Here is a 57,671-nt window from a genome sequence, read left to right on the forward strand (position 1 = left end):
TGCATTGAACGGTTCTAAAGATTTGCAAGTACTATCAAGTCAAAATTTATCCGAATGGAAAAGGATTTTAGAAACGTCTGGAAACAAAAACATAACAACAATAGAAATTAAAAACTTGAATCATTTATTCCAAACTTGTGTAACTGGACTTCCTGAAGAATATGAAGAAATTGATGAGTCTTTTTCTGCTGCAGTAATGAAGAAGATGGTTAATTGGATAGAAAAAGGTATTGTAACTAAAAATGAGTAAACGAAGTTAATCGTTAGGTGAATCAAATAGAAAATCTTTGTGTACTTCCTATTTGATTCATGTTTGTAGGTGTTTTTTGTGTAAAATTCTGTTATAAGTTATCCTAAAAACTAGAGCTTTTTAAAACTATTTCTAATTGTTCTTTTTTTTGGCATTTTTTACAAAAACCTTTAATAACCATATTGATTTCGGCTATTTCGTACCCTCTTGGTAAACTTTCTTTTGATATTTGGTTTTCTAAACATTTAGTGGTATTACAATTAATACAGTGCAAATGCATATGTACATCGTTTTCTTTTTTGGAAATGGCGAACTTTATTGTTCCTGTACCATCATCTATTCGATGAACTATGCCTTTTTCCTCAAATTTTTTTACAACTCTATAAAAGGTTGTCCTATTTGCTAATTTTTTTGGAAATCTGTTTTTTAAGAAAGCTGCTCTTATATTTTGTAAACCAACGGCGGTATCTTGTAACATTAAGAATTGAAGAATGCCAATTCTCATTTTAGTAGGTTTAATACCCTTATCTATTAATATTTCGCTGTTCTCATCCATTTTAGTGTAAATATTTTCAACGATTTTCTTTATTCTTTTTATACGCTAACAATCGTAATGCATTAATAACTACAATTAAGGTTGAACCTTCGTGGATAGCTACGGCAATTCCTATACTTGCCCATCCCATAATCGTAGATGGTATAAGTAGGGCTACAATTCCAAGACTTATCCATAAATTTTGCCTTATTATGGATTTGGCGCTTCTACTTAAGCCAATGGCAAAAGGTAGAACCTCCAATTTATCTGCCATTAATGCGATATCAGCAGTTTCCAATGCCACATCACTACCGGCAGCTCCCATGGCAATGCCTACTGTACTGTTCGCCATGGCTGGAGCGTCGTTTACTCCGTCACCAATCATCGCTAACCTCTTTTCTTGCAAAGCCAGTTGCTTTATAGCCTCAACCTTTTCTTCTGGGAGTAAACTTCCCTTGGCTTCGGTTAGCCCAATTTCCTGGGCCACGGCATCCGCTACTTTTTGGTTGTCACCTGTAAGCATTATCATTTTTTTGATGCCTATTTTCTTTAGTTGTACTAAGGTTTCTTTTGCTTTTTCTCTAGGCGTATCCATTAGCCCCAATATGCCTATGAATTCATTTCCAAGTTTTATCAACATTGTTGTCTTTCCTTCTGCTTCCAATGAATGTACTTTTTCAGCCACTTCTTTCGGAACACCATTGTCTATACCATCAAACAGCTCTAGATTACCAATGTAAACGGGTTTGCCTTGATATTCTGCTTTGATGCCTTTACCTTGTATAGATTCTGTATTACTCGCATTGGGGATATTCACATCTGGGGATAATATCGTTTTCCCATCTCTAACTACTGCTTTGGCTAATGGATGGTCGCTCAACTTCTCAACGGCAATAGCTACTTTTAGTAAGTCTTCTTTTTTGATACCGTCAAAACCAATGGCATCGGTCAGTTTTGGTTTCCCTTCGGTGAGAGTCCCCGTTTTATCAAATGCCAAGGCAGTTAAAGAACCTAAATCTTCCAACGGTCTCCCCCCTTTTATCAGAACCCCTCCACGGGCTGCCCTAGCTACACCACTTAGTACTGCCGATGGTGTTGAAATGGCCAATGCACAGGGGCTTGCAGCGACTAAAACTGCTAAGGAACGATATAAGCTTTCGTTCCAAGTTTCATCAAGTACCAGAAAGGCAAAATTAAGTAGGATGACCAGCAGGATTACCGAAGGCACGAAGATTTTTTCGAATTTGTCGGTCAACAATTGCGTAGGCGACTTTTGCTCTTGTGCATTTTGAACCATGGTTACCAATCTGCTTAAGGTAGAGTCCTGTGCTTCTTTAATGACTTTTACTTCTAAAACATTGTTTCCATTTATAGTTCCTGAAAACACCCGGCTTTCTTCGGGGATATTGTTATAGTTCTCATAATTTGTGTCAAGGTTTTCTATAGCCTTTTTATCTACAGGAACGCTCTCTCCCGTAATAGGTGCCTGATTTATGCTACTTGATCCACTAACAATAATACCATCTGCTGAAATTTTACTGTTAGGACGAATAACAATGACATCCCCAATTTTTAAGGTCTCGATGGCTACTTCTTCAGTTTTCTTTCCTTTTTTCAACAATGCAGTTTTAGGGGCTAAATCGGTAAGGGCCGCAATGGATTTTTTTGCTTTTCCCATAGCGTAATTTTCCAAGGCATGTCCCAAACTAAAAAGGAACAACAATAAAGCACCTTCTGCCCATTCTCCTAAATAAGCTGCTCCTGCCGCTGCTACGAGCATTAAAAAATCAATTTCAAACTCACCTTTTGAGATTTTTGTAATGGCTTCTTTTAGGGTAAAATACCCTCCGAAAAAGTAAGCTGAAATATATAATCCAAAAGGAATATTACTTGAAATACTTCCATATTTTTCCAGTAAATATCCTGTGATTAAACAAATACCACTTAAAATTGCAAAATAGAGCTCCGTGTTTTTTCCAAAAACACCACCATGGTCATGATGATGCCCTCCTTCTTTGTGATGTTTTTCGCTTTTATTCATCATATCTCAATGTTTTAATCCATATTACATTTTTCACAAATGCCTTTTACCGTAAGGTTCATATCTTCTGATATATAACCTTTGGGAAGGTTGATTTGTGGGATTTTATAATCTGTCAAGCATACCGTTTCTTGGCATGTGTTGCATCTAAAATGTAGGTGCAGGTCATTATTTTCCTTAGAAGTAGAATGATTTTCACAAATAGCATATTTTATGATACCAGTGCCATCTTCTATCGAATGTACCAATCCAATTTCTTCAAATGTTTTTATAGTCCGATAGAGCGTACTTCGCTCAGAGGTTTTAAAGTCTTTTTCCAGTTCGCCTAAGCTTATGGCATTTTCTCTATTCACCAATAATTTATATACCAATAATCGCATTGCAGTAGGGCGAACCCCTTTATCTTCTAGTATTTTTACAATTTGTTCCATTTTATTAAGTGTTACCAGTAATGATTGATAATACTTAGCATTTTATTTCATTTTGCTAGTGAATTCATTTTTATCATTTTCCCTATTTCATGAATTGCTTTTTGATTGGGCCTGCCGTTTTATCCCGTTTTTGGAATGACATCGAACAGACCCTTATCAACCAATCAATCAAAATCGATTTTTATATTTTACTAATGACTATGCGACGTTTCGCTTTTTTGCATTTCAGATATTAAGTAGTATGCATTGTTGAATACCACTTGGACATCCTTAGAAAGCGGTTCCAATAGTTTTATTTCCACCCAACCATCTTCGGTTATTCCTGTTCGGACTTCAAGAGGTTTTAACTCCCATTCAACCTTACCATCTTCCAAATGTTTTTGTGCTATAAAAATGAACGGCTTTCCACCTTCTTCTATAATGGCATCTTCAGGTAAGGCCGTCACCGGTGCCTCACCAGTCCTTATTTTTCCATTGATATACATTCCAGGGATAAGGAAATCTTCTTTTTTATCGATTTCTGCGTGTATGTGTACGGCCTTAGGGTTCTGTTCAAATTGCTTTCCTACGGAATAAATTTCACCGGTAAGATTACTCCCGGGAACCGACTCTAACGTAAAAGAAATTTTTTGTCCCTTTTTAACCTTATGGATGTCCTTTTCAAAAACCATTAGATCCGCATGAATATGCTCATTATCCACAATTTCAAACATAGGCGTTTGCGATGCTACATACTGTCCCATTTGAACTTTTACTTTCTCTATATAACCAGCAATAGGGCTTGTTACCGGAACATATTCGTAAATTTCACCACTCCTTATTTTTGAGGCACTTATGTTCAATTGTCGTAACTGCGATTCATAGCCTTTTACCTCTGCTTTAATCGATTGGTATTCAGACTCCGTTTGTTGAAACGTTTTTCCCGAACCTACCTTTTCTTCATATAACCGTTTTTGGCGCTCGTATTCTTTTTCCAAAAACTGCATCCTGTTATAGGTTTTTATATAGTTGGTCTGGATTTGGGACAGGTCGGGGTGGGAAAGATATGCCAAGGTCTGTCCTTTACGCACTTTATCTCCTTCTATGACTTTGATGCTACTTACATTACCACCCAAAATAGCAGTTACCGTAGCTTCGTATTGTGGTGGCACCTCCAATTGTCCATTAGCTTTAACCACACCCGATAGCGGCCTTGTTGGTAAGACTCCCACTTTAATCCCCAAGCTATTGAATTTCAACTCGGATAGATGCACTGCATCTCCTTCTTCAGAACCTTCTTCGTCTTCTTCATGTTCCTCTCCTTCTTTATGGTCATGAGTTTCTTCTGTATTAGAAAGCTTTTTTTCTCCATTTTGCTTTACTTCTTCCTTGCAACCCATAAAAATGGCAAGCACAAGGGGCAACATTAAAATCTTTATTATTTGCGTTTTCATCTTATTATTTATCTTAAATTTTATTTAGAATTTTTTAGGTAATACTCCAGTTGGTAACGACTGTCCAAGTAACTATTAAAAGCTTCCCAAGCACTTATTTCTATGCGGATAACATCTCTAATATTTTGCAAGAAAGCCACATAGTCGATAGCACCTTCCTTAAAGGCCAATATGGTACCTCTTTGCTGTTCTTTGGCCAATGGAAGTGCTTTATTTTTATAATAATCCCACGAGTTTTGCCATTTTATAAAATCTTCACGCATATTTTCATAGGCTGTTTTTAACTTTAGCTTTTCGGTATAAAAATTCTCTTCTGCTATTTTTTTGTCAATTTTTGACTTTTGTGTTCTTCCTAAATTGGCACCGAAAAACAATGGAATTTGTACTCCCACTTGATATTGATAAAATCCTGATTGCCCGTTGATTTGTTGCCTGCCGTATTGTGCCTGGAACTTTGGCAAAAATTCAGATTTTTGTACCCTGGTAACTGCCTTAGCTACCTGTATTTGTTGCTTTGAGGCTTGAAGTAATGGATGGTTTTCCAAGGATGTTGTCCTATAATCAAACGGAGCTTCTAAAGATTCCAATGAAGCATTTGGCACACTGTACAACGTATCGCTGGCAAACCATTGGTTTAACTGTTGCAATGCTTTGTTGTATTCCCTAAAAGCCTGTTCTTTTTGGATTTTGACCTCATTGGCTTGATTGGAAGTTGCCAAATATTCCAAATTAGAGGAAGCTTCGGTCTCATACCTTATTCTGGCCGCTCTCTCAATATCCTGAAAAACGGAATCCATGTGTTTATATACCAAATATGTTTTTCGTTTTGTGTACACATTTGCCCAAGCCCTGCTTACCTCTCGTTCCACTTCCAGGGCAGTTAGGTTGACAAGGTTTTCCGCCAAATGGATACGTTCCTTTTGCAACTTTAATTTGGGAACAATCCCAAACACATTGATGTCCTGCTGTTGCACCCCGATGGTATTGGATACACCGTTTTCTCCATTGCCTACTTCTTCCTTTCCAGTAAATATTTGGGTATTTCCAAAATCAAAGGCAGTTTTTCGCATCGCTTTCTCGCCTTCAATTCCAAGTTTTGCAGCTTTTAAACTCGGGTAATTGGCAATTGCCATTTTCTTGGCTTTTTCCAGGCTTATCGTTGGCAAACTATCCTGTAGGGTTATTTTGTTTTCCAATATACTTTCTTGAGCAGAAGCTGGAATGGCAAAACCCAATACACAGCCTACGATTAAAACGGTAGTTATAGCACTTGGCTTCAATGAAGAAAGCTTCTTTTTACCTTTGTTTTCTCCCCGCTTTTCAATGAATGTATATAAAATTGGAAGTACAATTAATGTTAGTAAAGTTGCCGTTAGCATACCTCCTATGACCACGGTTGCCAATGGTCGTTGTACTTCGGCACCAGCCGATGATGAAAATGCCATAGGCATAAAGCCTAAAATATCTGTAGTTGCTGTTAACATAATGGGGCGTATTCTTTCTTTTGTTCCTGTTACTATTCTTTCCCGTATGCTTGTTACACCTTCTTCCTTTAAGGAGTTAAATCGGTTTATAAGCACCAATCCGTTCAGAACGGCAACCCCAAACAATACTATAAACCCAACACCCGCAGAAATACTGAATGGCATATCCCGTAACCATAGGGCAAATATGCCGCCGATGGCCGCCAATGGGATGGCGATGTATATCATTATGGATTGTGAAAACGATTTTAGAGCAAAGTACAGGAGCACAAAGATCAAGAACAGTGCTATGGGCACTACGATGGTCAACCGTTCTTTGGCACGTACCAGATTTTCAAACTCACCGCCATAGGTAATATAATACCCCGGTGGCAGTTCTAGCTCGGCATCCAATTTCTGTTGAATATCGGTTACCACGGATTCCACATCACGTCCTCTTGTATTTATACCTACATAGGTTCTACGAAAAGTATTGTCGCGGGATATCTGCATGGGCCCTGGCACATAGCTTATGTCCGCCACTTCTTTGATGGGAACTTGGGTGCCATCGGGCAAATCGACATATAAAGCGCGTAAATTTTCGATGCTTTTGCGGTGCTCCTCATCAAATCGGATAACCATATCAAAGCGTTTTTCCCCTTCAAAAATGACACCTGCATTACCACCGGCGAATGCGGCACTTATGTAACTGTTTACCTTCTCGATATCCAGTCCGTACTGTGCCATCTTTTTTCGATTGTACCTTACGGTCATCTGTGGCAAGCCTGATGTCCGCTCTGGATTGACATCGCCCACGCCCGGAACGGTTTGGATAATGGCAGCCATTTCTTCTGCCTTTTTGGAAAGGACCTCTAAATCTTCGCCATACAATTTTACGGCAACGTCTTCCCGAACTCCTGTTAGCAGTTCGTTAAAACGCAGTTCCACAGGTTGGCTAAATACTAGGTTTACCCCTGTAAGTTCACTATCCAGTTTATCCTTGATTTTATCGATGAGTTCTTCTTTTGATTTTGCCGAAGTCCATTTGTCCATATCTTTTTCCAAGATGATGAACATATCGGCAATATCCATCGGCATTGGGTCGGTAGGGATATCGGCAACACCAATTCTGGCAACTGCTGTCTTTACTTCTGGAAAGTTCTTGATAAGTACACTCTCTATTTTGTTTGATACATCGATAGCTTCTGTTAATCCTGTTCCCGGTCTTAACAGCGCTTGCATGGCAAGGTCTCCTTCGTCCAATTGAGGTACAAATTCGCCTCCCATTCTTGAGAATACAAACCCTGAAACAAGAAGTAAAACTACAGCTGCTCCTATAACTAAGGATTTTGCTTTTAATGCCCCTTTTAAAAGTGGTAGATAGGCTTTTTGGATACTACCTATAATATTATCACTGATTTTCTCCAACCAACTTTCAAATTTCCCGAACCAATTGTTTTTGTTTTTAACGGGTTTCATAAATAGAGCAGACATCATCGGAACATAGGTCAAGCAGAGGAAAATAGCCCCAAGCATGGCAAACCCAAAGGTAAACGCCATAGGACGGAACATCTTGCCTTCAACTCCTGTTAAAAAAAGAATAGGCGCAAATACGATTAGAATGATGATTTGCCCAAAAAAAGCAGAGCCCATCATGGTGCTTCCCGCTTCATAGGCAACTTCATCCATAATACCTTGATTGAATTTGAGCTTTCCGGAACGTATTCGTTTTTGGATTTCATAGACCGTCCCTTCTATGATAATTACCGCCCCATCTATAATGATTCCAAAATCGATAGCTCCCAAGCTCATTAAGTTAGCCCAAACTCCAAATTGTTTCATCAAGATAAAAGCAAAGAGCAACGATAGGGGTATGGTTGTGGCAGTTATCAATCCGCCCCTTAAACTTCCCAATAAAAAGACCAGGGCAAAAATGACGATAAGTGCACCTTCCAAAAGGTTTTGTGTTACGGTACTGGTGGTTCGTTCTATGAGATTGCTTCTATCCAAAAAGGGTTTGATTTCCAACCCTTCAGGTAAAGACTTTTCAACGTTTTGCATTCTTTCCTGAACATTGGCAATCACTTTATTGGGATTGGCTCCTTTCATCATCAACACCATTCCACCAACGGCTTCGCGACCATCTTGTGTAAAGGCTCCGTAACGTACTTGGTTTCCAAATTGTACTTTTTCGGCAGCATCTCCTATGGTAATCGGGAGTCCATTTTCATTTTTTATGGCGATGGCCTTGATATCGTCCAAAGACCTTATGAGTCCTTCCCCCCGGATGAAGTTTGCCATTTTACTTTTTTCAATATAGGCACCTCCTGTATTGACATTGTTCCTTTCCAAAGCGGCAAATACCTCGGATATGGAAACACCTATGGCATTTAGCTTTTCGGGGTTTATGGCTATTTCGTATTGTTTTATGTTGCCACCAAAAGAGTTGACTTCCACAACACCATCCAAGAGAGTCATTTGGCGTTTTACGATCCAATCCTGTATGGTACGGAGATCGGTAGGGGAGTATTTGCTTTCAAAGCTCTTTTTTGGTTTTATGGTATATTGGTATATTTCCCCTAAACCGGTGGTAATCGGTCCCATGGAAGGGCTCCCAAATTTTTCTGGGATGCTTTCCCTAACCTCGTTCAGTTTCTCTTGTACCAATTGTCTAGGTTTGTAAATGCCCATGTCATCATCGAATACGATGGTTACTACGGAAAGCCCAAAACGGGAAATAGAACGGATTTCGGTTACATTGGGCAAGTTGCCCATGGCCAGTTCCACGGGATAGGTCACGAATTGTTCAATATCTTCGGTAGCGAGGTTTTCAGATACGGTGATGACCTGTACCTGGTTGTTTGTGATATCTGGCACCGACCCCAGATTTACGGTAGACATGGACCAAATACCGGTTATGATAAGCGCCAATGTCAGTAGTCCAACAATAAATTTATTATTGATGGAGAATAAAATGATTTTATTGATCATTATGAAAAAAATTAATTCAGTTAAACTTTTCGCTAAAGTTTGCATGAGGCAAAATCAACGCAATGAAAGTTCAGACCTATCGAGCAGAAGGGTCTAAAAAGGATGTAGTTGTCCTAAAAACTGAATTAAACCTGGGGTGGTTGTAGTAGGGAGTGGGTATATTCTTTACCTATGTTATCGAAATGGATAATGGGTTCGAAAGGGAAGTCCATAACGATTGGCTCAAAATCTGGGAGTCCAAAATTTATGGTATGTACATGGCAGCAGTGACAGGTGCAAAATGGACTGCATAAGTCAGAAGTACCATTTTCGGAATGGTCTGTGTGATCATTCATCACAGTTTCCATTTGATTGTCATTCGTAGAAAAATTCACATCACTACAGGGTAGCCCATTAAGAGCTAGAAGATAAAAGATTAATATGAGTGCTGTTATTTTCACAATACAAAGATACAAAATTAACAATGCACAACTTGTGCAAATATAGTTACGATGCTATTTTAATAACAAATAACATATGTTATATCTTCTTTATATATTACTTATTAAGTACATTTATCAAATATGCATACTGATAGCTTTTTTGAAGTATGAACTTACTCAATTTCTTAATGTATATAACGTAAAATTAAGTAAGGTTGATCAGTTATTTTTTAATCATGTAATAAATTTCTAATAATCCTGCATCTTGCTCATTTAGAAAATATTTATACTTTTTCTCGTTAGAAATATTTATATCAGGCATTATTTTTAGTTCTGGAACATTATTTTCTATTTGAGAGCTGAAACTAATTTCCATTAAAGGAACATCAAGCAGTATTCCTGTGCCAGGTAATTTATATGTAATCAATTGACCTGCGGTGATATTATGGTGTGATCCGCCAATTTCTTCTCCAATAATTTTACCTCGTGACTCACTCTTAAATAATGCTGTAAAATAAGATGCTGCAGAAACTGTTCTACCTCCTATTAAGAGGTATACTGGTCCTTTAAAAACATTTTCTTGAGGAGTTATTTTATTGTTTTTAGCAAAAAATAATTCATAGTAATCACCCTTTTTAGTGAAGTCATTTTTAATAGAATTTATATATTTATCTATGGAAGCTGTATTTTGAAATGTATTTTCAGCTATGGATTGAATGTATTCTTTATAAGGAATATTAAAATCAGGAACTCTTGCAGAAACTGTTTCTAGAAAAGGTTTTTGCGCTATATATGAAAAAAGCAATGCAGGAATTAAAAGATTTCCTCCAGTATTATATCTCAAATCGATTACAAGGTTCTTAGCATTTTTATTTTTTATTTCGTCAAAAATAGTTTTAAAATATTCGTTAAAATCGTCATACTCACCTTTGAAAGAGTTTAATTGAAGATAATATGCAGACCCGTCTTCAAAATATTGAGTATTAGCAACATTATCTAACCCATTTCTTTGTAGTGGAAAAACCATACTATCATTAAATAATTTAACTCTTTCTTCTACAGTTAATGGCGATAATACTGTTTTTTGTATGGTTTTACTTTCTGGACTTTGATAAACTATCTCAAAATTATCTACTTTTCCAAATTCTATAAAGTAATGAATGTCGAATTGCATTTCTATTGATCGTTTTGAAACAGCATCATTTTCAGGTAACATTATAGATAATATATCATTTGTGTTTACCCCATTGATACTGGAAATAATAGATCCAAAAGGAATACTTAAGTTTTTAGCATTTACAATTAATCGATTCCCTATAATATTAACAGGTAATGGGAAAAGCACTTTTTTATCTTTTATTAAAGACATTATAGCTTCTTCAGGAAGTGAATACATGCCGTGTTCATCCGATTTTGTATCTGCTTCAGATTTAGATAAAAACTTCATAAACTCAAATAAGGTCAACGATTTATCTACTAACTTCTTTGATTGTTCATTAAAAACACTATCAAATTCATTCTTATCGGTTTCATTGAATCTGGGAGATAGCTCTCTAATGATTGTCTTAATAATATTGTAGTCTTCTAATAATATTTCTGTTTTTATTTTTTCTTGAGAAAATAGAACTGAAGATAAAAGTAAAGGTAGGGCGAGTACTAGTTTTTTCATTTTAAATTGAGATTTCGTTTACTGTATCAAGTATAGTGCCATAATTTTATTAAGATAAAAAAGAATTGTACCCGAGAAGGCTTAAAGTTTAATGTTATTAATTTTATATGCTTATTTTTCTTTTTTGATTTATAAGTTAACATGTTTAGAATTAAAATAATAACAATTCTATTTAAGTTTCGTTTTACCTTTTGAGTTGGTTTGCGAAAATCTGATATTAAAAATTAACTACACTACTCAAAGCATCATCTGCTTCTTTATGAATAAAATTAGCTTGATAGTTCAATGTGGTTTTTAAATCGCTATGGCGATACAGTTTTTGCAACATTAAAGGATGAATGGTATCACCAGCTATATTTCCGAAGGTATGTCTCGCAATATGCATTGTGATTTTCTTGTCTATTTTTGCCTTTTTAGCAATAGACTTTAGATTATCATTAAATTTCTTGTTAGCTGTCTTTCTTTTGTTATAAACATCTTTGGCATTATCGAGATTTGCTTTTTTCAGTTCAGGAAAAACAAAATCTGTTGCATATCTTTTATCTTTTCTGTAGTAGTCTAAAATTTTGAAAACCTTATCAGGTATTTTTAATGACAATAATTTTGAATTCTTATTCATTCTATAATGCAACCTTTTATCATAAATGTCAGACCACTTTGTTAACAATACATCGGTAACTCTCATTCCGGCAAAATTAAAACTGAAGAGCCAAACATTTCGCGTATGCACCTCGCTTAATGTCAAATTTTCAAGAGCTTCTATAGCTCTTACTTCAATAATATTCAGACCAACCTTACTCGTTTCTGGAAACTTAATTTTAATCTTGTCGCCGCCAAAAGGATATAATTCCCTACTAACTATCTTTAGCTTTATGGCTCTATTAAATAATAAGCGAATGAGAACTAAGACATTCATTATTGATGTTTCTGAGAGTCCGTGATTAGACTTCAAATATAGCATCAGCTTTTTAAGAAAGCGTTCATCTATTTCCTGAAATGCGAGCTGTTTTGATTTATTGAATTTTATGATATAGCTAATCAAAGCACTATCAGTTGATAGACGATTCAATTTTTTGCCAATTTCCAATTCGTCAAGATGCTCTTGAGCTAGTTCAAAAAAGGTAGAAGAATTTCCCGACGCATAAATCTCTTTTTTGATTTGATTGGCAGACGCATCTTTATATTCGGATTGCAAGTCAATCAGTGCTTTGTTTGCATTTGAGAGTTCTTTTGATAGCAGTTTATTTAAACTATCAGCATTTGGATTAGATTTTCTTACTCGAATATTTTTTTCGTCCCAATCTTCTAAATCGATATAATGACCAACGTATTGATATGTTGAACGACGATTTTTTGTGATTCGAATAGCTAATGGATAGAGTCCTTTACTGTTCGGTTTTTTGCGAAGAACTATCTTGGCGTTTGATGACATAATTGACCTATTTTGAGTACGAAAGTCAAATCAGGTACAACATAGGTACAACATTGTGATTTTTGCTTAGCTTTTGATTTATACCTTTGATAAAGGTACGAAATTATTGGGCTTTTTAGGTACAACATAGGTACAACAAATGTTGGTATTAACTGATATTAATTGACTTTAAATAAAATGATTAAAAACATAAATCATTGAAAATGAGTTATTTTGTGTTTTATTGGTGCAATATATACCAGACTTAGGATCTAGTGCCGTGAGGTGTGAGAGTTCGAGTCTCTCCGCCCGTACTAATTAAAAAACGTTTTAGATTTTTCTAAAACGTTTTTTTTATGTCAAATTTTAAAAGAGTACACATAAAAGCACACAAAGTCAATAGTTTATGTTACTATGTTAAATGCTGGTTTTTAGTTGGTTTATTATAAAAATCTTCTTCGGTAAATTCTGGAGGTAGTATAATTCCAGAAGGGTTTTCTATAACTTTTAAGAATAATTCTCTTTCGGTTTCATTAAGAGCGATGAATTGCTCTATTGCATATAAAAGTTTATTTTCTTTCATTATTCAATGTCAATAGTCTCGTGTATGATTAGTAGCAGATTTTTAATTATAAACTCTTAAGTTTTAATAGATTTTGTAATATATTTTAGTCTTGTTATACCACTTATATTAGCTATTACATATACACGTTGTTCTCTGCTGGCTTTACTCATTCCGTTTGTTAATAAGAGTTGGTAAAGACATACTCTTTTGTAATTTTCACCTTGTGTGTAGATGAAGTGAATTGTATATGTGTGTGGCTTTAGCGTAGGATTTTACATTGCAGAGATTATTTCGTTCCATTTTTTCTTATGTTCAAATTTCAAAGCGGTATCATTTTCAATTAAATCCACATAATTTGAAATAAATTCAGATGTTTCTGATAAAAGACGTAAATAATATTTCAATGAGTTTATAAGCCCATTTGCAATGACGTGACAGCCGTGGATATTCTTTATTCGTTCAATTTCTTTCTCAATGTTATTCATTTCACTGCCTTCAATATCAGCTGTAGATAGTAAATAATATCTATTTACTTGTGTTGTTTTGAATTTCTCAAAAGCGTCTTTGATCAATTGAGTAGTTATTGGTATTCCGTGTTTGACTTCAACAGCTTCAAATGCTCTTCCATTTTTATCAACAATATCAATATCTCCTATTCTACCACTTCTAGAATCAGCGGAAGTATGACTTTCGATTTCTAAAAGTTCTTTGTTTTCAAACCTTTTTGCTTCTTTCATTAGGCATTCATAGGCAGCAAATAGGGCTAAGACAGGAAGACGTGAAGCTCCTTCTGCAATATAGGTCGAATTAAAATGTTTTGTCAGCAAATCAATAATGGTTGCTATAGGCAAGTTTAAAGGTTTTGCAAGGTTGATTTTTTGACTGTTTCTTTTGATAATTAGTCCTTGCATTAAATAGCTCAAACACAAATCTAGATTATTGCCTTTTTGAATAAAATCAATGGTCTCCAAAAAAGATGTTTTTAATGTAGCAGGTCTTATTGCACCCGAATAATCTTTGTTATAAGGCACTTTCTGTTCCAACGAACGTGTCAGCCAGCCACTCTCTGCCATAGCAGGGAATTTTACACTTTTTAAAAAAGGTGTAATGTATTTGGTGTCAAATGTTCTACCTGAGTAACCATTTTCAATACTAGTTTGATGATTTCTAATATCTTGCTCTGGATTCAATGACTTATAGACTAAGCTCGTTAGGATTACGGTTAGTACTCCTTTTGAGGATTCAGATTTACTAAGAATTACATCTAAATGTTTAGTGATCTCAATACTTAAATTTGATTTTATGTTATCGTTAGAACCAACAAGTTTTATTGATTCATCAAATGCTTTTTTAAGAAATGTGTTCGGCATCTAATATTTTGATTGGTGTTAATAATTGTTCTTTTACTTGAGTTGCAACTTCTTTAATCATTGGAATAGCTACAGAGTTACCTACTTGTTTATATAGCTCCGAACGATTATTGATTAACTTAAAATTTTTAGGGAATCCCATAATCCTATAGCATTCCTGAATAGTTAGTTTTCTAACTCGTTTTTTGTGATAAATCCAAAATCGACCTGAAGATTCCTGAGAGGGTAATGCAGGGTGTACACCGTCAGTTGAATATATTCTATTAGGTTGTTTATGAACTCTTGATAAGTGTTCGGTATTTGGTCTTACACCTGCTTTTCTAATAGTTTTATTTCGATAACCTGCAAAAATTAATCCTGAATCTTGAGTTTTCATTTTACCAAGAATCGTATAGGGTTCTTCTAAAAATTCAAAGTCATTTTTTTTGTCTAAAAAGTTTTTTAAAATTGGTTTATCCTGAGTTTTCAGTTTAGTAAAATCAAATTTCTTTTTCTTATGCCCAACAATTATTATTCTTTCACGATTCTGAGGTACACCAAAATCAGATGCATTAAGTACTTTTTGAGAAACTTTATATCCTAATTTTTCAAGATGTCGAATAATAGTGGCTAGTGTTCTCCTCTTATCGTGATATAATAAGTGCTTAACATTTTCAAGTAAAACAACCTCTGGGTTTCTTTTTTCAATTATTTCAAAAACGTGATAAATCAGAGTTCCTCTTGTATCCTCAAAACCTTTCATTTTTCCTGATATACTAAATGGCTGACACGGAAAACCTGCACACAATACATTGTGTTTTGGAACAATATCTAAATTAAGTTTTGTAATATCCCCAAAAGGAACTTCTCCGAAGTTTAATTCATAAGCTCTTTGGGCGTGAAAGTTAAACTCTGATGAAAAGACACATTTACCACCAATTTCCTGCATTGGAATTCTAAAACCACCTATTCCAGCGAATAAGTCGATAAACGTAAATTCAGGATTTTGTGGGCTTGGAAATGGAATATCCCAATTAATCGGAAGTATTGCTTGTAACTCTGGTTCAGATACAATATTAAGGTCATTGTTCTGGAAATATCTTATTGCCCTGTCTTTAAATGATTTAGATATTCCATTTGTATGGTTATGTAAATAATGAGTAAAAAATGCTAAGTCCTCAGCATTCCCATTCATATTTTCTATGTTTAAATTCTTACGAAGTTTTGAATATCTAAGCATTTTTAAAATTTATTTTTCCTTGTTTCAAATTTGTAAGTTTCTTGTATTCAGCTTTCTGTTCTGCTAACTTTAACAATTCACTCGAATTTTTCTTAGGGTAAATCATTTCAGCAATTTTTTCGCTGTAATATTCCTTTTCCAATTGTTCAATATCTAAATTGAGGGTAGTAGCTAGTTTTGGTAAAATATCCTCTGGAATATTTCTTTTTCCGTTTTCAATTTTAGATAAAGTTGATTGGTCAATATCAAGTGCTGCTGCCAGTTTAGTTAGGGTTAAAGAGGCATCTGTTCTTAGTTTATGTATATATTTTCCAAAAGTTTCTTTCATCTCCTTGAAATTTACGCCTTGACAATTTTGTCAAAAATAATAAAATTGTTGAAATAAATATCAAATTTATGTTGGTAAGTTTTAGCTCTTTTGGTTTTTAGAGCGTTGAAATTATGGGGGAGAAAAAAACAAAAGCTCTAAAACGCACGAGTGATTTTTAGCTTGCAGAGAACTAGTTTATATATGTATAATAATACAATATTTTTAAAAATAAAATTTATACTTTAAATATCCTTAGGGAAAACCGTAATAAGAGTAAGGTTTTGCTTGTACTACAGTTTTTATCTAGGGAGACATTAAATAAAAAGTGTTGTAATTGTGTTAAGAACAATAAGTTAAGTTAGAATTTAATATCTTGTTTGGTGTACAAAAAAGTACACTAAATAATAGTATTAATCAATCTTCCTTTTTTAAAACGATAGACTTCAGTTGATTGGATTTGTGTAAAATACTAGTCTAGACCTAGGTTAGTGCCGTGAGGTACGAGAGTTCGAATCTGCTCCTCGCTACTTAAATTTCAGGAATCCCTAAAACCATTAGGGTTTTTATTTTTTTGGCACTCATTATAAGAGTTTCAATATTTTAAATATCTTTAGCAAAAAAGATATTTTATTTTGATAACAACACTACTTATAATTTTATATGTAGCCATTATTGTTGCAGTTGCTGTTATTATCATTAATACGTCAACACCACCTAAGGCAATAGCTTATTTGTTTTTACTCATCTTATTTCCAGTAGGAGGGATTATTATCTATTTAATGGTTGGAATAAATCACAGAACGTATAAATTGTATAATAAAAAGCTAGAAGTTGACAAAAACATTTTCTTTGAACTTAAAGAGAAACTAAAAAAGTATAATGAAAAAATACTAGCAACATCTAAAAGTCATTTAGGACATTTTTATAATCTGACGAAGTTTATACATAAAGAAAATGTTTTAACCAATAATAACAAAGTTAGTTTGCTTTTAAATGGAGAGCGTAAGTTTCCTGAGGTAATAAAGGCTTTAAAAGCAGCAAAAAATCATATACATATAGAGTATTATATTTTTCAAAATGACACTATAGGTAGGCAAATAGGAGATGTTTTAAAAGAAAAAGCAAAAGAAGGAGTCAAAGTACGTTTTATTTATGACGATTTTGGAAGTAAAGATATTCGCAAGTCGTTTGTAAAATCTTTAGTTGATAGTGGGGTAGAGGCTTTCCCTTTTTATAAAATCAAATGGTTATTGTTAGCTAATAGAATTAATTATCGAAATCATAGAAAAATTATTGTAGTTGATGGTAAGGTTGGTTTTGTAGGGGGAGTAAATGTTTCAGAGCGCTATATTAATCCTAATAAGTTTAATTGTTATTGGAGAGATACACATGTTAAAATTGAAGGACTAGCTGTTTTAAACTTACAACGAGTTTTTTTAGCAGATTGGAATTTTTGTGCGAATCAAAATGTCATTATTGAGGAAGAACTTTTTCCAGCGGAAGTTCAAGAAAAAACCAATGAACATAAACAATTAGTTCAGGTAATTTCTAGCGGACCAGATTCTGATCATCCAGACATTATGTATGCGCTCATTCAAGCAATTTTATTGTCAAAAAAAGAAATCCTAATCACAACTCCTTATTTTGTCCCCAGAACCTCTTTTTTAGATGCTCTTAAAATAGCTAGTTTGAGTGGAGTTACAATAAAACTATTGGTGCCAAGTATTTCAGATTCGAAATTAGTTAATGCGGTGTCAAATTCTTTTTATAAAGAAGTATTAGAAATAGGAGTAGAGGTGTATAGGTATAAAAAAGGATTTGTACATGCAAAAACAATGGTGTTTGATGAGTTAATTTGTTCTGTTGGAACAGCAAATTTAGATGAGCGTAGTTTTGATTTAAATTTTGAAATTAACGCATTGATTTATGATAAAGATTTCGCAAGTCAGTTAAAAGACGCTTTTATAGAAGATTTAAAACACAGTGAGAAAATAGAGTTAAATCAGTGGAACAATAGACCAGTATTGATACGTTTTACGGAGAGATTAGCTCGATTATTAGCTCCTATTTTATAGTTAAGTAAACATTAGAAACGATAAAACCTCTTTATTTAAAGAGGTTTTATCGTTAAAAGTACTTTGTAAAATAGCTGTCTTTATTCTTTAATGATAAACATAGATCTACGGTTGAGTTGATGTTCGTTTTCTGTACAGGTACTTTGGTTGGTGCATTTGTTAATGAGTTCAGATTCTCCATATCCTTTTGCCGTTAACCTTGTGCTGTCAATTCCCTTTTTTAACAACCAGTTCAATGTGGCTTGTGCTCTACTTTCAGATAATTTTAAATTGTAAGAATCCTTACCTCTAGCGTCTGTGTGTGATTCAATATGAATTTTTAAAGCAGGATACTCATTTAAGGCGGTTAAAATTTTAGCTAACTCAATTTCTGCATCTGGACGGATATTGGATTTATCATAATTAAAGTAAATAGGTTGTAGGGTTAATTTGCAGCCTAAATCGTTAGGAGGACATGGATCAGTAAGTTCTAAATCTAAAGACATATTTAATTTTATAGGCATTTTAATAGTCTTAGGATTGCTTGGAGTTTCTATAACTTTTTCTTTTGGATTGTATTTTTCTTTCTTTGCTCTCAAAGTATACTGTTCTTGACAATCTAAAAGAAATGAAAAAGTAGCATCACTACCTACAGTAACTGTTTTAACTTCATTATTGTTACTGTCTAGTAGGGTAACTTCTGTATTTGGAATTAACTTACCAGTTTTTTTATCAGTTACAGGTCCCTGAATGGTAATTTCACAACGCTCCCAAATTTGATAAATATCATCACTTTTACTTCCTTTTTTACCATCACGATTGGATGTAAAATATCCAATTCTGTCTTCTTTCAGAATAAAACCAAAATCATCTTTTGAACTATTTATCGGTTCTCCAAAAGTAGAAATTTCACCATGAGAGTTTTTGTTTAATTGTGTTACAAAAATATCTAATCCCCCCATTCCCGAATGTCCATCACTAGAGAAGTACAGGTTGTTTTCGTCGCTTACAAATGGAAAAGTTTCTCTTTCAGGAGTGTTTATTTTATTACCAAGATTTACAGGTTTTGTGTAAATATCTTCGCCCAATATTTTTACAAACCAAATATCAGACATCCCCAAACTACCGGGCATATCTGAAGAAAAGTATAGCTTGTCTTCTTTAGGGCTAAGAGTTGGGTGTCCTACAGAGTAAGCATCGTTGTTAAAAGGGAGTTCTTGTACATTTCCCCAAGTATCTCCGTTTTTAGTAGCCTTGTATATTTTGAGTCTGACCACATGATTTTTATCTTTTTTCTTTTTACCGTTTAAATAATTATTTCTAGTAAAATACATAGTGTTTCCATCTTTTGTAAAAACAGCGGTAGATTCATGATAGGGTGAATTAACGTTTTTGTCAAAAGCTGTTACTTGTCCAAAATTCATATTTTTATCTAATGGAACTTGATACAGGTTTAAAAATGGTTGATTGTCCCATCCTGCAAGTTTAGTAGATTGCTCTTTTGATAATGTTGGATTTCTTCTACTTGATGCAAAAACAATATTGTTGCCATAAAAAGCAGTACCAAAATCTGAATATGCTGTATTAACAGGAATCTTTTCTATTTCAAAAAGTTTGTCGTGTACTCCTTTTTTAAACAAAGTATCGGCAACATTTTTATAGGTTTCTAAAGAAATAACTTTCCCTCCTTTAGATTTGTATATATTCATAAGTTTTTGAGCTTCCTCAGGTTGGTTGATGCTCTTTAAACATTGGGCTGCTCTAAAATAGTCGATTGTAAGAGCTTCGTTTGGAAATCGTTCTATTAAGTTGTAATACCACTTTGCAGCTTTTGAATAATCACTGTTAAAATAGTATGTATTTCACAGTTTTCTATATATTTCAGCTGATCCGTAGTTCTTTTCAACAACTTTTAAATAGATTTTTCGAGCATCTATAAAGTCGTAGGTGTTATACTTGGTGTTTGCCTTTTCAACCAAAGCTATTTGAGCAAAAGAAGAAAGATTTATGAGAGCAAATAAAAAGAAGAAAATAAAATAATGCTTTTTCATGATATAAGAGTTTAAAAGAATCGAGGTGTTAGTATACGTTCAGGATTATTAAAGACATCAAACCGCAGAAAGAATTCGTAAGAGCCATCACTGTGCTCTTCTATATCTGTGGTTTGAAAATCATATCCCATTCCTAAAAATAACTGACTAGTTATTTGAAATCCTGCCATGGCGCTGATTGCTGCGTCCCATCGATAGGAAGCACCAAGAGTAAATTTATCATTGAATAAAAAATTCGCAGACAAATCTGCTTGTAAAGGAGAGCCGTTAACCCACTTTAACATTGTAGCAGGTTTAAATTTTAGGCTTTCACTAATATTAAAGACGTAACCAGCTATTAAGAAGTAATGTAAGCGCTCAATAGCGATTGCATTTTCATCACTGTTATTGGTGTTGTTTGAATTATAATGTTTTGAGTTGAAAAAATTAGGTACTGATAAACCAAGATAGAGTTTGTCGTTATTATAGTAAATACCCGCACCTATTTGAGCTTGCATTTTTTTGTCGATGTTCTCTGCAAACTGCCAGTCGTTATTGTCATATATGTTTAGTTTAGAGTAATCTACATCAAGTATGCTGAGCCCTCCTTTAATTCCGAAAGATATTCTAGCATGTCCTGATAGAAGTAAGGAATAGGCATAATCTATGGTAATGCCAGTTTCGTTAGAAGGGCCTATTTTATCATTAATAATAGAAAGTCCTATGGCATTTCGTTTTAGAGTACCCAAAGGCACATTAAAAGTAAAAGTACCCGTATTGGGTGCTCCTTCAAATCCAGCCCATTGTGTTCTGTAGAGCAAACCTAAGCCAAGAGCATTTTTAGAACCAATATAACCTGGATTTACCACCTGGGTATTGTACATGTATTGAGTGTACTGTGGGTCTTGTTGAGAAAAACACACATGTACACTAATAATTATGAAGAGTAATATAGAATAATGTTTCATTAGGTTTTGTGGTTTTTAGTTTCTTTTTAGGTATAAATATCCCTTGTTAGTCATGGCTTGTTGGTCAGTGTCCCATCGTGTGAGTATGTAGAAATAAGTGCCTGTAGGTAGTTTTTGGTCTTTGCTAACCGTAGCTCGACCTTCTGATATTCCTCTAAATAGATTTCCATTAGCTCCATATGCATCTGTTTGGAAAACTAAAACTCCCCATCTGTTAAAGACTTTGAGGTTGTTGTTGGGGTAATTTTCTATACCATTAATACGAAAGAAATCATTTGACCCATCTCCATCTGGTGAAACCGCATTAAAAATTTCAAAAGCAATCTCCTCTATAAGTAGAGTGGTGATTGTAGGGTCGTCTGGATCGCCATCATTATCAATGTCAATGTTATCTAAATTGTTAGGATCATCTGAAATATCAGTAATGCTGTTTCCAGAGGAATCTTCTGCTGTAACTAACGCTTGATTAGTAACAGTTCCATTTGTTAAATCTTGTTGAGTTATACTATAGGTGGCGGTAAAGGTTGTGCTATTTACTTCTCCTGATAATAGTTGAGCAATAGAAGAGCCGTTTATGGTAATACCAGGAAGATTGTCTTGTAAGGTAATGTTATACAGCGTTGAAGCTCCTGTGTTGTGTATGATAAAATTATATGTTATTGTCTCCCCAATGTTTGCATATCCGTCTCCATTAGCATCATTAAAGTGGCTGATTTTTTCAAGATAAATATTGTTGGGTTGACACAAATTGGTTTGTGTTGGGTCGTTTTCAAGAATGCTATTGTCGTCGGAAGCATCGCTGACATCATTACCACTGATGCTTGTTCCAGTAACCGTTGCTTGGTTGCTTACGGAACCAGTATCGATGTTGGTTTGGGTAATGGTGTAGTTGGCGGAGTATGCCCAAGTTTCACCTACATCAAGCAGGTTGTCGTTATCGGTATCACCAGAAGCAAGAGCAATTGTGCCTCCTAACATAGGATCGGTAAGTACCACATTTGTAATGGTCGTATTTCCAGTGTTTGTAAGAGTAAAGCTATAGGTTATGGTTTCCCCCACATTGCTACAGCCATCCGAGTTTTCATCATTAAAAAGAGCTGTTTTAATAAGAGCAATTCCATCAGACTGACACAAATTAGTTTGTGTTGGGTCGTTTTCAAGAATGCTATTGTCGTCGGAAGCATCGCTAACATCATTACCATTGATGCTCGTTCCAGTAACTGTTGCTTGGTTGCTTACGGAACCAGTATCGATGTTAGTTTGAGTAATGGTGTAGTTGGCGGAGTATGCCCAAGTTTCACCTACATCAAGCAGGTTGTCGTTATCGGTATCACCAGAAGCAAGAGCAATTGTGCCTCCTAACATAGGATCGGTAAGTACCACATTTGTAATGGTCGTATTTCCAGTGTTTGTAAGAGTAAAGCTATAGGTTATGGTTTCCCCCACATTGCTACAGCCATCCGAGTTTTCATCATTAAAAAGAGCTGTTTTAATAAGAGCAATTCCATCAGACTGACACAAATTAGTTTGTGTTGGATCGTTTTCAAGAATGCTATTGTCATCAGATATGTCTGTGACAATTACGCCTTGAGATGATGCAGCATTTACTGTAGCTTGATTGGTAACGAATCCCGAGTCAATATTGTTTTGAGTTAAGGAATAAGGAGCTATGTATAACCATACTTCTCCCACATCAAGTGTGTTGTTAGAGTTTAGGTCACCAGAATCTAATGCTATTACACCCCCTAATAAAGGGTCATTAACTGTTACATTTATCAAGCCAGTATTACCTTGATTCGTAACCGTCATCGTATAGGTTATTGTTTCTGTAGTATTGCTACAAGTATCTGAGTTTTCATCGTTAAAAGTAGCAGTTTTAACAATTGCAATACCTGGATCTTGACATAGGTTGATAGTAGTTATATCATCTTCTACAACATTATTATCGTCAGATAAATCAGTAACAGTGCCCCCTGAAACAGTGCTAGCCTGTGCGGTAGCTTGGTTTTGAACGAAGGTATTTGTAATATCTAAGGGAGTAATGTTGTATGAGCCTGTATATGTCCATATTTCATCAACGTCTAATTCATTGTCGGTATCAGTATCGCCAGAGCTATATGTGACTGTCAATAAAGGATCAGTTACAACTATTGAACTTAGTGTTGTATTTCCTGTATTGATTACTGAAATTACGAATGTGATGGTTTCTCCATTATCGCTACAACCATTACCATTTTCATCATTTATGGTTCCTTGTTTGATAAGGGCTATATCTTCAGTTTGACATAAATCAATCACAGTTGGGTCGTCCTCTAATATGCTATTGTCATCAGACAAGTCACTTACGTTAGTTCCTCCTGTGCTTACTCCTGTTACCGTAGCTTGACCTGTAACGGAACCATTGTCAATATCGTCTTGAGTAATCATATAGTCTAGTGAGTATATCCATGTCTCATCAACATCTAATTCATTATCACCATCAGTGTCTCCAGAATTGAGTGTTAAAGGAGCTGGAGAAATAGGGTCGGTTAATTCAATATTTGCAATACTAACATTACCTGTATTGGTCACGGTGTACGTATATGTAATTGTTTCTCCTTCATTGGCACATCCATCACTATCAAGGTCATTAAAAACACCTTCTTTCAATAAAGCAATACTAGCTTGTTGACAAAAAGTTGTGTTAGTTACATCAATATATCCACCGTAAACTTCGATTGAATTTACAACGGCAACTAATGAGTTTACTGTTAATTGAATTTCATCAAAACTAGTGCTAGTATCAAAAGCTACAACGTAAAAACTATTTGTACTTGTTGGAGTAATATTAACTAACCCAAGAGCTTCAAGGGCTAACAGATTATTAGCTGTTTGTTGCTCTTGTTGAACACCATCAAGATAAGTTGTAATTGTAAGTGTATTTACTAAGTCTGCTTGAAGTAAATCGTTTGTGTCTCTTATTACAAATCCAGCTTGTGTACCAGCAGGATAATCAACAAGTACATCTTGAACTGAAATAGAAGCACTTCCTGCTACGCCAGCTACAATGTTTATAAGAGCGTAGTCTGAATTGTCTTCAGAGATAGTATTTACTGCATTATCAACCTCGCAAGCAATACAGGCGACACCATCAGTTCCTGTATTATCATTGTTTATGATTACAGAATTACTAGGATTTGATAGTACGTAAGGCTCATCACAATTAATTATTCCTGGACAGAAAGATTGAAATACCATTCCGTAAACTCTGGTACTACCTAGGTTTAAAGAAAGGGTTTGTGTAATAGAAAGTTGTACTTCGTCAAAAGGAGCAGTAGTAACAAAACCTACTCTTACCGATTCACTTCCTGTTAATAATAAACCAGAATATACAGGAAGTAATTCAGTTGTACCTGTTTTAGATTCAACAAGTACTCCGTCTAAATAGGTTGAAATAGTTATGGCATCAAGCAGTTGAGTGTTTAGAAGCGTGGTGTTTTCAATGTTAAAACCAGCAAAAGTATTAGCGATATAATCGGTAATTTCATTTTTGTAGGCTATAGAAGCTGTGCCTGCTACCCCGGCTAATAAGTTTATAGAAGCATAATTTGAAGTGTCTGAATCGATAGCGTTGTTAATGTTGTTAACACTTCCTAGTGTTAAAAGACCTCCATTTCCTGTATGCTCTTCTACAGCTCTTATAGGATAATTTGGTTTGGTAAGTTGGGTAGCAGAATTACAAGTTAACTCAGGGCCTTCACAAAACCGATTAGTTACAGCAGCATAAATATTTGTTGTCGATGCAATTCCTGCTAAACTTGAAATTGAGATTTCAATAGCATCATAATTTGCTGAGGTATAAAACCCGACATAAAACTGATCAGTTCCTAAAATAGGGCTGTCTAAAGTTAATAACGAGGTGCTTGTATTGGTTTCCTGTAGTACTCCGTCAAGATAAGTTGTTATAGTAATGGCATTTAAAAGGTCTGCTTGAAGCAGGGAAGTATTTTCTATCAAAAAACCTGCATAGCCACCAGACTCAAGAAATTCACCAGCTGTATTATCAGTTATAGTTAATGTATGCGTTACTCCCAAACCAATAAGTGTTGATACAGAAGCAAAGCTGGATGAATCTGTATCTATAATGTTGCCAGCATCCGAAATACCACAACCTACCACACAAAGTCCAGAAGTATTTTGATTTACTGTTAAATCTGTGAAATTATCATTTGTTATTGCAACAGGACTTTCGGTATTACAAGGAATTGGATATTGGACCCCATCTGTATAAATAATATACTCTGTTGTAGATTGACATCCGTTTGCATCTGTTACTGTTACAGTATAACTTCCTTGAGTTAATCCAGAAATAGAAGAAGAGGTTTCTCCTCCAGGATTCCATGAATAGGTGTACGGAGGAGTTCCTCCAGAGACTGATAAAGAAATGCTTCCATCTGAAGCTCCGATTGAGGTTTCTTTTATTGTGTTACCTGATATTTTTATGGAGTTGTCTACATAGCTTCCGTAGACTTCAATACTATTAATAGTAGCAGCGAGTGCACTAACAGTAAGCTGAATTTCATCGTATTGAAGGTGAGTAGAAAACCCTACCAAATAAAAACCATTAGTTGTAGAAGGAGTTATGTTTATTAAACCTAATGCTTCGAGAGCTAGTAAATTATTTCCAGATTGTGTTTCTTGTACCGAACCCTCTAAATAGGTGGTTATGGTCAGAGAATTTAAAAGGTCTAATTCTAATAAGTCGTTTGTATCTCTAATAATAAATCCAGCAGTGCTTCCTGAAGGAAAATTGTTTACAACGTTTTCCACTGAAATAGAGGCTGTGCTAGCAAGACCCGCCGTTACATTGATCATGGCAAAGTCAGATTCACTTTCACTAATAACATTTGTGGCATTGTCTACTTCACAAGCAACACAAGCTACTCCGTTTACACCTGTATTTGTGTTGTTGATTATTACAGGATGAGAAGGGTTGTTTAATACTGTAGCAGTATCACAATTTAAACTGCCTTCGCTAAAGGCTTCTAAAATAAGACCATAAACTCGCGTGCTACCTAGGTTTAAAGAGAGGGTTTGTTGGATGGATAATTGAACTTCATCAAAAGGCAATGAAGTTAGAAAGCCGACTTGAGAACGTTCGGTTCCTGTAAATAACAACCCGCTGTCTACCGATAATAATTCAGAACTTCCTGTTTTTATTTCTTGTTGAACGCCATCTAAATAAGTTGTTATAGTCATTCCATCAAGTAGTTCAAGATTTAAAACAGAGGCATTTTCAATATCAAAACCTACATAGGTCTGTGCAGGATAGTTTGTCAATTCATCTTTTATAGCAATACTTCCAGTGGCTATAACACCTAAAGTAAAATCAATACTAGCATAGGTATTACTATTGGAGTCTATTGCTGAATTAGTGTTTGTAATGGCACCAACATTTAAAAGACCGCCCATTCCTGTGTGTTCCTCAACAATTCGAGCAGGAAAATTTGGCTTGTTGAATAGGGTAGGAGTATTGGGTTCTAAATCGGGGCCAACACAAAAGCTATTGGTTACAGGATAATAAACAAAGGTGTTAGAGGCTATGCCAGCTAAACTAGTCAATGAAATTTCAATACGGTCGTAATCTAATGTAGTGTAAAAACCTAAGTAAAACTGATTGTTATTTAGAAGAGAACTGTTTAGCGTTACTAATGAAGTACCAGAATTTGTTTCTTGTTCTGTACCGTTTAAATATGTAGTGATGGTAATAGCACCGAGCAAGTCTATTTGAGCAACAGAACCGTTTTCTATTAAAAACCCCGCATAACTTCCGGCTTCAAAAAACTCATCGATAGTATTATCTGTTATGCCTATAGTATGAGTTACTCCTAGTCCAAGTAAAGTGGAGACTGTAGTATAGTTTGTAAGGTTAGAATCTGTTAAATTATTAAGATTAGAAATTCCACATCCTAATAAGCAAAGACCATTGGTATCTTCATTTATAGTTAAATCAGTAAAACTTGAAGAAGTTATAGCAACGGGAGAGTCAGTATTACAAGGAACCGGTATAGGTGGGTAGTAACGAGTATTGCTACTTAAATTATTTTTTTCAGAAAATGAGGAGAGGGTTAAAAACAAAAAAAATAAGAAAGTGAATTTGAATTGTATGCACGTTTTTTGTAACGTTAAGTACGCTTGAGTAATTCTTTTCATAATAGTTGATTGGTTAGACACAGTAAATAACCGTCAAACCATTAAATAGTAGTTTGTGGATAGAGACAGTTATTACATTAAATTAAAATGTTTGGCGATTAGCTTCTAAAAACTAGGATGGATAGCTAATTTTTTAACAAAGTAACGAGTTGTAGTTCATTTTTCGGGGGCATAGTTGGTTATAAGTAATAGGTATAGTAGTAAAACTTCCAAATGAATGGTTGTTTAAAATGCAACAGCTTAGTTGTTGAAATAGCAGTAGGTCGATTAAAAAAAATTGGCTAGAAATAATGGTGTTTATTATAGCTAACCTTTTTCGCGAGGTAAGAGGTAAGTAATCACAATACGAGGGACTTAAATTAAAAAAACTTAAATGTGTTCCAGTAATATCTAAAAATAGAAATTACGTAGCTTCCAACAGTCAATAGTTTATCATTGACAGTAAATAGTATTTTAACTTTAAGGGGTGACCAAAAGAAATAAAACAATAATTAAATGACTCATATTTATTTTAAATCTATTGTGAATATAATAAAAAATTAATTAAAACAAAAGAAATGAAGAGATGTATGCTGCTTTTTTTTGTGGTGTTTTTGTCTGTATACAAGTGTTTTATGTTCTAAAAAGAGTTGTCGCTTTAGTAAAAGGGGCTTTTTTAGTAAGAACAATTAAAGTAAGAATTTAATAGCTAAATGAGTTGAAAAGGGTTTGTAGCATCTTTGTTAAGAATGTCTTAACATTTTTTTAACTTCGTTTAGTTCGGAATGTTCCGAACTAAACTTATTTTTGCAAAGTAAATTTTATTGGAGATGAATCAAGTAGAAAAAAGAAAATGTGAATTAGTTGAGAAACTTGGTATTTTTTTAGAGAAAAAAGAACAGTTGGCTCCAGTGGCGGCGAGGATATTTTCACATATTATTTTGACAGGAAAACAAGGAACTACCTTTGAAGATTTGGTGTCTGGTCTTTGTGCTAGTAAAAGCACAATTTCAACACACCTCAATCATTTACAAGGACTGAAGAAGGTAAGTTATTTTACCAAAACAGGTGATAGAAAAAAATACTTTATCCTTAATAGCGATACTATGTTACAAGGAATTAGCAATATGGTAGAAGAATGGGAAGGAGAAAAAGAGTTGCACCTAGAGGTTAAAGAATATAAAGAAGATATTAATAAAACCTTGAAAGAAGAAGATAAGTTTGATCTTGGCTTTCACGATAGTTTTATTGAGTTTTTAGATGGAGCTGTAGTGTCTATTACCAAACTGAAAGAAAAAATTATAAACCACTAACACTAATTTATTATATACATAAAATGAAATATCAATATATATACGGTATTGCTATTCTTAGCATTGTTGCCTTATTTTTTACGAGTTGTGGAAAACAGCAACAACAAAACCAACAACAAACACCAGCACTACCTTTTCCAGTAGTAAAGGTAGCAGAGAAATCAATAACAAATTACCAAAGTTATCCAGTAACTATTGAAGGTGAAGTAAATAGTGAAATAAGACCAAAAGTTTCTGGATACGTAAAGAATGTTTTGGTAAAGGAAGGACAGAAAGTTAAACAAGGGCAGCTATTGTTTAAGTTAGAAACACAGTCATTAAGCCAAGATGCTGAGGCAGCTAAAGCAGCGGTAAACACGGCACAAGTTGAGGTTAATAAACTGAAACCACTAGTAGAAAAAAACATTATTAGTCCAGTTCAATTAGAAACAGCAAAAGCAAGTTTAGCACAAGCTAAAAGTACTTATAACAGTATTGTTGCAAACATCAACTATGCAAACATAAAAAGCCCTGTAAACGGATTTGTAGGTTCGATTAATTATAGAAAAGGAGCTTTAGTAAGCGCACAAAGTACAATGCCTCTGACAAAAGTAGCCTCTATAAAGAATGTATATGCCTATTTCTCTATGAATGAAAAAGAATTTTTAGACTTTATAGCTTCTGCGGAAGGAGAAACAATGGATGAAAAGATTAAAAAATTACCACCAGTAAAGCTTGTATTGGCAAACGGAAAAAAATACGAGCAAACTGGAGCTATCGAAACTATTGCAGGAGATATAAATCAGCAAACGGGAACGATTAGCTTTAGAGCAAAGTTTGATAATAAAGCAGGTTTGTTACGTAACGGAAGTAGTGGTACTATTTTAATACCTAGAGTACACAATAATGCATTAATTATACCTTCTGAATCTACATTTGAACGTCAAGGTAAAGTGTATGTGTATACAGTAAATAATGATTCTTTGGCTGAAAAAACTATTGAAGTAGAAGCACAAGTAGGAAAGCTTTACGTGGTAAAATCAGGATTAGAAAAAGAAGAAACCATTTTAGCTAAAGGCTTAAACAAAGTGCGTTCAGGAGCAAAAATTAAACCTGTTCCAACGCCTTTAGATAGTATAGTTAACTCATTCGATACGGTATTTAAATAATAAAAGAAAATCATGTTACAAAAATTTATAGAGCGTCCGGTACTCTCTACAGTAATTTCTATTATCATAGTAATATTAGGAGTACTGTCATTAACACAATTACCGGTAACGCAATATCCTGATATAGCGCCCCCAACGGTGCAGGTTACTGCTTCTTATCCAGGAGCGAGTGCCGAAACAATTTTAGAAAGTGTTATTGTTCCTATAGAAGAGCAAATTAATGGGGTAGAAGGAATGACTTATATGACTTCTACTGCGAGTAATACAGGTACGGCAAGTATTCAAGTATTTTTTGAACAAGGTTACAACCCAGATATTGCTGCGGTAAACGTACAGAACAGAGTTGCTAGAGCTAATGCTTTATTACCTTCTGAAGTTACAAGAGCAGGGGTTATTACAGCAAAACAACAAAACTCGGCACTGTTGTATGCCGCTATATTTTCAACAAATCCTGAATACGATGATGTTTTTATTCAAAATTACCTGAATATAAATGTGAAACCAGAATTACAACGTGTTTCTGGAGTAGGGGCTGTAAATGTATTTGGAGCAAAAGATTATTCGATGCGCGTATGGTTAGATCCAGCAAAAATGGCATCGTATAAGTTGGAACCTAGAGAAGTAATAGCTGCAATTAATGAGCAAAGTTTAGAAGCTGCCGCAGGATCTTTAGGGCAAAATTCTGGAGAGTCGTTTGAATATGTAATCAAATATAAAGGACGATATAAAACGGCAAAAGAATACGAAAATGTTGTTGTAAAAGCTTTAGGGAATGGACAGTTTTTACGTGTTAAAGACGTAGCAAAAGTAGAGTTAGATGCATTTTCTTATTCATCACTTTCACGTACAAACGGAAATCCAGCACTTAACTTTGGAGTTTTTCAAACACCAGGATCTAATGCACAGGAAATCATTGAAAATATTTATGTAAAACTAGAAGATTTAAAGAAAGATTTCCCAGAAGGATTAGATTACATCATTAACTACGACACAAACAAATTCTTAACAGCGTCTGTAAACAAAGTAAAAAGTACCTTAATAGAAGCTTTTTTATTAGTATTTATTGTAGTGTTTATTTTCTTACAAGATTTTAAATCTACTTTAATACCGGCCATAGCAGTTCCAGTGTCTATTATTGGTACCTTCTTTTTCCTAAATCTATTTGGGTATTCAATCAACTTGCTAACCTTATTCGCTTTAATCTTGGCAATTGGAATTGTGGTAGATGATGCCATTGTGGTAGTAGAAGCAGTACACGCTAAACTGGAAGACGGAGCAGAAAGTGCAAAAAAAGCATCCATTTCTGCGATGAGTGAAATTAGTGGAGCTATTGTGTCGATTACTTTGGTAATGATGGCGGTATTTGTGCCAATTACTTTTATACAAGGGCCATCAGGAGTATTTTATGAGCAATTTGGAGTAACATTAATGGTTGCAATCTTAATTTCTGCTGTAAACGCTTTAACATTAACACCGGCTTTAAGTGCATTGTTATTAAAACCACACAACGATAATCATAAGAAAAAAGGATTGTTACAACGATTTTATGATGCTTTCAATGCTGGGTTTAACGCGGTAACTAATAAATATACCCAATCTTTAGGATTTTTAGTAAAGCATAAATGGGTAACAGCAGGTATTTTAGGAGTAAGTGTTTTAGCCATTGTATGGGCAAGTAATACGATACCTACAGGTTTTGTACCCTCAGAAGATAGAGGTGTAGTGTTTATGAATGCTGAATTACCAGCAGGTTCTTCACTAGATAGATCGTACGAAGTAACAGAAAAATTATACGAAAGCATCAAAGGAATTGAAGGAATAAAAGGAGCGTCATTTATTAGCGGAAGAAACTTCTTCTCTGGAGAAGGAAGTTCGTATGCAATGGGCTTTATTATTTTAGAAGATTGGAATGAAAGAGAAAGTGATGCAGAATCAGTTCAAAGCATTGTAGGGCAGTTGTTCGGAAAAGCAGCAATGATACCAGATGCAAAAATTATTTTCTTTACACCACCAAGTGTACCTGGTTTTGGTAGTGCAGATGGTTTTGAAATGAGACTATTAGACCGTAGTGCGAAACCATTAACAGAAATGGATGCAACAGCAAAAGAGTTTGTAGGTCTTTTAAATCAACAACCAGAAATAGCCTTTGCGTCTAACTCTTTTGATACGGGATTCCCTCAGTTAGAATTAGATATCAATGTAGAAAGAGCTAAAGAGGCAGGAGTGTCAACAAGTGCTATTCTTTCTGCTCTACAAGGATATATTGGAGGTAATTATGCAGCTGACTTTAGTAGATTTGGAAAACAGTTTAGAGTTTTTGTACAATCATTACCTGAAGACAGAGTAAATGAAGCAAGTTTAAATAGTATGTTTATAAAAACTCCAAGTGGAGAAATGACACCAATTTCTCAATTTGTAAGTCTAAAACGTGTATATGGTCCACAAACGGTAAATCGTTTCAACCTATTTAATTCGGTAACAGTAAATGGAGGGGTAACTCCAGGATTTAGTACAGGAGATGCTATTACTAAAATAGATAAGTTAGCAGAGAATAATTTACCAGAAGGATATAGTGTTGCCTACTCAGGGATTACCAGAGAAGAAATAGCCTCATCAGGACAATCTACCATTATTTTTATGATTAGTATTTTGTTTGTTTATTTCTTATTAGCAGCACAATACGAGAGTTACCTATTGCCATTATCAGTAATTTTCTCATTACCAATTGGGGTAGCAGGAGCATATTACACAACGTATTTAGCAGGATTAGAAAATAACATCTATTTCCAAATAGCCTTAATTATGTTATTAGGTCTGTTAGCAAAGAATGCAATTCTTATTGTAGAATTTGCAATACAACGTCGTAAACAAGGAAAAAGCTTATACGATGCAGCTATAGAAGGAGCAAAAGTACGTTTAAGACCTATTTTAATGACCTCGTTTGCCTTTATTCTTGGATTAATGCCATTAGTATTAGCAAAAGGAGTAGGAGCTGAAGGAAATAACTCTATCGGAACAGGAGCTGCTGGAGGATTACTAATTGGTACTTTAATAGGGGTATTTGTAATTCCTGTACTATTTGTGGTATTCCAATGGTTGCAAGAAAAAGTATCAAGCAAACCAGTTGTTGTTGAAACTAAAGAAGATTAATTATGAAACGCATACTAAATAAAACCTTGGTTGTAGCCGTAATGGCTACAACCTTACAAAGTTGTTTTGTTGCTAAGGATTATGCACGTCCTGAGTTAAAAGAAACAGAACATTTGTATAGAACAGATAATTTACCACAAGATAGTATCTCAATGGCAGCTGTGTCTTGGAAAGATATGTTTACTGATGCTCACTTGAAACAATACATTGATGAAGGGCTTCAAAATAACTTAGATATCCGTGTAGCTATACAGCAAATGGCTGCTGCTGAAGCATATATGAAACAAGGGAAAGCAGGGTATTTTCCTACTTTAAGTGTAGGGGCAAAAGCTACGCACCAAGAATTAGCAAAAAACAGCCAGTTTGGATCTTTTTTTAATGGGAGTATCGACCAGTATGATATAACTGGAAACCTTTCTTGGGAAGCTGATATTTGGGGTAAAATACGCAGTAACAAACGAGCAGGAAAAGCCGGATATTTACAAAGTGTAGCAGCACATCAAGCAGTAAAAACCCAGTTAGTTTCAGCAATAGCAACCACCTATTATCAATTAGTAGCTTTAGATGCTCAACTGGAAATTACTGAGCAAACTATTGAAACTAGAGAAAATAGTGTAAACACGATTAAAGCACTAAAAGATGCAGGACAAGTAAATCAGGTAGCAGTAGATCAAAATATAGCGCAGTATCATAATGCAAAAGCATTGAAAGTAGATTTAGAAACAGCTATTTTTAAAATAGAGAATACCTTAAATTTATTATTAGGAAGAACATCAGTAGTTGTTGAAAGAAGTAAACTTTCACAACAACAAATAGATGTGGCTATTAAAGTAGGTGTTCCAGCAACATTATTAAGAAACAGACCAGATGTTATGGCTGCGGAGTATGGTTTAATTAATGCTTTTGAAATGACAAATGTAGCCAAAAGTAATTTTTACCCATCGTTAACAGTAACGGCGAGTGGAGGATTTCAAAGTTTAGAGTTAGATGAGTTGTTAAGTACCAACTCCTTATTTGCAAATATTATAGGAGGTTTAACACAGCCTATTTTCAATCAAAGAAAAATTAAAACACAGCATGAAGTAGCTAAAGCACAACAAGAACAAGCACTGTTGAGCTTTAAAAAGACGTTGTTAACTGCTGGAAATGAGGTTTCAAATGCGCTTTTTGATTACAAAGCAGCAACTGAAAAATTTGACTATAGAAAAAATGAAGTAGAAGCCTTACGAAGAGCAGAAGTAAATTCAGAAGAGTTGTTAAAAAATGGATATGCTAATTATTTAGATTTATTAACAGCAAGAGAGCGCGCATTAAATGCTGAGTTAAATGTTATCAATAACAAATTAAATCAGTTAGTAAGCATCGTAAATTTATATGAAGCATTAGGTGGTGGTTGGAAGTAAATAGAAACTCATGAGTAATAGGTCAAAACTTATTAAGGTAGCCAAAGAAAAATTTATAGCATTTGGCAGTAAGCATACCACAATGGATGAAATAGCTGAGTTACTCGGAATTTCAAAAAAAACCATATATGCTTGTTTTTCTTCAAAAGAAGAATTGATAATTGAAAGTATCAAAGAATTAATAAATGAATTCAAAATTGATACAGCACCTATTTTAAAATCTGATAAAACAGCGTTAAATAAAGTAATAGAGATATATAAAGTAATTTTTAGGTATGTAGAAAAGTTTAAACCTTCGTTTATTTTTGGGTTAAAAAAATACTACCCTAATGCTTACGATGCTTATAAAGAAATTACTACAGATGTCGTTTCTACGGATATAATGAATTTATTAGAAGAAGCAAAAGAACAAGGAGAGATTAGACCAGATGTAGACCTTGAATTGTTTAGTAAATTATATTTAAGCGGATTAGAAAGTCGTTTGTTTGATGCTGATAATTTGTTTGACGATTACTCCAAAGAAATTTTATTAGAGTATATGATTGTTAATAATTTAAACTCCTTAAAACCGATTAAATAAATACACAAATTTTTATGGTTTTTGATAAAAAGTGTCATGTAGTATGTATCATATTTACAAGGCACTTTTTTGCTTATATGGAAAATCGGTTAATTACAATAAGATGGAGAAAAATATTTTGATGTATTTTTGTGAGAAACAAACAAAATTTGCTAAAAAAAATTATTACATATTTATTATTTAGTCTTGTAACCCAGTTGTGTAGTCAAAACAAAGTAAGTTTACAGTTAGTTGATACTCAAAAAAAAGCAGAAAATTACTTAGAAAAGGTACAAGAAAATTATAAAGAAGGAAATTACAAACTTCATAAAATTTACAGCGATTCTTTATACAGTATTTCTAAAAAGAACAACCTAAAAGCACTGCAAGTAAAAGCAATGGTTAATCAGGCTATAAGCTTAAATATGCAAACAAAATATGTAGAAGGTATAACACTATATAAAGAAGCATTAGCAATTGCTAAAACAATACCAGAAAGCAAACAAGCAGAAACTGTAGTGTTGGTTAATTTAGGAAATACATATAATAATGTAGAACTTTATGAAAAAAGTATAGAAACCATGAAAAAGGTTTTAGAGCAGGCTACTTCTATAAAGAAACCTAACTTAATAAAAACAGCTGCTTTAAATGGTTTATCAATAAGTTATTCAGCTTTAAATGATGAGAAAAAATCATTGTTTTATGCAGAGCAGGTCAAAAATATAGGAGAAGAAACTGGGAATGAAAGTATTATTTTAACATCATTAAATCATATTAGCAGTTCCTATTATAAGTTAGGGCAGTATCAAAAATCTATTGAAATAGCTACTACAGCAGCAAACTATAAGGTTTTTGAAAAAAAGACTAAAGTTAAGGCGTGGCTTTTGGTCAACTTAGGAGTCGCAAATTTAAAACTAGCACAGTATAATAAAGCGGAAGAATACTTACAACAAGCATTAAATATAGCTTCTGAAAAGGGAATAGAAGAAATAGAAATGATATGTTATAAAAATCTGTCCATAATATATTTAAAGTTAAACAATACAGCAGTTCACTTAAGTACAGAAAAGAAATATAACGAAAGTCGAATACGTTTTTTAAAGAATCAAAAGAAAGCTATTACAGAAGAGTTAAAAGCAGAAATTGAAGCAAAAGAGGAAACTGTTTTAGCCAAAGAAGATACAGAAGCTCTTTTTTCTGAACAACAAAAAACGACCTTATGGTTTAGTGTATTTTGTGTAATTGGTTTAGGAGGTTTATTTTGGATTTACATAAAAAAGAATGAAGATAAAAGTGTCATAAAAGAAACAAATAAAATAACGAAAAAGATAAAAAAAGCTCCTGAAAAATATAAAAATTCCTCATTGTCAAAAGAAGATAGAGTTTCTTACCAGCAAAAAATATTAAAAGCAATAGAAGAAGAAAAAATATACTTAAATCACGATTTAACGCAAGCAAACTTTGCAAAAAGATTATCGTTAAGTAGTCATCATTTATCCGAAGTATTTTCGTTTGAATTTGATAAAAATTTCTATCAGCTTATCAATTCATATCGAATAAAAGAAGCTAAAGAGATATTAGAATTACCAGCAAATAAAGATTACAAAATAATTGCAGTAGCTTACGATGCTGGTTTTAAAAGTAAAACTACATTTAACCGTGTTTTTAAAGAGCAAACAGGTTACACACCTACTGAATACCGAAAAAAACTAATAAAATAGGTTCCACTCTATAGAATGAGACTTTTATAACAACCAACGGTTATATCTTGCACCCTATTATTTAATAACATAATCAACAAAAGCATTTATAACAACTCCGGTGGTTTTACGCCACTTGTTGTGTTGTAAAATAATAATGATTGATTAAGAAAAAGTTTAAAAAAAATAGGTTAAAAAGAATGAGGGAATTTATGTGTAAATTTTTAAGAAATAGTTTTACAACACTTTTTTTTATTGTAAGTAGCCCGTTGTTTTCGCAGTCGTTTATTTCTTTATGGAATACAGCAAATGTTAGTTCGGGTTCTTCTGCTGCTAATGAAATAAGAATCCCAACCAGCTCAGCTTATACGTATTCTTATACTGTTGATTGGGGAGATGGAAACATAGATTCAAATATAACAGGAGATATCACGCATACCTATACTACACAAGGAATATATACGATTAAAATAGACGGTACATTTCCTGCGATTTACTTTAATAATACGGGGGATGTTGATAAAATTATTGAAATTTTGTCTTGGGGTACCCTTCAATGGCAAAGTATGGAAAATGCATTCTATGGATGTTCAAATCTAAATTTTGACGCCATTGCTCCACCTGATTTGAGCCAAACAACTAGCCTAAAAAATACCTTTAGAGGATGTACTCTTTTTAATGGTATAATGAATCATTGGAATATAAACAGTATTACGAATATTTCAGGATTATTTAGAGACTGTGAAACCTTTAACAGGCCCTTAGATCAGTGGGATACCTCTAATATAATAGATATGTCCTATACTTTTAATAATGCAAGAAATTTTAATGAACCTATAGATAATTGGAACACATCGAGGGTAACTACATTAGAGAGCTTCTTATCAGGAGCTTCTAACTTTAACCAAAATATTAATAATTGGAATGTTACAAGTGTGGTAAACATGAATGGAGCATTTAGATATACAAACAGGTATAATCAACCAATGAACAATTGGAATGTAAGTAATGTAACCACAATGGTTAGTACATTTCAAGGAGCTGCATTCAATAATTTAATTGATAATTGGAATGTAGTTAATGTAACTACTATGGCAGGAATGTTTAGAGAGTCGAAATTTAACCAACCTCTTAATAACTGGGATGTAAGTAATGTTACTAATATGTCGCAGATGTTTCAAAGAAATAGAACATTCAATCAGCCTCTTAATAATTGGAATGTAAGTAAAGTAACCAACATGTCGAGTATGTTTGATGGATGGATTTGGGGAGCTGTTTTTAACCAAGATATAAACACTTGGGACGTAAGTGAGGTAACAAACATGAACTATATGTTTCGAGATAACTCGGGGTTTAATCAAAATATCAGCAGTTGGAATGTAGCTAATGTTACTAGTATGAGAGGAATGTTTGAAGGTGCTGTTATTTTTAATCAAGATATTAGTTCATGGAACCTTAGTAAGCTTACCAATATAGAAAGTATGTTTGAAAGAACAGAAGCTTTCAATCAACCCTTAAATACATGGGATGTAACCAATATTACGAATATGCGTAATATATTCCAACAAGCAGAAGCTTTCAATCAACCTTTGAATAGTTGGGATGTTAGTAGGGTCACTGATTTTCAATATATGTTTGATAGAGCCAGATCTTTTAATCAAGATATAAGCGGTTGGGAAACGGGAAATGCTAGAAACATGTCTCATATGTTTAATCAGGCTACTTTATTTAATCAAAACATTGGAGGCTGGGACATATCTAGTGTTACAAACATGACAAATATGTTGTCAAGTAGTGGTATTTCTCAAGAGAATTACGATAATATTCTGATAGCTTGGAGTACTCAAACAGTTCAAAACAACATTAACTTAGGAGCGACGAACCTTCATTATTGTGATGCATTAAACCAAAGACAAAGTCTAATTGATAATAATGGTTGGACTATATCAGGAGATATTGTAAACTGTTCTTATGTATTATGTACTCAAATAACAATGCAGCAAGCAGGTGACACACAAGTACCTGCAAATAGTGATATTCGTTGGAATCCAGCACCTAATGCCACAGGATACAGAATTAGTGTAAGAAGAGAAAATGGAGCCACTTCTCAGGTTATATACAATAATGAAGATGTAGGAAATGTTGTAGGAGTAGACTTTACCAATGAGTTTATAGCAGGAGATACTGTATATGTAACAGTTGTTCCATATAACGATGAAGGGCCAGCTACAGGTTGCCAAGAAATTAGTTTTACTGTAATAGAAAGTTGGGCAAATAGCTCTGATGCATTTAAACTTACCTATGATACAAGCATACAATCTTCATTCACTACACCAACAAATCAGTTAAGAATAGAAACAAATTCAGGGTATCCAAAATACCTTACGTATAACTATTCAATAGATTGGGGAGATGGACAATACAATCATAATGTTACAGGTGATATTACACACACATACCTTACACCAGGAATCTATACAGTAAGTATTATTGGTGCTTTTCCTTCTCCAAAGCATGAAACTATTGGAGACTCTGATAAATTATTATCTATAGATCAATGGGGAACTCAAGTCTGGGAAAGTATGTACGAAGCTTTTGAAAGTTGTGCAAATATGGAGTACAATGCCACAGATACTCCTAATCTAAGCAATGTAACGGATATGGAAAGAATGTTTAGTTCGTGCAGAAAGTTTAATGGAAATATTAATGATTGGGAGGTTAGTAAGGTAACCAACATGCGTAGTATGTTTAGCGGAACTTCAATTTATAACCAGCCACTTGATAACTGGGATGTAAGTAATGTTACTAATATGAATTACATGTTTGGTAGTGCTGTAGAGTTTAATCAAGACATAGGGAATTGGAATACAAGAAGCGTTACTAATATGGGAGGTATGTTTCAGAATGCAGAAGTATTTGATCAGAATCTTAATAACTGGAATGTAAGCAGTGTTACAGATATGAGTAGTATGTTTGAAAGAGCAGAAGCATTTAACCAGCCACTTAATAATTGGGATGTAAGTAATGTTACCAATATGTCTGAAATGTTTAATGGTTTTATTTCAAACATGGCGTTTAACCAAAATATAGATAATTGGGATGTAAGCAGTGTTACAGATATGTCTGAAATGTTCCAGAGATGTGTTGACTTTAACCAACCTTTAAACTCTTGGAATGTAGGTGCTGTTACCAATATGACTTCGATGTTTGAAAGCGCATATGTATTCGATCAACCATTAGGTAATTGGAATGTAACCAATGTAACCAACATGAGTTTAATGTTTTACAATGCTCAAATGTTTAACCAACCGTTAAATTCTTGGGATGTAAACTCAGTAGTTAATATGTCAGGGATGTTCCGAAGAGCAGAAGCATTTAATCAGCCGTTAAACTCTTGGGATGTAAGTGCTGTTGCTAACATGAGCCAGATGTTTCAAGAAGCCACAGTTTTCAATCAACCATTAAATTCTTGGAATGTAAGTTCAGTAACCTTAATGCCTTCGATGTTTGAAGAAGCTATTGCTTTTGACAATCCATTAGAAAGTTGGAATGTTTCTGTGGTAACAAACTTTGAAGCAATGTTTAAAGATGCAGAAATATTCAACCAATCTATAGGGAATTGGAATACAGGAGAAGCACAAACGATGGCTGAAATGTTTTATGGAGCGTCTAAATTTAATCAAGATATTAATAATTGGAATGTATCTTTTGTAACCATCATGCAAGAAATGTTTCGAGGAGCAACATCTTTTAATAGACCGTTAGATTCCTGGAATGTAGCATCAGTAACAAATATGCAAGGGATGTTTCAATCAGCAGTAGCCTTTGATGGTGCTATTGGAAGCTGGAATATCAGGAGGGTAACCACCATGCAAGATATGTTTAATGGTGCAACAAACTTTAATCAACCTATTAATAATTGGAGGCCAACAGCAGTAACGAACATGGATAGAATGTTTCAAGGTGCAAGTTTGTTTAATCAACCTTTAAACCAATGGTTGTTAAATACGGTATCGATGAATGCTATGTTTAATAACGCTACAGCTTTTAATCAAGATGTAGGTGATTGGAATATTAGTGGTGTAACCAACATGCAAAACATGTTAGATAATACAGCTCTTACTAGAGTGAATTACGACAATACGCTTATTGCATGGTCTGAACAAACACTAACACCTGGAATAAATCTAGGAGCTAACACACTTCCTTATTGTGATGCTGTAGAAGAAAGACAATCAATGATGGATAATTTTGGATGGTCTTTTACAGGTGATGTCTTAGATTGTCCTATTCCAGAATGTACACAGTTAATAGCGCCTTTACATGGAGCAACAGATGTTCCTGTAAACACCAATTTAACTTGGGAGCCTGTTTTGTATGCACGTGAGTATGCTTTAACAATTAGAATTGAACCATCTGGAACCATAATAAATGAAACTGTTGTGAATGCCACCACTTATGAATTTGCTACAGATTTTTCAGGAGGAGAAACAGTTTATGTTACTATTGTACCTTCCAACGAAAATGGAGATGCGGTAGGACCTTGTGCAGAAGAAAGTTTTACCCTGTCTACAACTCCATCAACAGTACCCAATTGTACCAATTTAACTTTACCACTTGCTGGTGATATAGATGTACCTGTAAGTACAAATTTAGAATGGAATGTTATAAGTAATGCAGATGGATACAGACTTACAGTAGGAACTACTTCAGGTGGTATAGATATTCTTAATAATATTGATGTTGGTAACAGTACAACCTATAATTTGCCAGTTGATTTACCAGAAGACACTGAAATTTTTGTAACGATAACTCCTTATAACGGTGAAGGAGAGGCAATAAGCTGTAGAGAAGTATCTTTCAATACAGAGTTTATTCCAATGCCACCTAGTTGTACAAGCTTAGTGAATCCTATAAATGGTGCAATTAATGTTCCAATACAGACTGATATTTCTTGGGATCAAATTGCAGAAGCAACGGGGTATTTAATAAGTGTAGGAATTACTCAAGGTGGGATAGAGCTTGTGAATAGTATTGATGTAGGAAATACTACTTCGTATAGTTTTTCTCAAGACCTACAAGCAAATAGAATACATTATGTTCGTATAATCCCATACAATGAGGTGGGTGATGCTACAGGCTGTATAGAAGAAAGTTTTACTACGGGAGGTACAGTTGTTAATGTACCCAATTGTACCACCATCACTGTTCCAACCAATGGAGCGATCAATGTAAGTGTTAGTACCGGAATTAGCTGGGATGCGGTAGCAGATGTCGATGGGTATTACCTGTCAATCGGAACTACTTCAGGTGGAACCGATATCGTAAATAGTGAAGTGGTATTTGGAACACGTTATGTGTTAGCGAGTGATTTACCAGAAGGAACAACAATTTATGTATCGGTAATTCCATACAATTCAGTAGGAAGTGCTACAGGTTGTTCAGAAATTAGTTTCACTACAGAAACAATACCAACAGCACCGAATTGTACAACAATCACTGTTCCAACCAATGGAGCAACGAATGTAAGTGTTAGTACCGGAATTAGCTGGGATGCGGTAGCAGATGTCGATGGGTATTACCTGTCAATCGGAACTACTTCAGGTGGAACCGATATCGTAAATAGTGAAGTGGTATTTGGAACACGTTATGTGTTAGCGAGTGATTTACCTGAAGGAACAACAATTTATGTATCGGTAATTCCATACAATTCAGTAGGAAATGCTACAGGTTGTTCAGAAATTAGTTTCACTACAGAAACAGTATCAACAGCACCGAATTGTACGACCATCACAGTTCCAACCAATGGAGCGACCAATGTAAGTGTTAGTACCGGAATTAGCTGGGATGCGGTAGCAGATGCCGATGGATATTATCTATCAATAGGAACAAGTTCAGGCGGAACTGATATTGTAAATAGTGAAGTGGTAACAGGAACGAGTTACACACTAGCGAGTGATTTACCTGAAGGAACAACAATTTATGTATCGGTAATTCCATACAATTCAGTAGGAAGTGCTACAGGTTGTTCAGAAATTAGTTTCACTACAGAAACAATACCAACAGCACCGAATTGTACAACAATCACTGTTCCAACCAATGGAGCAACGAATGTAAGTGTTAGTACCGGAATTAGCTGGGATGCGGTAGCAGATGTCGATGGGTATTACCTGTCAATCGGAACTACTTCAGGTGGAACCGATATCGTAAATAGTGAAGTGGTATTTGGAACACGTTATGTGTTAGCGAGTGATTTACCAGAAGGAACAACAATTTATGTATCGGTAATTCCATACAATTCAGTAGGAAGTGCTACAGGTTGTTCAGAAATTAGTTTCACTACAGAAACAATACCAACAGCACCGAATTGTACAACAATCACTGTTCCAACCAATGGAGCAACGAATGTAAGTGTTAGTACCGGAATTAGCTGGGATGCGGTAGCAGATGTCGATGGGTATTACCTGTCAATCGGAACTACTTCAGGTGGAACCGATATCGTAAATAGTGAAGTGGTATTTGGAACACGTTATGTGTTAGCGAGTGATTTACCTGAAGGAACAACAATTTATGTATCGGTAATTCCATACAATTCAATAGGAAATGCTACAGGTTGTTCTGAGGTTAGTTTCACTACAGAAACAGTATCAACAGCACCGAATTGTACGACCATCACAGTTCCGACCAATGGAGCGACCAATGTAAGTGTTAGTACCGGAATTAGCTGGGATGCGGTAGCAGATGCCGATGGGTATTACCTATCAATCGGAACTACTTCAGGTGGAACCGATATCGTAAATAATGAAATGGTAACAGGAACGAGTTACACACTAGCGAGTGATTTACCAGAAGGAACAACAATTTATGTATCGGTAATTTCGTACAATTCAGTAGGAAGTGCTACAGGATGTTCTGAGGTTAGTTTTAGAACAGAAGAAGGTTTAGTAGGAGAAACTAAATATGGTTTTTCTCCAAATGATGATGGAGTAAATGATTTTTGGGAAATAAAAGGAATTGAAGAATATCCTAACAATTCAGTAACTGTTTTTAATAGGTGGGGAGATATGGTGTTTCAGATAAAAGGATATGATAACCAATTCAATGTTTTTAGAGGTGTTGCCAATAAGCTAACAGGTATGGGAGGCGATAAGTTGCCAGTAGGTACATACTTTTTTAATATAAAAATTTCAACAGAAGGGAAATCAACAGAAACAGAAGGATTTTTAGTTTTAAAAAGATAGGATGAAAGAGATAAGGAACTATATTTTACCATTTATTTTTATGATGGTATTTCAGAATAATTGGGGACAACAGACAGCTTTGTATCCAGAGTATAATTACAATCCGTTCATTATAAACTCAGCTTACACAGGAATGTCTGATGGGGCAGAAATTACACTTAGCAATTACGGTTATATAAATAGTATTGAAGGAAGTCCCAGAACATTATCATTAAGTTTTCATTCTCCTATAGCTAGGAAGAAAATGGGAATAGGAGGAGCTATTGTAAGAGACAAAATAGGGGTAAGCACTTATACAAATGCATATGCTGCATATTCGTATAAAATATTTTTTGATACGGCGGTTGATAGGCCTTATTGGCAGCATTATAACGAACATGTCATATCGTTTGGTCTAACAGCGGGAGTTCAACAGTTTCATGAGAATCTGTTAGAGTTAGGAATTACTGACGACATAGAGTTTTCAGAAAATATGAATGTAACGGTACCAACCGTAGGTGTTGGGTTTTTGTATAACCATGCAGATTTTTATGCAGGGGTTTCGCTACCAAATCTTTTAGGCGATAAATTAGCATCTAGAGACGATTTAAATATATCAAACCCTATTTATGGTTATTTCGGATATCGTTTTTTTACCAATCGATTTGAGGAAGTAATGATTAAACCTAGTGTTTTTTTTAAATACGAAGGAGGTGCACCAATGCAAGTTGATGTTAATGTAGCTGTTAACTATAAAAATAAATTTGAAATAGGTACAGGTTATCGAAGTAGTTCCTCAATTAATTTTTTAGCAGGTATTTATGCTCTAAAAAACTTAAAATTTGTATACTTCTACAATGCTGCGTTTAGCGATTCAGTGTTAGGAAATAGCCATGGAGTTGTTCTATCGTATGTTTTTGAGAAAAAACACAGATATTAAAAAGGAAAGGAGTTTTTTTACCTAAAACTCCAATTTTTATAATTAGCAGAAGCCTCTAGTGGATGTTCAATAGTATCAGGTAATTCAGGGAAGAAATCAATACCTGTTTTTTGTTCCAATTCATCAATAGAAACTACAAAATCAGATAGCGGTTTGTTGCTTTCCCTATGTGGAAGTAAAAAAGCAATGACTTTAATTTCAGGTTGAGTATAATCTAATAAAACTTTATAAAAATAATTAGGAACACTTACTTTTTCCTTCCCTATAGTTTTCAAATTAGATTCTAAAACACCGCCAGTAACAACATACAAACGATTATATTTTTTAGCCCAATAACGAGTTTTTTGTTCTAACTTGTTCCAAATTCCAGCATTGAAATCGTGGTTTTGAGGAGAGATGTTTGAGGTGTAAAAAGTTTCATCATGAGCACTTTTAGAGGCACGTCTATCACCAGCAGGACATAAGTGCCCCTTGTCATAACCAGATCTTTTATAATTTCTCCAATCTGCTGATTTTGTCTTCACTTTAGGATCAACAATAAAAAAAGGACGTTTGTGATTGGTATAAACAATATCACTTTTATTTAAAGAATACGCAACCCACTCAGCTTGCTCATGCTTTTCACTATACGATAACTGGTAGCCATTATGTTTTATAATGACTCCAGTTGTTGAGGTAGGAAAGTAGTTGAAGTTATCAGTTGTATTGTTGGCTGTTTCTGTTGTTGGTTGAGAAGAGTTTTTAGCTTCTTCTTTTTGCTGTAACCAATAACCTACAAGCAAAGCAACAATGGTAATAACGACTTTTATTTTCCTTGAAGTACTCATTTAATTACCTAAAACAATTTCTTTAAAGTTCTCTGTTTTTTCAACCTCGTTAAAAATTTCTTGAAACTTAACAGGAGGTACCGTTAGTTTACGTTTAACTAAATCTAACCAAGCACCATAAACTGTGATAATAGCAGAGAGCTTCCCAGCTTCGTTAAAAACCTCATGTTGAATTTTCCATCGTTCTCCTTTGCTAGACAATCCGGTAACTTTTAGGTTTACGGTTATATCTTCACCCATGTGTATCTCACGCAAAAATTTGGTGTTCTCTTCAAATAAAATAGGCCCTACGTTTTCCTTTGTAAAATCTTGGATGGTTACATTATGCTCCTTAAAAAAACGCAAACGTAATTCAGCAGCGTAATCATTGTATGCGGTATGACGCATGTGTATGTTGGCATCAAAATCTGCCCATCGTGTTTTAAATTCAACACTAAAACTCATATCAAAAAAATTTAAGAAAGCGAATTTACAAATTTTAAGCTTTTACATCCAAAGCATCGCGAAGTGTATTTCCAATTAACATAAATGCCATAACCAAACTCATAATGGCAATTCCAGGAATGATAGCTAAATAGGGTTTTCCAAGAATAATGTAATTGTAGTGATTTTTAATCATGGCACCCCAAGAAGGAGTAGGGGGTTGCGCTCCGATACCCAAGAAACTCAAGCCGCTTTCAATTAAAATAGCAGCGGCAAAATTAGCAGCAGAAATAACAATGATAGGGGCTAAAATATTCGGTAAAATATGGTTAAAAATAATTCTAAAGTCAGAAAAGCCTAGAGCTTTAGCAGCTTCTACATATTGTTGTTGTTGGGTAGTAATTACTTGGCCCCTAACTACACGTGCAACTTCTACCCACATAGTTAGTCCCACCGCAATAAAAACCTGCCAAAAACCTTTTCCTAAAGCTAATGTAATAGCGATTACTAATAAAAGTGTTGGAATAGACCAGGTTATATTAATAAGCCACATAATGAAATCATCAACTTTCCCTCCAAAATAACCAGCAATGGCTCCAATAGGAATTCCTATTAAGAGTGAAATAAACACAGCTATAAACCCAATAAAAAATGAAATTCTAGCACCAATTAGTAACCTGCTTAACAAGTCACGACCGTATTTATCTGTTCCTAAATAAAATGTTTTTTGCTGGATGTATTGTTCATAGGAAGCGGGAAACTCTTTTGGTAAACCATCGGAGTATTTAATAACTTCTAACTCATTGTTGCTAACAGAAAACGATTGTATAGGGATTTCTGTTGATAAATTTTGTTTTCCTTCCATCAAAACAGAAAACCACGATTGTTGGTTTTTTACTTTTGAAGGAATGCTTAGTAGTTGAACAGAAAAACCAGGAGGTTTAGAATGAATTTCTAAATGCATTTGATTAGCAGAGTTGCTGTTGTCTGGAGCTAAAGCATAACAAAAAACAGCCATAAATCCGCATAATACAACATACCAAAAACTAAGCACCCCCGTTTTGCTGCGTTTAAATTTTTGGATGGCTATGTGCCATAAAGAGGTACCTATGGTGTTATTCACTTTCTTTAGCTTCTTTCAAGTTAGCAATATCAATACTTGAGGGGTTTTGAAAAACTTCCAAATCAAAATATTTTACTGAAGCTAAAATATGATCAAAAATATTAGCCATAACTCGTTCATAGTCTACCCAGTTTTTTTCCCTGCTAAAGGCATAGATTTCTAGCGGAATCCCATTAGGGGTGGGTTCTAACTGACGAGACATTAGCAGCATATCTTGGTTAATTTTTGGGTGATTTTCAATGTATTTATCTAAATAGATTCTAAAAGATCCAAAATTAGTAAGATTTCTACCGTTTAATATCAGAGATTTGTCAACATTGTTTTCTTCGTTATATTTTTTAACTTCGTTGCTGCTTTTTTCAATGTAGTCAGAAATTAATTCAATCTTTTTAAAGCGCTCTATATCTTCATCACTAAGAAAGTGAATACTATTTATTTTAATTAAAATTGACCGTTTTATGCGTCTACCGCCTGAAGTATTCATCGTTCTCCAGTTCTTAAAAGAATCGGACGTTAGATAATAAGTAGGGATACTAGATATTGTGTTGTCAAAATTTCTAATAATCACCGAAGTAAGATTAATCTCAACCACATCACCATCGGCACCATATTTTTCCATGGTAATCCAATCTCCAATTCTAACAGTATCGTTTACCGCCACCTGAATACTAGATACAAAACCAAGAATGGTATCTTTAAAAATTAATAACAATACTGCTGAAAAAGCTCCTAATGCAGTTAAAAATCGGATTAAAGGTTTTCCTGTTAATACAGAAAAAGATGATATAGCAGCAATGAGCCACATGATTACCATAAAAATTTGCACATAACTTTCTAAAGGTTTGTCTTTAAAAGCATTGGTGGTGCGAAGAAAGTCTTTAACACTTAATAAAACACTACGTATAAACCAAACAATTGCAAAAATAATAGCAATGGTAGCAATACGTTCTGCATAGGTAAACAAGTTAGGGAAATCGACTAGAATATCTTTTAAAAAATTAAAAACAATAGTAAGAATAACAATTCTAGAAAGGTTTAAAAAGGTTTTGTTTTTAATAAGCATATCATCAAAACTAGTTGATGTTTTTGCAGCCATTTTATTAACTGTTCTCCTACCAACATATCTAAAAATTTTGAATAGGATATAACCTAAAATTCCAAATACAACAAGGTTTGCAACTAAGTTTAGATGAATGGCAAGTGTTTCTGAGAGTGAAAAATGCTCTTTAAAAATTCTATAAAAAGACTTATTTAACATAGTAGTGTTAGATTAAAATTCTGTGATTTCTTCTCCCATTTGCAAGCCGAACTTTTTTCTAAACCAATATACAATAACATACAAAATAGGAGTGTCAAGCGCTGCTATAATGATTTTGAATAAAAAACCGCTAAGTAAAAGGCTGCCAAAAATAGGCCAAGGAAGTATTTTAAAAGAACTCAATAAAAATAATACGGTAAAAGTATCTATAAATTGTGATAAAAAGGTAGAAAAATTATTGCGAAGCCATAAATGTTTGCTTTTCGTCAATCTTTTCCAAAAATGAAAAATACGAATGTCTATAAACTGAGCAGTTAAGTAAGCTAGCATAGATGCTAATACTGCCAACGGTGAAAGTCCAAAAACTTTGGTAAAGGTTTCATTACCAATAGGCGAGCTATCAATCGCAGGAGCATAATCAGCTACTAAAATGATTATCATAGAAAAAAAGGAAGCAAAAATACCTGCTACAACAACTTGATTGGCTTTTTTCTTTCCATAAATTTCAGAAAGAATATCTGTAATTAAAAAAGTAATAGGGTAAGGAAGTATTCCAACAGATACTTCAAAACGAAATAAATTAAAAGGCTCCCAATAAAAAAACTTCTGAAAAATAAGGTTTGAAGTTACTAGGGAGGCTATAAATAACGAAGCTAAAATTAGGTAGATAAGTTGTGCTTGGGATTTTTGTTGTACAGTCATAAAACGAAGATAGTAATTTTAAAAGTTGTATGTTTGCAGGGGTAAATAAACAACAAAACAAACAAATGAAAGCGTATATTTTTCCAGGTCAAGGAGCTCAATTTACAGGAATGGGGTTAGATTTATATGAAAATTCTCCCTTAGCTCAAGAACTTTTTGAAAAAGCCAATAATATATTAGGATTTAGTATTACCGACGTAATGTTTGAAGGTACTGCTGAAGAATTGAAAGAAACCAAGGTTACACAGCCAGCTATCTTTTTACATTCAGTAATTTTAGCGAAGGTTTTAGGAGACGATTTTAAACCAGAAATGGTAGCAGGTCATTCTTTAGGAGAGTTGTCAGCATTGGTTGCCAATGGTGTATTGTCTTTTGAAGACGGGTTAAGATTGGTTTCTAAACGTGCTTTGGCAATGCAAAAAGCATGTGAAGTTCAACCGTCTACTATGGCAGCAGTGTTAGGCTTAGAAGATGTTGTAGTTGAGGAAGTTTGTGCTTCGATTGAAGGAGTAGTAGTAGCAGCAAATTATAACTGTCCTGGACAATTAGTGATTTCTGGAGAAATTGAAGCCGTTGAAAAAGCATGTGAAGTATTAAAAGAAAAGGGTGCTAAAAGAGCATTGCTTTTACCTGTAGGAGGAGCATTTCACTCACCAATGATGGAACCAGCTCGTGAGGAGTTAGCAGCAGCGATTGAAGAAACTACATTTAATGAACCTATGTGTCCAGTATACCAAAATGTGGTTGCAAAAGCAGTAACAAATCCTACTGAAATTAAAGAAAATTTAATAGCACAATTAACAGCTCCGGTAAAATGGACACAATGCGTACAAGCTATGATTGCCGACGGAGGTACTGAATTTGTTGAAGTTGGCCCAGGGAAAGTTTTACAAGGATTAATGCGTAAAATAGATAGAAGTGTAGCTGCTAGTGGTGCTTCTTTAGCGTAAATCGTAATTATAATATTTTAATATAAAAATCCCGTTCGAAAAGAACGGGATTTTTGTTTTGTGAGAAGGAAAGTTGTTACCTAGCTAAAACACAATCTTCACAATCTTTAATTTCCCCATAGTAGGTTTCTCTGTATTTGTGTACCGTTTCTATTGGTATAATATTTAAAAACATTTTTTTTATGTAAGTAACATTGGTGTGTAACTTACCCATTTTTCTTGAAAATCGTTTTTCTAAACGTGTCTCTCTTTTAATTTTAATCAATTTCATTATTCTAGTATCATTTAATTAGGGTACAAAGTTAAAAAGCTTAAAGTGTAATGCCAATTAATAATGGTTAAAATATTAAAAATCAGTTCATAAATACACGTTCTTAAATTAGAAGTGTGCTATTTTAAGAATATGATAACAAGAAGCAGAAACAATTCACAAATTAGAAGTGTAAAAAAGCTGTTTTTTACTAAAATGAATAAAAAATCACTCAAAACTGATTAAAAATAATCAAAAATGAGTGATTTTTTGTCTTTTTATATAAGAAACCTTAGCTTCTGATGTCTAAGGTTTGGAATATTTGTGTTTTTTTGGGTGCTAAGAGAATTAAATAAATTAACAAGATTACTCCTAACAGTAAAAAATCAGGTTTTAAAATTAACATCAAAAAGCAGGCAGCTTCAATAATAGCCCATCTAGCTATAGAAGCGGTTTGATAAATTGCAAGCTTTTCATCATTGCTAGTATCATTTTGAATTTTTCTCAATATGTTTTTAAACATGAAGTTACTAGTAACGTAAGCTATTGCAGGAATAAAGGCATAGAATAAAGACGAATTATCAATCACCATATCAAAGATGGTTTTAAAATTCCCCAGAATTGTAAATGCAAGAGTAACTCCAGCAACTAAAGCAAGATGGATAATTTTTAAGGTTTTAATTTTTTGATCCATAAGGTTTCAGCCTGAATTATTGAATGAAATCATTCACAGTTTTAGTAATAAACGCTAATTGTTCTTCATCTAATTCGGTATGCATTGGTAATGAAATAACTTCATTTATTAATTGGTTGGTTACCGTGAAATCTTCTTCATTGTATCGATCATCTTGATATGCTTTTTGTGCATGTAGTGGAACAGGATAATAAATAGCATTTGGAACTCCGTTGTCTAATAAGTACTGATGCAACTCATTGCGTTTTCCATTGGTAATTCTCAATGTATACTGATGAAAAACATGTGTTGTAAAATTACTTATAGTAGGTGTAACGATGTTTGGGTTATTGGCAAACGCATTTGAATAATAGTTAGCAGCTTTTCTACGTGCATCACAATAACCATCTAATAAAGGTAATTTTGCTTTTAATACAGCAGCCTGAATAGAATCTAAACGAGAATTTACTCCAACAACATCGTGGTAATAACGCTTGTACATTCCGTGGTTAACCATTCCTCGAAGTGTATGCGCTAATTCATCATTATTGGTAAAAATCGCACCACCGTCACCATAGCAACCTAAGTTTTTAGAAGGGAAGAAAGAGGTAGTACCAACATCACCCATAGTTCCTGCTTTCTTCTTCGTTCCGTTAGAAAAAGTATAATCTGCTCCAATGGCTTGGGCATTATCTTCTATTACAAATAAATTGTGTTCTTTAGCAATCTCTAAAATAGCTTCCATGTTAGCACATTGTCCAAATAAATGAACAGGAACAATAGCTTTTGTTTTAGGGGTAATTGCCTTTTTTAAAGCTTCAATGTCAATATTAAAAGTATCTGGTTCAACATCAACTAAAACAGGTGTTAAATTTAATAAACCAATTACTTCAACTGTTGCAGCAAATGTAAAGTCAGCAGTAATTACTTCATCACCTGGTTCTAAACCTAAGCCCATCATAGCTATTTGCAAAGCGTCGGTACCATTGGCACATGGAATTACGTGTTTAACGCCTAAATAATTCTCTAAATCTGCTTGGAATCCATGAACGTACGGTCCGTTAATATATGCTGAAGAATTTAGAATCTCTTGAATTGAAGTATCAACTGTATCTTTTATTTTTTGATATTGACTTTGTAAGTCAACCATTTGAATTTTTCTCATTTTGACATGATTTTATAAACATCAAAAATACAAACTATCTTTCATTGTTAGGAGGTCTTTACTGAAAATAATAAAAGGAAAACCATATGTTTTGTATAAGACTACACAATATGTTTAATAAATAAAAAACAAAGCAACAAAGGTTACATATTGGCGTTTTGTACAAAAGAGAAACTAAAGATAATTACTATTTGAATGAAAACATCTAAACGTAAAATAGCTTTTAAAGTTTTAATTGGTTATGCCACTTTGGCGGTCTTAGCTGTTATTTCAGGGATCTTGTTGTTTTCAGAAATAAAAACATACATAGAAATACAAAAGCAAGGGGTTTCCGATAGAAATAATATTATACAAACAGGAGGTTTAATTGCCGATATATATGAAAATGAAAATTTAGGAAGAGCCGCTATTCAGTTAAATTCCTATAAGCGATACAGTGAGTATGTAACGGAGAATAAGACACTACTAAAAAAAATTGATTCACTTAGTTTTCTTGCAAAAGATATATCTAAAAAATCAATTCTAGATAGTGTTAAACTAGTTTTAAATAAAAAGCGAAAAAACATAACGAGTTTAAGGCGGTTAAACCAAAGAAATGCTTCAGAAAAATCAATAAATGAAGCTATAGATAAATTAGGGTCTATAGATTCATTACTGGGAAAGGGTTCAGTAAAGGATCTTGTGGATGACCCAGAGGTGTTTAATAAAAAAACAGGATTAAGCTTGGAAAGATATCTTAAGTTATTTGATCGTGAAGATGAAGAAAAACCTGTTAATGCTGAAGAACAAAAGCAAATAGACTCTTTAGTTTCTGCTTCTAAAGAAATACTTCAAAAAGCTCAAAGAGAAACGACTATTAAACGAAAATTTTTGCGGATAAAAGAAAGGGAGTTAATTGAAAACGACATTACAATATCAAGAAAATTGCGGGAGGTCTTAAGTGTGTTAGAAAGAGATGTTATTTTTAATGCAAACCAAGCTCATAAAAAGCACGAAGAAACGCTTGGACGTAGCAAGAACATTATTCTACTTGCTACGGGGGTTGGATTTATTATCATTGTACTTTTTTCAATAATCATATTAAACGATTTTTGGAGGAGTCAGCATTACAGACAAGAGTTAGAAAATGCCAATGCTGTAACCTCGTCACTTTTAAAAAGTAGAGAACAGTTAATATCTATGGTAAGCCATGATTTAAGAACTCCTTTAAGTACTATTTCTGGTTTTAGCGAATTATTGCAAAAATCAACCACCAGTGTAAAAGAGAAAAATTACATAGTACATATTCAAAATGCATCAGTATACATGGGGCAGCTTGTAGGAGATCTTTTAGAGTTTTCTAAATTGGAAAATAGTAAAATAACAATCGAAGCAGTTCCTTTTGACTTGAGGAGAAATATAGAAGAAGTGGCCAATAGTGCTAAAAACCTAGTTCAGAACAAACCAATTTCTGTATATGTTAAACACGATGAAAAAATAAACTCATTAATTGTAAGTGATCCTTTTAGAATAAAACAAATACTATATAATTTAGTAACCAATGCTTGTAAGTTTACAAAGCAAGGTTCTATAACAATACAGAGTAAATTAAGAAAGGTAAAAGAACAAAACTATATAGAAATTAGAGTAATTGATACAGGAGTTGGAATAGATAAGGATAAGCAAGGGAAAGTATTTAAGGAATTTACACAAGTACATGAAAAAGAAAACGGACAACGTGGATTTGGGTTAGGGTTGACTATTTCTAAAAGACTAGCAGAACTTTTGGGAGGTTCCTTATCTCTACAAAGTAGTCTAGGAAAAGGAAGTAGGTTTTCGTTGTTTGTGCCTGTTACTTTAGCTGAAGGAAAATTAAATAAAAATGAAGTAGCCCCCAAAAAAGAAACACTTAACATTCATGCTGTGATAGTAGAAGATGATGCTTCTTTGAGGGCACTTTTGAAAAATGTTTTAGAAGGACTTGGAGTAACAGTAGTATCTTTTGGGAATGCTCAAGAAGCATTAAAAGAAATAGATAATAGTACGTATGATTTGGTTTTGACCGATATACAACTCCCTAAAATGAACGGTATTCATTTTATGGAGACTTTAAAAAAACATAATTCGTATAAAGGGCAGCCAATCATAGCAATGACTGGAAGGACAAATTTACCGGAAAGCGAATATATTAAAAATGGATTTTCAGATGCATTGATTAAACCTTTCCACTCTAAGAGGTTGAAAGAAATTTTACATCGATTTTTTAATGTAACAATACAAGATAATGCTAAGGCTGATTGTCGGATTGATAATAAAAGAACAAATAGTTTTGACATTACTTCCTTGAAAATATTTTTGAATAACGATGAAGTAGAGATAAAAAAAGTACTACAATCTTTTTTAAAAGATACAGAAGAGAATGTGGTGTTGTTAGAGGAGTTTATTAACAAGGACGATTTACAGGGAGTTAGTAATGTTAGCCACAAAATGTTGGGGATGTCCAAGCAGTTAAAAGCGACTAAATTAATCGCTTTTTTAGAAGAGTTTGAGGTTGGTAATAAGGTAAGTACAACTTTATGGAGCAATTTTGAGAAAGAAGTAGCAACATTTTTAACTGAACTAAAAGCTTACCTTAATTAATTTGATGTTCTTTTAGTTTGTTGTATAGGGTTTTTCTAGTGATATTTAAAAGTTTTGCAGCTTTGGTTTTGTTGTTTCCAGCTTCATGCAAAGCTCTAATAATAAGTTTCTTTTCATTTTCTTTGGTAGAAAAATCATTGAATAGGTGATGTTGGTTTTCGCTATTTTTCAGCTCTTCGGGTAAAGCATTTTTTTCTATGATTTCAGTTTGAGATAAAAGAGTGGCTCTTTTGATAACATTGGATAGTTCTCGTAAGTTTCCTGGCCAATTATATTGTTGAAATAAAGCTAGAACTTCCTGAGAAAATCCAGCAATGGATTTGTTGAGCTGTTTGTTCGCTTTTTCTAAAAAGAAGTCTGCATAAAGAATTAAATCATCTTTTCTATCTTTTAAACTAGGAACTTTTATCGAGAACTCATTTAAACGATGATACAAATCTTCTCTAAAATTCCCTTTTTCAACAGCTAATAATAAATCTTCATTGGTAGCGGTAATCAAACGAATGTCTACCATAATTTCTTTACTACTTCCAACAGGTTTAATCTTTCGTTCTTGTAAAGCGCGTAACAATTGTACCTGACTTTCATAGTTTAAGTTTCCAACTTCATCTAAAAAAAGAGTTCCCCCATTTGCAGCTTCAAAATGCCCTATTTTATCATTAATAGCCCCAGTAAACGATCCTTTTTGGTGTCCGAAAAACTCACTTGAAGCAATTTCTTTAGGAATAGCTCCACAGTCTACTGCAATAAAAGGTTTGTCTTTGCGTAAACTTTGGGTATGAATAGTGTTTGCAACAACTTCTTTACCAGTACCGCTTTCTCCTGTAATCAGAACAGACATATCGGTAGGGGCTACTAAATGAATATGTTCGTACAAACTTTTAGAAGCAGCACTTATACCAGAAACAATATTAGAGTTCGTATTAAAGGTTCTTTTATTATCCTTTTTTGTATGAGTAGCTTCTTCAGGTTTAACATCAAGAGCATTGCTAATCACTTCCAAAACTTCATCAGGATTAAAAGGCTTGGAAATATAATCAAAAGCCCCTTGTTTCATTGCCTGTACTGCCGTGGAAACTTCAGCATAACTTGTCATTAAAACAACAGGAATATCACTGTCGGTATTTTTACTCTGTTTCAATAAATCAATACCATTACCATCTGGAAGACGTAAGTCGGTAAAAATTAAATTATAAGAATGTTCTTTTATCAGAGTGAAAGCATTTTTAATAGTATAACTAACCTCTACAGTGTATTGATGTCGCTCTAAAAAATGTTTTAACATATTAGAAAAAGTAACATCATCCTCTACCAATAAAATCTTTTTCATAAAAAATGTTTATTCTAAATTGTTTGTATAATTAAACTCTTTGTAAAAATAAAAAGAGCGTTTTACATGAAAACGCTCTTTCGTCAATAAAATTGAGGAGGGAAATAAAAAAATTACTTTTTCGAATTGTTAACTTCTTTTTCGTCTAATAAGTTACCTTCTTTATCAGTATAAATAGTTTTGCTAGCATTCTCAACGCTAATTTCTAATTTGTACTGCTCTTTTTCGTTTACAAAAGCCTTATTTAAGGTAGCTTTAGGGAAACTTTCCTTAATAGAGTTTACTAATGTTGCTGGCAATTTGTCTAAAGAGATTTCTTGGAATCCATCTGCTACCACCATATGAACAGGAGTACTAGGGAAAATAGTATTGTTTACTGTTGCATAAGTTGAAACACCTGCTAAGATTGCTACTGCTAAGATTAATTTTTTCATGACATGTAAGTTTTTAAGTTATAATTTTTTTGATTGTAATACGACAAGGGAAATTCGTACGAATTATTTTACTTCTTTTTCGTCTAACCAGTTTCCGTCTTTGTCAGCAAAAAGAGTTTTACTTTCATTTTCTACGCTAATTTCTAATTTGTATTGCTCTTTTTCATTTATAAAAGCCTTGCTTAATTTTCCTTTAGGAAAACTTTCCTTTACAGATTGTACCACTGCTGCTGGCAATTTGTCTAAAGAAATTTCTTTAAAGCCATTTTCTATAACCGAGTGAACTGGAGTAATTGTAGAAATAGTGTTGTTTGTTGTAGCGTAAGTTGAAGCTCCTGCTAAAATTGCTGCTGCTAAAATTAAATTTTTCATGATATTAAGTTTTTTTAAGTTACAATTATTTATTGTTTGCTTGATATATTGAAATAAATATGCCATCAATTTTAATTGAGAAGTCTGTGGTTGCTAAGTTGTTGTTTGTTAGTTGTTTATTGTTTTTACGGGGAGCTGATGCTAATTTTTATATGTGTAAAAAGTGTGTAAATGTTTGAGAATACTGTGTAAAAAATACACGATTTGCCTAGAGGAGGGCAATAAATAATTCTGTTATCTTTGAAGAAAATCATCCCTAATGAAATTATTAAAAAAATCGTTAAAAATTGTTTTATTACTTCTAGTATTGGTAAGTGTAGGTGTTTGGCTATTTACAAAAACATTACACCCAACATATAAAGGAGAGTTCGTGTTGGCTGAGATATCAGCTGAAGTTACAGTGTACTATGATGAAGTTGGAGTGCCACACATCAATGCTCAAAACCAACAAGATGCCTATACTGCTTTAGGATATGTACATGCTCAAGACCGATTGTGGCAAATGGAACTCATCAGAAGAATTGCTGCCGGAAGATTAGCTGAAGTTTTTGGAAAAGACCTGGTTAGAGTAGATAAGTTTTTCTCTGGATTAGGAATTGAAGAAGCTGCTGAAAAAACAATTGAAGAATTAGATAAAAATTCAGAAGCCTATAAATTAACAGAAGCCTATTTAAATGGGGTTAATCAGTTTATAGAAGAAGGGGCGACACCTTTAGAATTTTATTTAGTAGGCTTGAACAAAGAAAACTATACAATTAAAGATGTGTATAATGTGTTTG

General features: G+C 33.9%; 40 protein-coding genes (2 of these 40 running past the window's edge). 13 read left to right on the plus strand and 27 right to left on the minus strand.

The features are described from left to right. A protein-coding gene (locus ACN0WY_RS04805; protein WP_417799674.1) for an alpha/beta hydrolase family protein crosses the window boundary here: on the plus strand, window positions 1-250 show its 3' portion. 830 nt of this gene lie to the left of the window's left edge; only the last 250 of its 1,080 coding nucleotides appear in the window; its start codon lies off the left edge, out of view; the stop codon is at window positions 248-250. Between the two features lie 103 nt (window positions 251-353). Here the strand turns inward: ACN0WY_RS04805 and ACN0WY_RS04810 are convergent, their stop codons facing one another. The 12 genes from ACN0WY_RS04810 to ACN0WY_RS04865 form a co-directional block, all read right to left on the minus strand. Continuing rightward, window positions 354-806: a Fur family transcriptional regulator gene (locus tag ACN0WY_RS04810; RefSeq protein WP_159612763.1), complete on the minus strand. Its 453-nt coding sequence runs from the start codon at window positions 804-806 to the stop codon at window positions 354-356. Between the two features lie 16 nt (window positions 807-822). Further along, window positions 823-2,826: a heavy metal translocating P-type ATPase gene (locus ACN0WY_RS04815; RefSeq protein WP_159612924.1), complete on the minus strand. Its 2,004-nt coding sequence runs from the start codon at window positions 2,824-2,826 to the stop codon at window positions 823-825. A 14-nt stretch (window positions 2,827-2,840) separates the two neighbouring features. After that, window positions 2,841-3,257 (minus strand): Fur family transcriptional regulator, encoded by a 417-nt coding sequence (locus ACN0WY_RS04820; protein WP_159612761.1) that lies wholly within the window; start codon window positions 3,255-3,257, stop codon window positions 2,841-2,843. Window positions 3,258-3,448: 191 nt separating this feature from the next. Further along, complete coding sequence (locus ACN0WY_RS04825; protein ID WP_239178653.1) at window positions 3,449-4,690, minus strand: efflux RND transporter periplasmic adaptor subunit; 1,242 nt, start codon at window positions 4,688-4,690, stop codon at window positions 3,449-3,451. Window positions 4,691-4,710: 20 nt separating this feature from the next. After that, on the minus strand, window positions 4,711-9,144 hold the full coding sequence (locus tag ACN0WY_RS04830) for a CusA/CzcA family heavy metal efflux RND transporter (protein WP_159612920.1): 4,434 nt from the start codon (window positions 9,142-9,144) through the stop codon (window positions 4,711-4,713). A gap of 125 nt (window positions 9,145-9,269) precedes the next feature. Further along, a complete protein-coding gene (locus ACN0WY_RS04835) occupies window positions 9,270-9,584 on the minus strand; it encodes a DUF6660 family protein (RefSeq protein WP_370641893.1) in 315 nt (104 codons plus the stop codon). Between the two features lie 205 nt (window positions 9,585-9,789). Continuing rightward, window positions 9,790-11,235, minus strand: coding sequence for a S41 family peptidase (locus ACN0WY_RS04840; RefSeq protein ID WP_159612759.1), 1,446 nt, complete (start codon window positions 11,233-11,235; stop codon window positions 9,790-9,792). Window positions 11,236-11,452: 217 nt separating this feature from the next. Beyond that, complete coding sequence (locus ACN0WY_RS04845) at window positions 11,453-12,667, minus strand: site-specific integrase (RefSeq protein ID WP_159612757.1); 1,215 nt, start codon at window positions 12,665-12,667, stop codon at window positions 11,453-11,455. 391 nt (window positions 12,668-13,058) lie between these two features. Then, on the minus strand, window positions 13,059-13,229 hold the full coding sequence (locus ACN0WY_RS04850; RefSeq protein ID WP_417799675.1) for a hypothetical protein: 171 nt from the start codon (window positions 13,227-13,229) through the stop codon (window positions 13,059-13,061). Window positions 13,230-13,483: 254 nt separating this feature from the next. After that, a complete protein-coding gene (locus ACN0WY_RS04855) occupies window positions 13,484-14,581 on the minus strand; it encodes a hypothetical protein (RefSeq protein ID WP_417799676.1) in 1,098 nt (365 codons plus the stop codon). Continuing rightward, window positions 14,562-15,800 carry a DNA cytosine methyltransferase gene (locus ACN0WY_RS04860; RefSeq protein ID WP_417799677.1) on the minus strand — a complete coding sequence of 413 codons (1,239 nt, stop codon included), beginning with the start codon at window positions 15,798-15,800 and terminating at the stop codon, window positions 14,562-14,564. Before ACN0WY_RS04860 ends, ACN0WY_RS04855 begins: the two co-directional genes overlap by 20 nt. Continuing rightward, window positions 15,793-16,128 (minus strand): helix-turn-helix domain-containing protein, encoded by a 336-nt coding sequence (locus ACN0WY_RS04865; RefSeq protein WP_417799678.1) that lies wholly within the window; start codon window positions 16,126-16,128, stop codon window positions 15,793-15,795. Before ACN0WY_RS04865 ends, ACN0WY_RS04860 begins: the two co-directional genes overlap by 8 nt. Before the next feature lie 614 nt (window positions 16,129-16,742). On the opposite strand from ACN0WY_RS04865, the gene cls reads away from it, so the two are divergent. Continuing rightward, window positions 16,743-18,185: a cardiolipin synthase gene (gene cls, locus ACN0WY_RS04870; protein WP_330488467.1), complete on the plus strand. Its 1,443-nt coding sequence runs from the start codon at window positions 16,743-16,745 to the stop codon at window positions 18,183-18,185. An 80-nt stretch (window positions 18,186-18,265) separates the two neighbouring features. Here cls and ACN0WY_RS04875 read toward each other — a convergent pair whose 3' ends face one another. The 4 genes from ACN0WY_RS04875 to ACN0WY_RS04890 all read right to left on the minus strand — a co-directional run bounded on the left by ACN0WY_RS04875 (window position 18,266) and on the right by ACN0WY_RS04890 (window position 27,354). Further along, the gene (locus ACN0WY_RS04875; RefSeq protein WP_417799679.1) at window positions 18,266-19,873 is read right to left on the minus strand and encodes an OmpA family protein; all 1,608 of its coding nucleotides are present in this window, start codon (window positions 19,871-19,873) and stop codon (window positions 18,266-18,268) included. Between the two features lie 153 nt (window positions 19,874-20,026). Further along, complete coding sequence (locus tag ACN0WY_RS04880; protein WP_417799680.1) at window positions 20,027-20,215, minus strand: hypothetical protein; 189 nt, start codon at window positions 20,213-20,215, stop codon at window positions 20,027-20,029. Between the two features lie 11 nt (window positions 20,216-20,226). Then, a complete protein-coding gene (locus tag ACN0WY_RS04885; protein ID WP_417799681.1) occupies window positions 20,227-21,162 on the minus strand; it encodes a type IX secretion system membrane protein PorP/SprF in 936 nt (311 codons plus the stop codon). Between the two features lie 15 nt (window positions 21,163-21,177). Then, entirely contained in the window at window positions 21,178-27,354 is a 6,177-nt protein-coding gene (locus tag ACN0WY_RS04890) for a gliding motility-associated C-terminal domain-containing protein (protein WP_417799682.1), read from the minus strand. Between the two features lie 809 nt (window positions 27,355-28,163). Here ACN0WY_RS04890 and ACN0WY_RS04895 point away from each other — a divergent pair. The 8 genes from ACN0WY_RS04895 (at window position 28,164) to ACN0WY_RS04930 (ending at window position 44,766) form a co-directional block, all read left to right on the plus strand. Further along, window positions 28,164-28,646 carry a transcriptional regulator gene (locus ACN0WY_RS04895; protein ID WP_330488463.1) on the plus strand — a complete coding sequence of 161 codons (483 nt, stop codon included), beginning with the start codon at window positions 28,164-28,166 and terminating at the stop codon, window positions 28,644-28,646. Window positions 28,647-28,669: 23 nt separating this feature from the next. Further along, window positions 28,670-29,794, plus strand: a complete 1,125-nt coding sequence (locus ACN0WY_RS04900) for an efflux RND transporter periplasmic adaptor subunit (protein WP_417799683.1) — start codon at window positions 28,670-28,672, stop codon at window positions 29,792-29,794. A 12-nt stretch (window positions 29,795-29,806) separates the two neighbouring features. Further along, entirely contained in the window at window positions 29,807-32,944 is a 3,138-nt protein-coding gene (locus ACN0WY_RS04905) for an efflux RND transporter permease subunit (protein ID WP_417799684.1), read from the plus strand. 2 nt (window positions 32,945-32,946) lie between these two features. Beyond that, on the plus strand, window positions 32,947-34,347 hold the full coding sequence (locus tag ACN0WY_RS04910; RefSeq protein ID WP_417799685.1) for an efflux transporter outer membrane subunit: 1,401 nt from the start codon (window positions 32,947-32,949) through the stop codon (window positions 34,345-34,347). Window positions 34,348-34,357: 10 nt separating this feature from the next. Continuing rightward, window positions 34,358-34,927 carry a TetR/AcrR family transcriptional regulator gene (locus ACN0WY_RS04915; RefSeq protein ID WP_330488459.1) on the plus strand — a complete coding sequence of 190 codons (570 nt, stop codon included), beginning with the start codon at window positions 34,358-34,360 and terminating at the stop codon, window positions 34,925-34,927. 197 nt (window positions 34,928-35,124) lie between these two features. Continuing rightward, entirely contained in the window at window positions 35,125-36,627 is a 1,503-nt protein-coding gene (locus ACN0WY_RS04920; RefSeq protein ID WP_417799686.1) for a tetratricopeptide repeat protein, read from the plus strand. Window positions 36,628-36,818: 191 nt separating this feature from the next. Continuing rightward, window positions 36,819-43,847: a BspA family leucine-rich repeat surface protein gene (locus tag ACN0WY_RS04925; protein WP_417799687.1), complete on the plus strand. Its 7,029-nt coding sequence runs from the start codon at window positions 36,819-36,821 to the stop codon at window positions 43,845-43,847. Between the two features lies 1 nt (window position 43,848). After that, a complete protein-coding gene (locus tag ACN0WY_RS04930) occupies window positions 43,849-44,766 on the plus strand; it encodes a PorP/SprF family type IX secretion system membrane protein (RefSeq protein WP_417799688.1) in 918 nt (305 codons plus the stop codon). 17 nt (window positions 44,767-44,783) lie between these two features. Here the strand turns inward: ACN0WY_RS04930 and ACN0WY_RS04935 are convergent, their stop codons facing one another. Genes ACN0WY_RS04935 through ACN0WY_RS04955 form a run of 5 tightly spaced genes read right to left on the minus strand, consistent with a single transcriptional unit; the run spans window position 44,784 to window position 49,099 of the window. Further along, the gene (locus ACN0WY_RS04935; protein WP_417799689.1) at window positions 44,784-45,593 is read right to left on the minus strand and encodes a DNA/RNA non-specific endonuclease; all 810 of its coding nucleotides are present in this window, start codon (window positions 45,591-45,593) and stop codon (window positions 44,784-44,786) included. Then, window positions 45,594-46,037: an acyl-CoA thioesterase gene (locus tag ACN0WY_RS04940; protein ID WP_417799690.1), complete on the minus strand. Its 444-nt coding sequence runs from the start codon at window positions 46,035-46,037 to the stop codon at window positions 45,594-45,596. It lies immediately after the preceding gene. Window positions 46,038-46,071: 34 nt separating this feature from the next. Further along, window positions 46,072-47,139: an ABC transporter permease gene (locus tag ACN0WY_RS04945; RefSeq protein WP_417799691.1), complete on the minus strand. Its 1,068-nt coding sequence runs from the start codon at window positions 47,137-47,139 to the stop codon at window positions 46,072-46,074. Further along, window positions 47,132-48,397 carry a mechanosensitive ion channel family protein gene (locus tag ACN0WY_RS04950; RefSeq protein ID WP_417799692.1) on the minus strand — a complete coding sequence of 422 codons (1,266 nt, stop codon included), beginning with the start codon at window positions 48,395-48,397 and terminating at the stop codon, window positions 47,132-47,134. The genes ACN0WY_RS04945 and ACN0WY_RS04950 overlap by 8 nt, the downstream gene beginning before the upstream one ends. A 12-nt stretch (window positions 48,398-48,409) precedes the next feature. Then, window positions 48,410-49,099: a queuosine precursor transporter gene (locus ACN0WY_RS04955; RefSeq protein ID WP_417799693.1), complete on the minus strand. Its 690-nt coding sequence runs from the start codon at window positions 49,097-49,099 to the stop codon at window positions 48,410-48,412. 65 nt (window positions 49,100-49,164) lie between these two features. Here ACN0WY_RS04955 and fabD point away from each other — a divergent pair, with 65 nt between their 5' ends. Further along, on the plus strand, window positions 49,165-50,049 hold the full coding sequence (gene fabD / locus ACN0WY_RS04960) for an ACP S-malonyltransferase (RefSeq protein WP_417799694.1): 885 nt from the start codon (window positions 49,165-49,167) through the stop codon (window positions 50,047-50,049). A gap of 76 nt (window positions 50,050-50,125) precedes the next feature. Here the strand turns inward: fabD and ACN0WY_RS04965 are convergent, their stop codons facing one another. From ACN0WY_RS04965 to ACN0WY_RS04975, 3 genes are all read right to left on the minus strand, one after another. Then, window positions 50,126-50,320, minus strand: coding sequence for a hypothetical protein (locus ACN0WY_RS04965; RefSeq protein ID WP_330488449.1), 195 nt, complete (start codon window positions 50,318-50,320; stop codon window positions 50,126-50,128). Window positions 50,321-50,591: 271 nt separating this feature from the next. After that, the gene (locus ACN0WY_RS04970) at window positions 50,592-50,993 is read right to left on the minus strand and encodes an MFS transporter (protein WP_417799695.1); all 402 of its coding nucleotides are present in this window, start codon (window positions 50,991-50,993) and stop codon (window positions 50,592-50,594) included. 16 nt (window positions 50,994-51,009) lie between these two features. Continuing rightward, window positions 51,010-52,137, minus strand: a complete 1,128-nt coding sequence (locus tag ACN0WY_RS04975) for a DegT/DnrJ/EryC1/StrS family aminotransferase (RefSeq protein WP_330488447.1) — start codon at window positions 52,135-52,137, stop codon at window positions 51,010-51,012. Between the two features lie 195 nt (window positions 52,138-52,332). On the opposite strand from ACN0WY_RS04975, the gene ACN0WY_RS04980 reads away from it, so the two are divergent. Next, window positions 52,333-54,756, plus strand: a complete 2,424-nt coding sequence (locus ACN0WY_RS04980; RefSeq protein ID WP_417799696.1) for a hybrid sensor histidine kinase/response regulator — start codon at window positions 52,333-52,335, stop codon at window positions 54,754-54,756. On the opposite strand, the gene ACN0WY_RS04985 is transcribed toward ACN0WY_RS04980, so the two are convergent. From ACN0WY_RS04985 to ACN0WY_RS04995, 3 genes are all read right to left on the minus strand, one after another. Further along, window positions 54,749-56,086, minus strand: coding sequence for a sigma-54 dependent transcriptional regulator (locus ACN0WY_RS04985; RefSeq protein WP_330488445.1), 1,338 nt, complete (start codon window positions 56,084-56,086; stop codon window positions 54,749-54,751). The two genes, ACN0WY_RS04980 and ACN0WY_RS04985, sit on opposite strands and share 8 nt — an antisense overlap. Before the next feature lie 113 nt (window positions 56,087-56,199). After that, a complete protein-coding gene (locus ACN0WY_RS04990; protein WP_330488444.1) occupies window positions 56,200-56,520 on the minus strand; it encodes a hypothetical protein in 321 nt (106 codons plus the stop codon). Window positions 56,521-56,583: 63 nt separating this feature from the next. After that, window positions 56,584-56,892, minus strand: coding sequence for a hypothetical protein (locus ACN0WY_RS04995; RefSeq protein ID WP_330488443.1), 309 nt, complete (start codon window positions 56,890-56,892; stop codon window positions 56,584-56,586). A gap of 259 nt (window positions 56,893-57,151) precedes the next feature. Between ACN0WY_RS04995 and ACN0WY_RS05000 the strand changes: the two genes are divergently transcribed. Next, window positions 57,152-57,671: the beginning of a penicillin acylase family protein gene (locus tag ACN0WY_RS05000; protein WP_417799697.1), read on the plus strand. 1,868 nt of this gene lie beyond the right edge of the window; only the first 520 of its 2,388 coding nucleotides appear in the window; the start codon lies at window positions 57,152-57,154; its stop codon lies off the right edge, out of view.

It is taken from the genome of Tenacibaculum sp., from assembly GCF_048269885.1.
In the GTDB taxonomy this organism is placed as follows: domain Bacteria; phylum Bacteroidota; class Bacteroidia; order Flavobacteriales; family Flavobacteriaceae; genus Polaribacter.

Bases quoted from the DNA above. Each gene is read 5' to 3' on its own strand.
- ACN0WY_RS04925 (WP_417799687.1), top strand. From the start codon at position 36,819: ATGTGTAAATTTTTAAGAAATAGTTTTACAACACTTTTTTTTATTGTA.
- ACN0WY_RS04900 (WP_417799683.1), top strand. From the start codon at position 28,670: ATGAAATATCAATATATATACGGTATTGCTATTCTTAGCATTGTTGCC.
- ACN0WY_RS04885 (WP_417799681.1), bottom strand. From the start codon at position 21,162: ATGAAACATTATTCTATATTACTCTTCATAATTATTAGTGTACATGTG.
- ACN0WY_RS04995 (WP_330488443.1), bottom strand. From the start codon at position 56,892: ATGAAAAATTTAATTTTAGCAGCAGCAATTTTAGCAGGAGCTTCAACT.
- ACN0WY_RS04985 (WP_330488445.1), bottom strand. From the start codon at position 56,086: ATGAAAAAGATTTTATTGGTAGAGGATGATGTTACTTTTTCTAATATG.
- ACN0WY_RS04975 (WP_330488447.1), bottom strand. From the start codon at position 52,137: ATGAGAAAAATTCAAATGGTTGACTTACAAAGTCAATATCAAAAAATA.
- ACN0WY_RS04910 (WP_417799685.1), top strand. From the start codon at position 32,947: ATGAAACGCATACTAAATAAAACCTTGGTTGTAGCCGTAATGGCTACA.
- ACN0WY_RS04875 (WP_417799679.1), bottom strand. From the start codon at position 19,873: ATGAATATATACAAATCTAAAGGAGGGAAAGTTATTTCTTTAGAAACC.
- ACN0WY_RS04830 (WP_159612920.1), bottom strand. From the start codon at position 9,144: ATGATCAATAAAATCATTTTATTCTCCATCAATAATAAATTTATTGTT.
- ACN0WY_RS04855 (WP_417799676.1), bottom strand. From the start codon at position 14,581: ATGCCGAACACATTTCTTAAAAAAGCATTTGATGAATCAATAAAACTT.
- ACN0WY_RS04905 (WP_417799684.1), top strand. From the start codon at position 29,807: ATGTTACAAAAATTTATAGAGCGTCCGGTACTCTCTACAGTAATTTCT.
- ACN0WY_RS04820 (WP_159612761.1), bottom strand. From the start codon at position 3,257: ATGGAACAAATTGTAAAAATACTAGAAGATAAAGGGGTTCGCCCTACT.
- ACN0WY_RS04930 (WP_417799688.1), top strand. From the start codon at position 43,849: ATGAAAGAGATAAGGAACTATATTTTACCATTTATTTTTATGATGGTA.
- ACN0WY_RS04850 (WP_417799675.1), bottom strand. From the start codon at position 13,229: ATGAAAGAAAATAAACTTTTATATGCAATAGAGCAATTCATCGCTCTT.
- ACN0WY_RS04840 (WP_159612759.1), bottom strand. From the start codon at position 11,235: ATGAAAAAACTAGTACTCGCCCTACCTTTACTTTTATCTTCAGTTCTA.
- ACN0WY_RS04815 (WP_159612924.1), bottom strand. From the start codon at position 2,826: ATGAATAAAAGCGAAAAACATCACAAAGAAGGAGGGCATCATCATGAC.
- ACN0WY_RS04890 (WP_417799682.1), bottom strand. From the start codon at position 27,354: ATGAAAAGAATTACTCAAGCGTACTTAACGTTACAAAAAACGTGCATA.
- ACN0WY_RS04940 (WP_417799690.1), bottom strand. From the start codon at position 46,037: ATGAGTTTTAGTGTTGAATTTAAAACACGATGGGCAGATTTTGATGCC.
- ACN0WY_RS04880 (WP_417799680.1), bottom strand. From the start codon at position 20,215: ATGAAAAAGCATTATTTTATTTTCTTCTTTTTATTTGCTCTCATAAAT.
- ACN0WY_RS04845 (WP_159612757.1), bottom strand. From the start codon at position 12,667: ATGTCATCAAACGCCAAGATAGTTCTTCGCAAAAAACCGAACAGTAAA.
- ACN0WY_RS04895 (WP_330488463.1), top strand. From the start codon at position 28,164: ATGAATCAAGTAGAAAAAAGAAAATGTGAATTAGTTGAGAAACTTGGT.
- ACN0WY_RS04865 (WP_417799678.1), bottom strand. From the start codon at position 16,128: ATGAAAGAAACTTTTGGAAAATATATACATAAACTAAGAACAGATGCC.
- ACN0WY_RS04965 (WP_330488449.1), bottom strand. From the start codon at position 50,320: ATGAAATTGATTAAAATTAAAAGAGAGACACGTTTAGAAAAACGATTT.
- ACN0WY_RS04860 (WP_417799677.1), bottom strand. From the start codon at position 15,800: ATGCTTAGATATTCAAAACTTCGTAAGAATTTAAACATAGAAAATATG.
- ACN0WY_RS04950 (WP_417799692.1), bottom strand. From the start codon at position 48,397: ATGTTAAATAAGTCTTTTTATAGAATTTTTAAAGAGCATTTTTCACTC.
- ACN0WY_RS04825 (WP_239178653.1), bottom strand. From the start codon at position 4,690: ATGAAAACGCAAATAATAAAGATTTTAATGTTGCCCCTTGTGCTTGCC.
- ACN0WY_RS04935 (WP_417799689.1), bottom strand. From the start codon at position 45,593: ATGAGTACTTCAAGGAAAATAAAAGTCGTTATTACCATTGTTGCTTTG.
- ACN0WY_RS04915 (WP_330488459.1), top strand. From the start codon at position 34,358: ATGAGTAATAGGTCAAAACTTATTAAGGTAGCCAAAGAAAAATTTATA.
- ACN0WY_RS04810 (WP_159612763.1), bottom strand. From the start codon at position 806: ATGGATGAGAACAGCGAAATATTAATAGATAAGGGTATTAAACCTACT.
- ACN0WY_RS04970 (WP_417799695.1), bottom strand. From the start codon at position 50,993: ATGGATCAAAAAATTAAAACCTTAAAAATTATCCATCTTGCTTTAGTT.
- ACN0WY_RS04955 (WP_417799693.1), bottom strand. From the start codon at position 49,099: ATGACTGTACAACAAAAATCCCAAGCACAACTTATCTACCTAATTTTA.
- ACN0WY_RS04990 (WP_330488444.1), bottom strand. From the start codon at position 56,520: ATGAAAAAATTAATCTTAGCAGTAGCAATCTTAGCAGGTGTTTCAACT.
- fabD (WP_417799694.1), top strand. From the start codon at position 49,165: ATGAAAGCGTATATTTTTCCAGGTCAAGGAGCTCAATTTACAGGAATG.
- ACN0WY_RS04980 (WP_417799696.1), top strand. From the start codon at position 52,333: ATGAAAACATCTAAACGTAAAATAGCTTTTAAAGTTTTAATTGGTTAT.